Source organism: Rhodanobacter ginsengisoli (assembly GCF_042657065.1).
Taxonomy (GTDB): domain Bacteria; phylum Pseudomonadota; class Gammaproteobacteria; order Xanthomonadales; family Rhodanobacteraceae; genus Rhodanobacter; species Rhodanobacter ginsengisoli.
In genome coordinates this window covers 1-56,584 of the sequence record NZ_JBHSNF010000002.1, presented here as the reverse complement: position 1 = coordinate 56,584, position 56,584 = coordinate 1, and the positions used below count along the sequence as shown (strand labels likewise).

Annotated in this window: 50 protein-coding genes and 1 pseudogene (1 of these 51 cut by a window edge); 29 read left to right on the top strand and 22 right to left on the bottom strand. The window is 66.0% G+C overall.

The window, feature by feature from the left end; all coding sequences use genetic code 11:
• Positions 1–298 carry the 3' portion of a 4-hydroxy-tetrahydrodipicolinate reductase gene (gene dapB, locus ACFPPA_RS09430; RefSeq protein WP_377319518.1) on the top strand. It extends 503 nt beyond the left edge of the window, so only the last 298 of its 801 coding nucleotides appear in the window; its start codon lies beyond the left edge, outside the window; the stop codon is at positions 296–298.
• A gap of 95 nt (positions 299–393) precedes the next feature.
• On the opposite strand, the gene ACFPPA_RS09425 is transcribed toward dapB, so the two are convergent.
• Positions 394–1,089 carry a 2OG-Fe(II) oxygenase gene (locus ACFPPA_RS09425; protein WP_377319517.1) on the bottom strand — a complete coding sequence of 232 codons (696 nt, stop codon included), beginning with the start codon at positions 1,087–1,089 and terminating at the stop codon, positions 394–396.
• 215 nt (positions 1,090–1,304) lie between these two features.
• On the opposite strand from ACFPPA_RS09425, the gene carA reads away from it, so the two are divergent.
• Genes carA through greA form a run of 3 tightly spaced genes read left to right on the top strand, consistent with a single transcriptional unit; the run spans position 1,305 to position 6,132 of the window.
• On the top strand, positions 1,305–2,432 hold the full coding sequence (carA, locus tag ACFPPA_RS09420) for a glutamine-hydrolyzing carbamoyl-phosphate synthase small subunit (protein WP_377319516.1): 1,128 nt from the start codon (positions 1,305–1,307) through the stop codon (positions 2,430–2,432).
• A complete protein-coding gene (gene carB / locus ACFPPA_RS09415) occupies positions 2,432–5,659 on the top strand; it encodes a carbamoyl-phosphate synthase large subunit (RefSeq protein WP_377319515.1) in 3,228 nt (1,075 codons plus the stop codon). Before carA ends, carB begins: the two co-directional genes overlap by 1 nt.
• Entirely contained in the window at positions 5,656–6,132 is a 477-nt protein-coding gene (gene greA, locus ACFPPA_RS09410; protein WP_377319514.1) for a transcription elongation factor GreA, read from the top strand. The genes carB and greA overlap by 4 nt, the downstream gene beginning before the upstream one ends.
• A gap of 105 nt (positions 6,133–6,237) precedes the next feature.
• Here greA and ykgO read toward each other — a convergent pair whose 3' ends face one another.
• From ykgO to ACFPPA_RS09390, 4 genes are all read right to left on the bottom strand, one after another.
• Positions 6,238–6,363, bottom strand: coding sequence for a type B 50S ribosomal protein L36 (gene ykgO / locus ACFPPA_RS09405; protein WP_007080705.1), 126 nt, complete (start codon positions 6,361–6,363; stop codon positions 6,238–6,240).
• Between the two features lie 61 nt (positions 6,364–6,424).
• Positions 6,425–7,336, bottom strand: coding sequence for a LysR substrate-binding domain-containing protein (locus tag ACFPPA_RS09400; protein WP_377319513.1), 912 nt, complete (start codon positions 7,334–7,336; stop codon positions 6,425–6,427).
• 261 nt (positions 7,337–7,597) lie between these two features.
• Positions 7,598–9,616, bottom strand: coding sequence for an oxidoreductase (locus ACFPPA_RS09395; RefSeq protein ID WP_377319512.1), 2,019 nt, complete (start codon positions 9,614–9,616; stop codon positions 7,598–7,600).
• A gap of 85 nt (positions 9,617–9,701) precedes the next feature.
• Positions 9,702–9,959, bottom strand: a complete 258-nt coding sequence (locus ACFPPA_RS09390) for an acyl-CoA-binding protein (protein WP_377319511.1) — start codon at positions 9,957–9,959, stop codon at positions 9,702–9,704.
• A 110-nt stretch (positions 9,960–10,069) separates the two neighbouring features.
• On the opposite strand from ACFPPA_RS09390, the gene cmk reads away from it, so the two are divergent.
• From cmk to ACFPPA_RS09340, 10 genes are all read left to right on the top strand, one after another.
• Positions 10,070–10,750, top strand: a complete 681-nt coding sequence (cmk, locus tag ACFPPA_RS09385; RefSeq protein ID WP_377319510.1) for a (d)CMP kinase — start codon at positions 10,070–10,072, stop codon at positions 10,748–10,750.
• 174 nt (positions 10,751–10,924) lie between these two features.
• Positions 10,925–12,598, top strand: coding sequence for a 30S ribosomal protein S1 (rpsA, locus tag ACFPPA_RS09380; protein ID WP_377319509.1), 1,674 nt, complete (start codon positions 10,925–10,927; stop codon positions 12,596–12,598).
• Between the two features lie 70 nt (positions 12,599–12,668).
• Positions 12,669–12,968: an integration host factor subunit beta gene (locus ACFPPA_RS09375; RefSeq protein ID WP_377319508.1), complete on the top strand. Its 300-nt coding sequence runs from the start codon at positions 12,669–12,671 to the stop codon at positions 12,966–12,968.
• Positions 12,969–13,135: 167 nt separating this feature from the next.
• Entirely contained in the window at positions 13,136–13,393 is a 258-nt protein-coding gene (locus ACFPPA_RS09370; RefSeq protein WP_377319507.1) for a LapA family protein, read from the top strand.
• Positions 13,390–14,562 (top strand): lipopolysaccharide assembly protein LapB, encoded by a 1,173-nt coding sequence (gene lapB / locus ACFPPA_RS09365; protein ID WP_377319506.1) that lies wholly within the window; start codon positions 13,390–13,392, stop codon positions 14,560–14,562. Before ACFPPA_RS09370 ends, lapB begins: the two co-directional genes overlap by 4 nt.
• A 7-nt stretch (positions 14,563–14,569) precedes the next feature.
• Positions 14,570–15,592: an MraY family glycosyltransferase gene (locus tag ACFPPA_RS09360; protein WP_377320653.1), complete on the top strand. Its 1,023-nt coding sequence runs from the start codon at positions 14,570–14,572 to the stop codon at positions 15,590–15,592.
• Positions 15,579–17,477 (top strand): polysaccharide biosynthesis protein, encoded by a 1,899-nt coding sequence (locus ACFPPA_RS09355; RefSeq protein WP_377319505.1) that lies wholly within the window; start codon positions 15,579–15,581, stop codon positions 17,475–17,477. The genes ACFPPA_RS09360 and ACFPPA_RS09355 overlap by 14 nt, the downstream gene beginning before the upstream one ends.
• The gene (gene galU, locus ACFPPA_RS09350; RefSeq protein WP_377319504.1) at positions 17,474–18,358 is read left to right on the top strand and encodes a UTP--glucose-1-phosphate uridylyltransferase GalU; all 885 of its coding nucleotides are present in this window, start codon (positions 17,474–17,476) and stop codon (positions 18,356–18,358) included. The genes ACFPPA_RS09355 and galU overlap by 4 nt, the downstream gene beginning before the upstream one ends.
• A gap of 118 nt (positions 18,359–18,476) precedes the next feature.
• The gene (locus ACFPPA_RS09345; RefSeq protein WP_377319503.1) at positions 18,477–19,766 is read left to right on the top strand and encodes an NAD(P)/FAD-dependent oxidoreductase; all 1,290 of its coding nucleotides are present in this window, start codon (positions 18,477–18,479) and stop codon (positions 19,764–19,766) included.
• A complete protein-coding gene (locus ACFPPA_RS09340; RefSeq protein WP_377319502.1) occupies positions 19,763–20,110 on the top strand; it encodes a tRNA-binding protein in 348 nt (115 codons plus the stop codon). The genes ACFPPA_RS09345 and ACFPPA_RS09340 overlap by 4 nt, the downstream gene beginning before the upstream one ends.
• A gap of 36 nt (positions 20,111–20,146) precedes the next feature.
• Here ACFPPA_RS09340 and ACFPPA_RS09335 read toward each other — a convergent pair whose 3' ends face one another.
• Positions 20,147–21,067, bottom strand: coding sequence for an MBL fold metallo-hydrolase (locus ACFPPA_RS09335; RefSeq protein WP_377319501.1), 921 nt, complete (start codon positions 21,065–21,067; stop codon positions 20,147–20,149).
• A 162-nt stretch (positions 21,068–21,229) separates the two neighbouring features.
• Here ACFPPA_RS09335 and ACFPPA_RS09330 point away from each other — a divergent pair, with 162 nt between their 5' ends.
• From ACFPPA_RS09330 to ACFPPA_RS09320, 3 genes are read left to right on the top strand one after another with little or no spacing between them, the layout of a single operon-like run.
• Positions 21,230–21,883, top strand: coding sequence for a cupredoxin domain-containing protein (locus tag ACFPPA_RS09330; protein ID WP_377319500.1), 654 nt, complete (start codon positions 21,230–21,232; stop codon positions 21,881–21,883).
• Positions 21,884–21,899: 16 nt separating this feature from the next.
• A complete protein-coding gene (locus ACFPPA_RS09325; RefSeq protein ID WP_377319499.1) occupies positions 21,900–24,248 on the top strand; it encodes a putative bifunctional diguanylate cyclase/phosphodiesterase in 2,349 nt (782 codons plus the stop codon).
• Complete coding sequence (locus ACFPPA_RS09320) at positions 24,245–25,471, top strand: porin family protein (protein ID WP_377319498.1); 1,227 nt, start codon at positions 24,245–24,247, stop codon at positions 25,469–25,471. Before ACFPPA_RS09325 ends, ACFPPA_RS09320 begins: the two co-directional genes overlap by 4 nt.
• Before the next feature lie 147 nt (positions 25,472–25,618).
• Here the strand turns inward: ACFPPA_RS09320 and alkB are convergent, their stop codons facing one another.
• From alkB to ACFPPA_RS09285, 7 genes are all read right to left on the bottom strand, one after another.
• Positions 25,619–26,275 (bottom strand): DNA oxidative demethylase AlkB, encoded by a 657-nt coding sequence (gene alkB / locus ACFPPA_RS09315; protein WP_377319497.1) that lies wholly within the window; start codon positions 26,273–26,275, stop codon positions 25,619–25,621.
• Positions 26,272–27,018 carry a 2OG-Fe(II) oxygenase gene (locus tag ACFPPA_RS09310; RefSeq protein WP_377319496.1) on the bottom strand — a complete coding sequence of 249 codons (747 nt, stop codon included), beginning with the start codon at positions 27,016–27,018 and terminating at the stop codon, positions 26,272–26,274. Before ACFPPA_RS09310 ends, alkB begins: the two co-directional genes overlap by 4 nt.
• A complete protein-coding gene (gene ada / locus ACFPPA_RS09305) occupies positions 27,015–28,094 on the bottom strand; it encodes a bifunctional DNA-binding transcriptional regulator/O6-methylguanine-DNA methyltransferase Ada (RefSeq protein WP_377319495.1) in 1,080 nt (359 codons plus the stop codon). Before ada ends, ACFPPA_RS09310 begins: the two co-directional genes overlap by 4 nt.
• 141 nt (positions 28,095–28,235) lie before the next feature.
• On the bottom strand, positions 28,236–29,237 hold the full coding sequence (locus ACFPPA_RS09300; protein ID WP_377320651.1) for an NAD(P)H-quinone oxidoreductase: 1,002 nt from the start codon (positions 29,235–29,237) through the stop codon (positions 28,236–28,238).
• A gap of 39 nt (positions 29,238–29,276) precedes the next feature.
• A complete protein-coding gene (locus ACFPPA_RS09295) occupies positions 29,277–29,978 on the bottom strand; it encodes a pirin family protein (protein ID WP_377319494.1) in 702 nt (233 codons plus the stop codon).
• Between the two features lie 195 nt (positions 29,979–30,173).
• Positions 30,174–31,061 (bottom strand): aldo/keto reductase, encoded by an 888-nt coding sequence (locus ACFPPA_RS09290; protein WP_377319493.1) that lies wholly within the window; start codon positions 31,059–31,061, stop codon positions 30,174–30,176.
• A 141-nt stretch (positions 31,062–31,202) separates the two neighbouring features.
• The gene (locus tag ACFPPA_RS09285; protein ID WP_377319492.1) at positions 31,203–32,792 is read right to left on the bottom strand and encodes an SDR family NAD(P)-dependent oxidoreductase; all 1,590 of its coding nucleotides are present in this window, start codon (positions 32,790–32,792) and stop codon (positions 31,203–31,205) included.
• Between the two features lie 572 nt (positions 32,793–33,364).
• On the opposite strand from ACFPPA_RS09285, the gene ACFPPA_RS09280 reads away from it, so the two are divergent.
• Together ACFPPA_RS09280 and ACFPPA_RS09275 are read left to right on the top strand one after the other, a co-directional pair.
• Positions 33,365–34,249, top strand: coding sequence for a hypothetical protein (locus ACFPPA_RS09280; protein ID WP_377319491.1), 885 nt, complete (start codon positions 33,365–33,367; stop codon positions 34,247–34,249).
• 197 nt (positions 34,250–34,446) lie between these two features.
• Positions 34,447–34,797, top strand: a complete 351-nt coding sequence (locus tag ACFPPA_RS09275; protein WP_377319490.1) for a carboxymuconolactone decarboxylase family protein — start codon at positions 34,447–34,449, stop codon at positions 34,795–34,797.
• Positions 34,798–34,822: 25 nt separating this feature from the next.
• On the opposite strand, the gene ACFPPA_RS09270 is transcribed toward ACFPPA_RS09275, so the two are convergent.
• On the bottom strand, positions 34,823–35,815 hold the full coding sequence (locus ACFPPA_RS09270; RefSeq protein WP_377319489.1) for a patatin-like phospholipase family protein: 993 nt from the start codon (positions 35,813–35,815) through the stop codon (positions 34,823–34,825).
• Between the two features lie 171 nt (positions 35,816–35,986).
• Between ACFPPA_RS09270 and ACFPPA_RS09265 the strand changes: the two genes are divergently transcribed.
• On the top strand, positions 35,987–36,766 hold the full coding sequence (locus ACFPPA_RS09265) for a hypothetical protein (RefSeq protein WP_377319488.1): 780 nt from the start codon (positions 35,987–35,989) through the stop codon (positions 36,764–36,766).
• A 106-nt stretch (positions 36,767–36,872) separates the two neighbouring features.
• Here ACFPPA_RS09265 and ACFPPA_RS09260 read toward each other — a convergent pair whose 3' ends face one another.
• Entirely contained in the window at positions 36,873–38,276 is a 1,404-nt protein-coding gene (locus tag ACFPPA_RS09260) for an MFS transporter (RefSeq protein ID WP_377320649.1), read from the bottom strand.
• A 285-nt stretch (positions 38,277–38,561) separates the two neighbouring features.
• The gene (locus tag ACFPPA_RS09255) at positions 38,562–39,500 is read right to left on the bottom strand and encodes a LysR family transcriptional regulator (protein ID WP_377319487.1); all 939 of its coding nucleotides are present in this window, start codon (positions 39,498–39,500) and stop codon (positions 38,562–38,564) included.
• Between the two features lie 109 nt (positions 39,501–39,609).
• On the opposite strand from ACFPPA_RS09255, the gene ACFPPA_RS09250 reads away from it, so the two are divergent.
• The 3 genes from ACFPPA_RS09250 to ACFPPA_RS09240 all read left to right on the top strand — a co-directional run bounded on the left by ACFPPA_RS09250 (position 39,610) and on the right by ACFPPA_RS09240 (position 41,863).
• The gene (locus tag ACFPPA_RS09250) at positions 39,610–40,143 is read left to right on the top strand and encodes a hypothetical protein (RefSeq protein WP_377319486.1); all 534 of its coding nucleotides are present in this window, start codon (positions 39,610–39,612) and stop codon (positions 40,141–40,143) included.
• A 222-nt stretch (positions 40,144–40,365) separates the two neighbouring features.
• The gene (locus ACFPPA_RS09245; protein ID WP_377319485.1) at positions 40,366–40,914 is read left to right on the top strand and encodes a cysteine hydrolase family protein; all 549 of its coding nucleotides are present in this window, start codon (positions 40,366–40,368) and stop codon (positions 40,912–40,914) included.
• Positions 40,862–41,863: a GlxA family transcriptional regulator gene (locus ACFPPA_RS09240; protein WP_377319484.1), complete on the top strand. Its 1,002-nt coding sequence runs from the start codon at positions 40,862–40,864 to the stop codon at positions 41,861–41,863. Before ACFPPA_RS09245 ends, ACFPPA_RS09240 begins: the two co-directional genes overlap by 53 nt.
• A 13-nt stretch (positions 41,864–41,876) precedes the next feature.
• On the opposite strand, the gene ACFPPA_RS09235 is transcribed toward ACFPPA_RS09240, so the two are convergent.
• Positions 41,877–43,460, bottom strand: a complete 1,584-nt coding sequence (locus ACFPPA_RS09235) for an MFS transporter (protein WP_377319483.1) — start codon at positions 43,458–43,460, stop codon at positions 41,877–41,879.
• Positions 43,461–43,773: 313 nt separating this feature from the next.
• On the opposite strand from ACFPPA_RS09235, the pseudogene ACFPPA_RS09230 reads away from it, so the two are divergent.
• A pseudogene (locus ACFPPA_RS09230) lies at positions 43,774–44,127 on the top strand (DUF1428 domain-containing protein); the annotation flags it as partial.
• 126 nt (positions 44,128–44,253) lie between these two features.
• On the opposite strand, the gene ACFPPA_RS09225 reads toward ACFPPA_RS09230, so the two are convergent.
• Genes ACFPPA_RS09225 through ACFPPA_RS09215 form a run of 3 tightly spaced genes read right to left on the bottom strand, consistent with a single transcriptional unit; the run spans position 44,254 to position 49,084 of the window.
• Positions 44,254–45,852, bottom strand: coding sequence for an FGGY-family carbohydrate kinase (locus ACFPPA_RS09225; RefSeq protein ID WP_377319482.1), 1,599 nt, complete (start codon positions 45,850–45,852; stop codon positions 44,254–44,256).
• Positions 45,853–45,899: 47 nt separating this feature from the next.
• Positions 45,900–47,498: a glycerol-3-phosphate dehydrogenase/oxidase gene (locus ACFPPA_RS09220; RefSeq protein WP_377319481.1), complete on the bottom strand. Its 1,599-nt coding sequence runs from the start codon at positions 47,496–47,498 to the stop codon at positions 45,900–45,902.
• Positions 47,495–49,084, bottom strand: a complete 1,590-nt coding sequence (locus tag ACFPPA_RS09215) for an FAD-binding oxidoreductase (protein WP_377319480.1) — start codon at positions 49,082–49,084, stop codon at positions 47,495–47,497. The genes ACFPPA_RS09220 and ACFPPA_RS09215 overlap by 4 nt, the downstream gene beginning before the upstream one ends.
• Positions 49,085–49,321: 237 nt before the next feature.
• Here ACFPPA_RS09215 and ACFPPA_RS09210 point away from each other — a divergent pair, with 237 nt between their 5' ends.
• From ACFPPA_RS09210 to ACFPPA_RS09200, 3 genes are all read left to right on the top strand, one after another.
• The gene (locus ACFPPA_RS09210) at positions 49,322–50,470 is read left to right on the top strand and encodes a hypothetical protein (protein WP_377319479.1); all 1,149 of its coding nucleotides are present in this window, start codon (positions 49,322–49,324) and stop codon (positions 50,468–50,470) included.
• Positions 50,471–50,662: 192 nt separating this feature from the next.
• Complete coding sequence (locus ACFPPA_RS09205) at positions 50,663–51,268, top strand: hypothetical protein (protein WP_377319478.1); 606 nt, start codon at positions 50,663–50,665, stop codon at positions 51,266–51,268.
• Between the two features lie 295 nt (positions 51,269–51,563).
• Positions 51,564–52,733 (top strand): hypothetical protein, encoded by a 1,170-nt coding sequence (locus ACFPPA_RS09200; protein WP_377319477.1) that lies wholly within the window; start codon positions 51,564–51,566, stop codon positions 52,731–52,733.
• A gap of 283 nt (positions 52,734–53,016) precedes the next feature.
• Here the strand turns inward: ACFPPA_RS09200 and ACFPPA_RS09195 are convergent, their stop codons facing one another.
• Both ACFPPA_RS09195 and ACFPPA_RS09190 read right to left on the bottom strand, forming a co-directional pair.
• Positions 53,017–53,328, bottom strand: coding sequence for a hypothetical protein (locus ACFPPA_RS09195; protein ID WP_377319476.1), 312 nt, complete (start codon positions 53,326–53,328; stop codon positions 53,017–53,019).
• The gene (locus ACFPPA_RS09190) at positions 53,325–53,717 is read right to left on the bottom strand and encodes a winged helix-turn-helix transcriptional regulator (protein WP_377319475.1); all 393 of its coding nucleotides are present in this window, start codon (positions 53,715–53,717) and stop codon (positions 53,325–53,327) included. Before ACFPPA_RS09190 ends, ACFPPA_RS09195 begins: the two co-directional genes overlap by 4 nt.
• A gap of 177 nt (positions 53,718–53,894) precedes the next feature.
• Here ACFPPA_RS09190 and gstA point away from each other — a divergent pair, with 177 nt between their 5' ends.
• Together gstA and ACFPPA_RS09180 are read left to right on the top strand one after the other, a co-directional pair.
• Positions 53,895–54,512 carry a glutathione transferase GstA gene (gene gstA / locus ACFPPA_RS09185; RefSeq protein WP_377319474.1) on the top strand — a complete coding sequence of 206 codons (618 nt, stop codon included), beginning with the start codon at positions 53,895–53,897 and terminating at the stop codon, positions 54,510–54,512.
• Positions 54,513–55,572: 1,060 nt separating this feature from the next.
• Positions 55,573–56,049: a hypothetical protein gene (locus tag ACFPPA_RS09180; RefSeq protein WP_377319473.1), complete on the top strand. Its 477-nt coding sequence runs from the start codon at positions 55,573–55,575 to the stop codon at positions 56,047–56,049.
• The last annotated feature ends 535 nt before the right edge of the window (positions 56,050–56,584 follow it).

Sequence of the window (56,584 nt, the reverse complement as noted above, 5' to 3'; positions counted from 1 at the left end):
GGGTCGGGTTGCCGCCGCAGCGCGCAACACCACGCTGGAGGAGACGGCGGTGTACAGCCGAGAAGGTCGGACCGGCGAACGCGCCGAGGGCAGCATCGGTTTCGCCGTGGTGCGCGGCGGCGACATCGTCGGTGAACACACGGCCATGCTGATCGGGCCAGGCGAGCGGCTGGAACTGGGGCATCGCGCCACGGATCGCTCGATTTTCGCGCGCGGCGCGTTGCACGCGGCGTACTGGATCGCGGGGAAGGGGCCGGGACACTGGCAGCTGGATGACGTGATCGGTGCCGCGCTCTGAGCCGCAGTGTCACCTGCGCTCGTCAATTCCGGAGTTGACTTCGGGATATCTGCCTGCATCGCCCGCCGTTGCGGCCGGCCTGAAAAATGGCCGGCTCAGTCGCGATGCGAGGCGCTGCGATCACGCCCGGCGCCGAGTCGGGTATCGAGCTTGCCGACCAGCTTCTTGAATGCACGCGAGAACTTGCCGCGCTTGGTCTTGCGCAGTTTCTCCTTTTCACTGGTGAGCCAGGCGACCTGGATCACTCGCCGTTCGCCCTCGTAGGGCAGGTGGCCATGGAAGGAGTTTTCGCACCGCTTGAACACGGCGAACTCGCCGTAGAGCGGGGTCAGTTCCGGCGCGACGATGCTGTCGATATCGTCGATGCGGTGCAGGAATCGCAGGCAACCGTCGCTGCTGTCCGGCCATTGCGTGTTCAGATAGATCAGCGCAGTGGCGATCTTCGACTTGCTGTCGGTGTGGATGGTGCCATGGCGCTTGTTCAGCAGGCGGCACAGTGTCACCAGGGTCGGGTACTGGGCGAGGTTGTCGATCCCGAGTCGTTGACCGATGGCGCTGGCGAATGCCGGTGCGGTCATGTCCTCGATCAGGGTGTTGACGGTCGGGCCACAATCGCTCGGGTCGTACGGGAAGAAGCCGGCACTGGCATAGCGCGGGAAATCGCGCTCGAGATCGCTGCGCGCCTCCTCCGGCAACTGTCCGTGAGCCACCATGAACGGGAAAGGCTCATGCTGCACCGTGGTATCCGGACGGTCGAGTCGGGCGGGATCGAGCAGGATGACGGCACTCATCGGACATTCAACTCCTTGTGAAATGGTGGCTAGTGTAACCTTGGTCGCGAGACCATGATGCGTACGAAAGAACGCCGATTCAGGCTCGGTAAGGTGGACAGAAACGTCGCCGCCGCTTATCATTTCGTCCCGCCCAGCTCCATTCCCTACCAAGCTCCACAAGCCAGCAGTTCAGCGGCTTGCGGACTTTGCTGCATCCAAAAGGCGGTTACCGTATGCCTATTCCCGCTCTGCTCGCCCTCGAAGATGGCAGCGTGTTTCATGGTCATGCCGTCGGTGCGACGGGCGAGACCATCGGCGAGGTGGTTTTCAATACCGCCATGACCGGCTACCAGGAAATCCTCACCGATCCCTCGTATGCACGCCAGATCGTCACGCTGACCTACCCTCATGTCGGCAATACCGGCGTCAATGCCGAGGATGTCGAATCCACCGCCGTGCATGCCGCCGGACTGATCGTGCGTGACGTACCGCGTCGCGCCAGCAGTTGGCGCAGCAGCGAGAGTCTGCCCGATTACCTCAAGCGTCATGGCACGGTCGCGATCGCCGGTATCGACACGCGTCGATTGACCCGCATCCTGCGCGACAAGGGTGCGCTGGCGGGCTGCATCGTGGCCGGGGAGCAGGTCGATGCGGAGGATGCATTGCGCAAGGCGCGTGCCTTTCCCGGTCTGAACGGGATGGATCTGGCCAAGGTGGTCAGCACGGCCAAACCCTATGTGTGGAAGGAAGGCACGTACGACCTGGACAGCGTGTCGTTCAATCAACCGGCCATGCGCTTCAAGGTGGTTGCCTACGACTTCGGCACCAAGCTCAACATCCTGCGCCTGCTGGCCGAGCAGGGCTGCGAGGTCACCGTGGTGCCGGCACAGACGCCTGCCGCCGACGTGCTGGCGATGCGGCCCGATGGTGTCTTCCTGTCCAACGGACCGGGTGATCCGGCGGCGTGCGACTACGCCATCGCCGCCACGCGCGAATTGCTCGACGCGAAGATCCCGTTGTTCGGCATCTGCCTCGGTCATCAGCTGATGGGCCTGGCGCTCGGCGGCAAGACGCTGAAGATGAAGTTCGGTCATCACGGCGCGAATCATCCGGTCAAGGATCATGATGATGGCCGCGTCCTGATCACCTCGCAGAACCACGGCTTCGCGGTCGATCCGGCCACGTTGCCGGCGAATGCACGAGTCACGCACACCTCGCTGTTCGACGGTTCGCTGCAGGGCTTCGCGCTGACCGACCGGCCGGCTTTCTGCTTCCAGGGTCACCCGGAGGCGAGCCCCGGGCCGCGTGACATGAGTTATCTGTTCAACCGCTTCGCCGCACTGATGCAGGAGGCCCGCTGATGGCCAAGCGTACCGATATCAAGAGCATCCTCATCATCGGCGCCGGCCCGATCGTGATCGGCCAGGCCTGCGAGTTCGACTACTCCGGCGCGCAGGCGTGCAAGGCATTGAAGGAAGAGGGCTACCGGGTGATCCTGGTGAACTCCAATCCCGCCACGATCATGACCGACCCGGAGACCGCCGACGCGGTCTACATCGAGCCGATCAACTGGCAGACGGTGGAACAGATCATCGTCAAGGAGCGCCCGGACGCGTTGCTGCCCACGATGGGTGGCCAGACCGGCCTCAACTGTGCGCTCGACCTGGCCGACCACGGCGTACTGGAGAAATACAACGTCGAGCTGATCGGCGCCAAGCGTGAAGCGATCCGCATGGCCGAGGACCGGGAGCTGTTCCGCGTGGCAATGGCCGAGATCGGGCTGGAATGCCCCAAGGCCGAGGTCGTGCGAACGTTCGAACAGGCGCTGGTAACCCAGGCCAAGGTGGGCTACCCGACCGTGGTCCGGCCGAGTTTCACGCTGGGCGGCTCCGGCGGCGGCATCGCCTACAACCGCGAGGAGTTCGAGGAGATCGTCAAGCGCGGCCTGGAGCTGTCGCCGGTCAGCGAGGTGCTGGTCGAGGAATCCGTGCTCGGCTGGAAGGAGTTCGAGATGGAAGTGGTCCGCGATACCGCGGACAACTGCATCATCGTGTGCTCGATCGAGAACCTCGATCCGATGGGCGTGCATACCGGCGACTCGATCACGGTGGCGCCGGCCCAGACGTTGACCGACAAGGAATACCAGCGCCTGCGCGATGCCTCGATCGCGGTGCTGCGCAAGATCGGCGTGGACACCGGCGGCTCCAACGTGCAGTTCGGCATCAATGCCGAGGACGGCCGCGTGGTGGTCATCGAGATGAATCCGCGCGTCTCGCGTTCGTCCGCGCTGGCATCCAAGGCTACTGGCTTTCCGATCGCGAAGATCGCCGCGAAGCTGGCAGTCGGCTACACCCTGGACGAATTGAAGAACGACATCACCGGTGGCCTCACGCCGGCGTCGTTCGAGCCGGCGATCGACTACGTGGTCACCAAGATCCCGCGCTTCGCGTTCGAGAAATTCCCGGCCGCCGACGCCCGGCTGACCACCCAGATGAAATCGGTCGGCGAGGTGATGGCGATCGGCCGCAGCTTCCACGAGTCGCTGCAGAAGGCGTTGCGCGGCCTGGAAATCGGCAAGACCGGACTCAATCCCACCGGGCTGGACATCAGCACGGAGGACGGCGTGGCGGTGCTCAAGCGCGAGTTGCGCGAGCCGCGGCCGGACCGCGTGTTTCATCTGGCCGACGCGTTCCGCGCGGGCCTCTCGCTGGAAGAAGTACATGACCTCAGCCGGGTCGACCCGTGGTTCCTGGCCGCATTCGAGGACATCGTGCTGACCGAGACGGAGGTCGTTGCACAGGGAATCACGGCGCTGGACGAACCGCGCATGCGCGAACTCAAGCGGCTCGGTTTTTCCGATGCGCGGGTCGCCGAACTGCTCAATACCGACGAAGCGGCGGTGCGTCATCTGCGTCACACGCTCGGCGTGCGCCCGGTCTACAAGCGGGTGGATTCGTGTGCGGCCGAGTTCGCCACCAACACGGCCTACATGTATTCGACCTATGAGGAAGAATGCGAGGCCGAGCCGACCGATCGCGACAAGATCATCGTGCTCGGTGGCGGCCCGAATCGTATCGGGCAGGGCATCGAGTTCGACTACTGCTGCGTGCATGCCTCGCTGGCGCTGCGCGAGGATGGCTATGAAACCATCATGGTCAACTGCAATCCGGAGACCGTTTCCACCGATTACGATATTTCCGACCGCCTGTACTTCGAGTCGCTGACGCTGGAGGACGTGCTGGAAATCGTCCACGTGGAAAAGCCCAAGGGCGTGATCGTGCAGTACGGCGGTCAGACTCCGCTGAAGCTGGCACGTGCGCTGGAGGCCGCCGGCGTGCCGATCATCGGCACCAGTCCGGACAGCATCGACCTGGCGGAGGATCGTGAGCGCTTCCAGCAGATGATCGAGAAGATCGGGCTGAAGCAGCCGCCGAACCGCACCGCGCGCAATGCCGACGAGGCGATCGCGCTGGCGCGCGAGATCGGTTATCCGCTGGTGGTTCGGCCCAGCTATGTGCTTGGCGGCCGCGCGATGGAAGTGGTGCACGATGACGCCGACCTGTCGCGTTACATCCGCGACGCGGTGAAGGTGTCCAATGATTCGCCGGTGCTGCTCGACCGCTTCCTCGACCATGCGGTCGAAGTGGATGTGGACGTGATCGCCGACGCCGAGGGCAACGTGCTGATCGGCGGCATCATGGAGCACATCGAGGAAGCGGGCGTGCACTCGGGCGATTCGTCCTGCTCGCTGCCGCCCTATTCGTTGTCGGTCGAGATCCAGGACGAGATGCGCCGCCAGGTCACCGCGATGGCCAGGGAGCTGAAGGTCATCGGGCTGATGAATACCCAGTTCGCGATCCAGGGCGATACGGTGTTCATCCTGGAAGTGAACCCGCGCGCGTCGCGCACGGTGCCATTCGTGTCCAAGGCCATCGGGGTGCCGCTGGCCAAGATCGCCGCGCGCGTGATGGCGGGGCGCACGCTGGCGAGCCTGGGGGCTACCCGTGAAGTGATCCCGGCCTACTATTCGGTGAAGGAGGCGATCTTCCCGTTCCTGAAGTTCCAGAACGTCGATCCGATCCTCGGCCCGGAGATGCGCTCCACCGGTGAAGTGATGGGTGTGGGCCGCAGTTTCGGCGCCGCCTTCGCCCGCGGACACGAGGCGGCCGGGATCCGGCCGCCGACGGTCGGCAAGGTGTTCCTGTCGGTGCGCGACGCCGACAAGGAGCGTCTGTTGCCGGTGGCCCGGGAGGTCATCACGCGTGGCTTCAGCCTGGTGGCGACTTCGGGTACCGCCAGCTACCTGGCCGAGCACGGCGTGGTCTGCGAGCGCATCAACAAGGTGCTCGAAGGGCGCCCGCATATCGTCGATCTGATCAAGAATGGCGAGATCGTCTATATCGTCAACACGACCGAGGGCAAGCAGGCGATCGCCGACTCGTTCTCGATCCGGCGCGAAGCGCTGCAGCATCGCGTCACCTATTCCACGACCGTGGCAGGCGCCCGTGCGCTGGTGCATTCGCTGGATTTCCGCAGCGACGGCCAGGTGCACAGCCTGCAGGAATTGCACAAGGAGCTCAGCGCATGAGTCGCGCCCCCATCACCAAAGCCGGCTCGGAACGGCTGCGTGCCGAACTGGAGCGGCTGAAGTCGGTCGATCGGCCACGCATCATCGCGGCGATCGCCGAAGCCCGCGCGCACGGCGATCTGAAGGAGAACGCCGAGTATCACGCTGCACGCGAACAGCAGAGTTTCACCGAGGGCCGCATCGGTCAGCTCGAAGCCCTGTTGTCGACGGCCGAAGTGATCGACGTCACCCAGCTCAATCCGGGCAACCGCATCGTGTTCGGCGCCATCGTCGATCTGGAAGACGAGGACAGCGGCGTGGCGGTGACTTACCAGATCGTCGGCGACCTGGAGGCAGACATCAAGCGACAGCTGATCGCGGTGTCCTCGCCGATAGCGCGCGCGCTGATCGGCAAGAGTGCAGGCGACAGTCTCGAGTTCACCGCACCCAACGGCGTCAAGCACTACGAGATCATCGCCATCCGTTACGAATGAGGCGAACGCGCGCGCCGGGTTGCTTCGCAATCCGGCGCGGAGATACGAAAAAGGCCGCTTTCGCGGCCTTTTTCTCGACTTCGTCGTTGCGGGATCCGATGGGACTCAGCGCTGACGAGCCTTGAAACGGGGATTGCTCTTGCAGATCACGAACACCTTGCCGCGACGACGCACGATCTTGCAGTCGCGGTGCCGCGCCTTGGCGGACTTCAAAGAGTTAAGCACCTTCACGGCCAGCTCCTGACACTAAACGAAAATGTAAGCGTGCAAGTGTAACGACTCGCCGGGTCGATCACAAGCCCGGCGCCACCGCCGTTTCGGTGACTGTCGCCAGAAACTGCTGCAGTGCGGGCGAGTGGTGGTCGGTACGACAGGCTATCGCCAGCAGCATGTACGCATCGGGGTCGTCCAGCGGCACATAGCTGACTCCGGCCAGGCGCACCGTGCGCATGCTGGCCGGCACCAGCGCCAGGCCCAGGCCTGCCGCGACGAGTGCCAGCAAGCCGTTGATCTGCTGCGCATGCTGGACGATCGCCGGCTGGAAGCCCGCGTTGGTCGCCAGCGTCACCAGGCGGTCGTAGAGCGTGGCCGCCAGCTCGCGTGGCTGGGAAACAAACGCATCACCGGCTACATCGGCCAGATGGAGGCTGCTGCGGCTGGCCAGTGGATGACCGGCGGGCAGGGCGAGCAGCAAGGGTTCGCGATCAATCACGCTGAGCCGCAGGTTGCGTGCATCCTGCGAATGAATCGGCTCGTTGCGTACGAAGCCCACGTCGATCTCGTCGGCCAGGAGCGAGGCAAACTGGGGTTCGGTATACATCTCGCTGAGCTTCAGGCGGACATTGGGCGCGATCTGGCCGAAGCGCAGCAAAGTCTGCGGAAGCGCCGGATGGAACGAGACCGACGCGGTATACGCCAACCGCAACTGACCGCTGTAGCCCGCCGCGGCGGCAACGACCTGGCTGCGCGCTTCGTCGGCCCTGGCCAGAATCTGCCGGGCCTGCTCCAGAAAGACGCGGCCCGGTTCGGTCAGCTCGACATGGCGCTTGGTGCGTTCCAGCAGACGCACGCCGAGGTCCCGCTCCAGCGCCTGGATCTGCTGGGACAGTGGTGGCTGTGAAAGATGCAGGCGCAGCGCCGCCCGCGTGAAGCTCAGCTCCTCGGCGACGGCAATGAAATAGCGCAACTGGCGGAAATCAAACATATATGGATATCGAATCAATAGTGCTCTAAATATATATTAGATACTTTATCGCATCGATCATAAACTCTCTCCCGTCCCGCCACTTCCCCTCCCCCTAGTGGCGGCGGCCCTCGCCCCGCAGCGACGCTAAATACGATGTCTGGCTCATCCCCCCCTGAGCCCACACCGATGCGTCATCCCTGCGGGGCGCTCTTTTTTCCGGCGCCGCGGCCATCCAGGCCGCGGCGTCATTGCTTCCGGCGGATCACCCGCCGGGTGAGCTCAGATCCGGCTGGCCAGCAGGGTGCCCTGGGCGATGGCCCGTTTGGCATCCAGTTCGGCTGCCACGTCGGCACCGCCGATGACGTGCACCTTGATGCCGGCGGCGATCAACTCGTCGGCCAGCTGGCGATTGGGCTCCTGACCGGCGCAAACCACCACGGTATCGACAGGCAGGATCTGTGGCGTGTCGCCGACCGTGATGTGCAGGCCCTGATCGTCGAAACGACGGTAGGTCACCTTGTCGATCATGCTGACCTGCCTGGCTTTCAGCGTGGCCCGATGCACCCAGCCGGTGGTCTTGTTGAGCCGGGCGCCGAGACGGCCCTCACTGCGCTGCAGCAGCCATATCTGCCGGGCAGGCGCCTCGGGTCTGGCGGGTTGCAGGCCGCCCCGCTGCGCCAGCTGCATGTCGACCCCCCATTCACGGGTCCAGCGAGTCACGTCGGTGGTGGGCGAGGGCGCATCCTCGGCCAGGTACTCGGCCACATCGAAGCCGATGCCGCCGGCACCGATGATCGCCACTTTCGAGCCCACCGGCTGGTGCCGGGCCAGTACATCGAGATAGCTCAGAACGCGGGGGTCGTCACTGCCGGGAAAGTCGACCTGACGCGGCGTGATGCCGGTGGCGATCACCACCTCGTCGTAGCCACCCGCATGCACCGATTCGGCATCCGCTGCCTGACCGAGCCGCACGTCGACGCCGTTGTCGGCCAGTTGATGACGGAAATAGCGCAGCGTCTCGTGGAACTCTTCCTTGCCCGGGATCTGCTTGGCGTAGTTGAACTGGCCGCCGATCTCGCTGGCCCGATCGATCAGGGTCACCGCGTGGCCGCGCTCGCCCAGTGTGCTGGCGCATGCCATGCCGGCCGGGCCGGCACCGATCACGGCGACGCGCTTGCGCACGGTCGCGGGCTGGATCTTCAACTCGGTCTCGTGGCATGCGCGGGGGTTGACCAGGCAACTGGCGCGGCGATTCTGGAATACATGATCGAGGCAAGCCTGATTGCAGGCGATGCAGGTGTTGATGCGTTCGCTGCGGTCGGCTTTGGCCTTGTTCACCCATTCCGGGTCGGCCAGCAGCGGCCGCGCCATCGAGACCATGTCGGCGTCACCGTCGGCGAGGATGCGTTCGGCCACCTCCGGCATGTTGATCCGGTTGGTGGCTATCAGCGGAATGCCGACTTCCCCCTTGAGCTTCCGGGTAACCCAGGCGAAGCCGGCGCGCGGCACGCTGGTGACGATGGTGGGTACGCGCGCCTCGTGCCAGCCGATGCCGGTATTGATGATGCTGGCGCCCGCCGCTTCGATGGCCTTGGCCAGGGCCACGACTTCCGGCCAGTCCTGGCCGCCTTCGACCAGATCCAGCATCGACAGCCGGTAGATGATGATGAAGTCGCTTCCCACCGCCGCACGCGTGCGGCGCACGATCTCCACGGCGAAACGCATGCGCCGTGACGGGTCGCCACCCCAGGCGTCATTGCGCTGATTGGTGCGCGCCGCGATGAATTCGTTGATGAGATAACCTTCCGAACCCATCACTTCCACGCCGTCATAGCCGGCGTCCTGCGCCAGCCTTGCGCAGCGCACGAAGTCGTTGATGGTGCGTTCCACGCCGCCGGCGGACAACGCGCGCGGGGTAAACGGGGTAATCGGCGACTTGATCTTCGACGGGGCTACCGACAGCGGGTGGTAGCCGTAGCGTCCGGCGTGCAGGATCTGCATGCAGATGCGTCCGCCTTCGGCATGTACGGCCCGGGTCAGTTTGCGGTGTCGCGGCTTGTGCCAAGGCAGCGTCAGGCGCCCGCCGAACGGCTTCAGCCAGCCCTGGATGCTTGGCGAAATCCCCCCGGTCACCATCAGTCCGACGCCTCCGCGGGCGCGCTCGGCGAAATACGCGGCCAGCTTGTCGTAGTCGGCCGCCTTGTCCTCCAGGCCGGTGTGCATCGAGCCCATCAGGACGCGGTTGGGCAGGGTGACGTGGCCCAGGTCGAGCGGGCTGAACAGCTTCGGATAATTCATGACGCCCCGGATTGACTCAAACGATCGTATGAATGTGCCGGGGTTGGGGGGCGAAAAGCAAGCGCCGTGTCCTTATAGCGTGGGATCAGGACAGCAACTGGTGCACCAGCGCGATATAACGGCGCATCGCTTCTTCCTCGGGCATGCCGCTCAGCTGGGCCCACGCCTCATGCTTGGCCGTGCCGACGAAGTCGAAGAATCCGGGCTGGGTTCGCCGCAGGTCACCCTCCGAGCCCTGCTTGTAGAGGGCGTAGAGCTTCAGCAGGGTGTCGTTGTCCGGGCGCGTGGCCAATCGCTGGATGTCCTCGGCGGCTTGCTCAAACTCGCGGCGAAGATCGGTCATGGATAATTCGGGTGGACTTGCATGCACAGAGATCGGCTAGATAGCACGCGTTCCCGGTGGGGGTCAACGCGTTAAACTCCCGCGTTCTCCCGTTCAGCCAGGATCTTGCCATGAGCCATGCCCCATCCGTTCCCGTACTCACCATCGACGGGCCATCCGGATCGGGCAAGGGCACCATCAGCGCGCTGGTGGCCGAACGCCTGGGTTGGCGGCTGCTGGACTCGGGTGCCTTGTACCGCGCCGTGGGCTACGCCGCTGGCATGGCCGGACTGGATCTGTCGGATGTGGAGGCGATGACCCGCTGCGCCCACAGCACGAAAATCCAGTTTCGCGCGGCCCCCGACGGCGGCGAGACGCGGGTGATCGTCAATGGGCACGATGCCACCGATGAATTGCGCACGGAAACTGCCGGGGCGGCGGCCTCGGCGATCGCTTCGATGCCAACCGTGCGGGAGGCCCTGGTGGCGTTGCAGCTGGGATTTCGCAAGGCGCCGGGGCTGGTGGCCGACGGGCGCGACATGGGCACGGTGATCTTTCCGGACGCCGCGTTCAAGGTTTTCCTCACCGCGAGCGCGGCCGAGCGCGCGAAAAGGCGCTATAAGCAGTTGAAGGAAAAGGGACTCAGCGTTACACTTGGCGGCCTTCAGCGCGAAATTGAAGCGCGTGACAACCGCGATGCATCGCGTGCGGTTGCGCCGCTCAAGCCTGCCGAAGATGCCCTGCTGGTGGACACTACCGGCATGAGCATCGATCAGGTCGTCGCGAAAGTACTGGCCGTGGTGCAGCCTTAGATCGGGTTGCATCATGGTTTTTGCGCCCCTGCCACGGCAGGGATTTTGGCCAACGGTGACGACGGCAGGTTCCGATGAACCGCTGAAGACACCCCCGACCGGTGGATCGGAAGTTCGTGCGCAACACCAATGCAAGCGCAACGAATCACGGTCTTTTCCCACTATGGAATCAACATGACTGAAAGTTTTGCCGAACTGTTTGAACAGAGCCAACAGGCTATCTCCAAGCTGAAGCCCGGCGCCATCGTCACCGGCATCGTTGTGGAAATCCGCAATGACGTCGTCGTGATCAATGCCGGCCTGAAGAGCGAAGGCATCGTCCCGATCGAGCAGTTCAAGGACGAAGACGGCGTGCTGGAGGTGCAGGTAGGCGACGAGGTGAAGGTAGCCCTCGAAGCTTTGGAAGACGGATTCGGCGAGACCAAGCTGTCGCGCGAGAAGGCCAAGCGCTCGATGGTGTGGGACGACCTGGAGCAGGCGTTCGACAAGGAAGAGACCATCGTCGGCATGATTTCCGGCAAGGTCAAGGGTGGTTTCACCGTCGACATCAAGGATGTCCGCGCATTCCTGCCGGGCTCGCTGGTCGATGTGCGTCCGGTGCGCGACCCGGTTTACCTCGAGGGCAAGGAACTCGAGTTCAAGATCATCAAGCTCGATCGCAAGCGCAACAACGTGGTGGTCAGCCGCCGCGCCGTCGTCGAGACCGAGTTCTCCGAGGAGCGCGAGAAGCTGTTGGAGCGCCTGACCGAGGGTGCCGTCGTCAAGGGTGTGGTGAAGAACCTCACCGATTACGGCGCATTCGTTGATCTGGGCGGCATCGACGGCCTGCTGCACATCACCGACATGGCGTGGAAGCGTGTGCGTCATCCGTCCGAAGTCGTCAACGTCGGCGACGAGCTGGACGTGCGCGTGCTGAAGTACGACAAGGAGCGCAACCGCGTTTCGCTGGGCCTGAAGCAGCTGGGCGACGACCCGTGGGTCGCCATTGCCCGTCGCTATCCGGTCGGCAGCCGCCTGTTCGGCAAGGTCTCCAACGTCACCGATTACGGCTGCTTCGTCGAGATCGAGCCTGGCGTGGAAGGCCTGGTGCACGTGTCCGAGATGGACTGGACCAACAAGAACGTCAATCCGGCCAAGGTGGTTCAGGTCGGTGACGAGACCGAAGTCACCGTGCTGGACGTGGACGAAGAGCGTCGCCGCATCTCGCTGGGTATCAAGCAGACCCGCTCGAACCCGTGGGAAGCCTTCGCCGCCATGCACAAGAAGGGCGACAAGGTCTCCGGTCAGATCAAGTCGATCACCGACTTCGGTGTGTTCATCGGCCTGGACGGCGGCATCGATGGTTTGGTGCACCTGTCCGACATCTCCTGGCAGATGTCCGGCGAAGACCTCGTGCGCAACTTCAAGAAGGGCGACGAGATCGAGGCTGTGGTGCTGGCGGTCGATCCAGAGCGTGAGCGCATCTCGCTCGGCATCAAGCAGATGGAGCAGGATCCGTTCGGTCAGTTCATGGCCGCCAATCCGCGTGGCACCATTGTCAACGGCACCGTCAAGGAAGTCGATGCCAAGGGCGCCGTGATCGATCTGGGCGAGGGCGTCGAGGGTTATCTTCGTGCCAACGATATCGCCAAGGAGCGCATCGAGGATGCCACGCTGCATCTGAAGGTGGGTGACGCGGTCGAAGCCAAGTTCACCGGCATGGATCGCAAGGGTCGCCAGCTGTCGCTGTCGATTCGTGCGAAGGACGAAGAGGACGCACCTGACGCAGCCGTGGATTATTCCTCCGCTGCCAGCGGTACGACCAAACTTGGTGCGCTGCTGAAAGAGCAGTTCAACAAGGCTGACTGATAGTTGCGACAGCCTGACGCGGGGCGGCACACGCCGCCCCGCCGTTTAACGTCACGGACATTGGGGTCCCATGACCAAATCCGAATTGATCGAAGCGCTGGCCAGGCGCCAGACCCATCTTGCGTTTGCGGACGTCGAGATGGCCGTCAAGAGCGTGATCGAGCAAATGAGCCACGCACTGGCTCATGGCGAGCGTATCGAGGTGCGTGGTTTCGGCAGCTTCGCGCTGCATTACCGACCACCGCGCATGGGCCGTAATCCCAAGACGGGCGAAGCCGTGGCACTGCCCGGCAAGCACGTTCCGCATTTCAAGCCAGGCAAGGAATTGCGCGAACGCGTGGATCTTGATCTGGAGCAGAAGGCCGGTTGATCCGGTAACGATGCAGAGCTGTTCGAAGGCAGGCGACGCAAGTCGATCCTGCCTTCTTTTTGCCCGGAGTCCCCGGCAGGTTCCGAGACGAAGCACTCTCCCGAGGATCGTTCGCCAACCCGTGCACGTGTCTGTGACTGTCGCGATCAATCGGGTAAAGTCGCGTCATGCGCCTGCTTGCCATCATCATCCTGGTCATTTTCATTGCCGCCGGCGTCGTGCTGGGTGCGCTCAACGCCGATATGGTCCGCTACGACCTCGGCCTGGTCAGCGTGCAATTGCCCAAGGGGGCGGCCCTGCTTTGCGCGGTGGTGCTCGGCTGGCTGCTTGGCGGACTCACCGCATGGCTGGGCCTCAGCTCGCGCCACCGTCGTGAGCGCCGCCGGCAACCGCGTACGGACAAGAAGCTGCCGGCCAATCCATGAACCCTCTGTATGTACTGGCTACGCTGGTACCCGTTGCGTTTGCACTTGGATGGTGGGCCTCCCGCCAGATCGGCGCGCGGCGTTCCGGTGCCGAAGTCAGTGAGCTGTCCTCGGATTACTTTCGCGGTCTGAATTACCTGCTCAACGAAGAGCAGGACAAGGCCATCGAGGTATTCCTCAAGCTGGCCGAATACAACCGCGACACGGTCGAGACGCACCTGGCGCTGGGCAACCTGTTTCGCCGTCGTGGTGAGGTGGACCGGGCGATCCGGCTGCATCAGCACCTCGTGTCGCGCCCCGGCTTGTCCGATGCGATGAAGACGGTCGCCTTGCTGGAACTGGGTGAGGACTACATGCGTGCGGGCCTGCTGGACCGCGCCGAGGCGCTGTTCTCCGACCTGGTGGCGATGGATGCGCATGCTCCTTCGGCGTTGCGCCATCTGATCGCGATCTATCAGCACGAGCGCGACTGGCACAAGGCCATCGAACACGCCCGCCGCCTCGAGGTGATGACGGGCGAGGACGAGGCGCCGATGATTGCGCAGTTCTATTGCGAGCTCGCCGACCGCTCGCGTCAGCATGGCGCCCGCGCCGAGGCGCGGAACTACCTGCAGCAGGCATTCGAGTGTCAGCCCGACTGCGTGCGCGCGTTCATGCTGACCGGCCGGCTCCACTCCGAGGATGACCAGCATGCGGAGGCGGTGGATGCCTATGAGGCGGCGATCAATGCAGACAGCGCCTTTACCCCGGATATCCTGCCGCCGTTGCTGAACAGTTATGCGCGTTCGCAGCAGATGGAACGCGCCGAAGCCTTCCTGCGCGACATGCTGGGTCGTTACCACGGCGTGTCACCGGTGCTGGCACTGACCCATCTCTATCGGCAGCGCGATGGCGAGCGGGCGGCGATCGATTTTCTGACCCAGCAGTTGCGGCAACGGCCGTCCGTGCGCGGTCTGATGGCACTGATCGACGCGACCATGGACAAGATCGAGGGCGAGGCTCGCGAAAACTTCTTCATCCTGCGCGATCTGACCAGGAAGCTGCTCGAGGGCCAGGCGATGTATCGCTGCAGCCGCTGCGGTTTCGGTGCCAAGGCGCACCATTGGCAATGCCCCAGTTGCAAGAGCTGGAGCACGATCCGGCCGATTCACGGCGTCGCCAGCGAATGACATGAGTATGGACATGACCATGGGATGGTTGCCGACGAGTTTGTTGATCACGTTGTTGCTGGTGCGCGGGGCGATCGCCTATGCGTATCGGCGCGGTATGCTCGATCAGCCCGGCCAGCGTCGCTCGCATCATCTGCCGACTCCGCGCGGCGGCGGCATCGGCATCGTGCTGGCGCTGCTGATCTGTCTGCCCGGCGCCCTGTACAGCGGACCGCAAGCATGGCCGATCCGGGTGATCGCCGGGCTCTGGATCGCGCTGCTGCTGGTCGCTGTGGCGGGCTGGTGGGACGATCACCGTTCACTGCCCGTGTTGCCGCGGCTGGCGACCCAATGGGTGGCAGTAGGCGCGTTTTCAGCCAGTCTGCTGGTGAACGGATTGTCGTGGTGGTGGTGGCCACTCTTGCTGCTGGGGGGAGTCTGGAGCATCAACCTGCACAACTTCATGGACGGCATCGATGGCCTGCTGGCGCAACAGGCCATTTTTGTCGGAACGGGTCTGGCCCTGCTGGCATGGGCGGGAGGGCAGTCGGCGCTGGCGCTGGCGGCCGCGACCCTGGCCGCTGCAGCGCTGGGCTTCTGGTACTACAACCGGCCGCCTGCGAGCATCTTCATGGGCGATGTCGGCAGCGGCAGCCTCGGCCTGCTGATTTTCGGGCTCAGCGCGATGCTGTGGCGTGCGGATCATGCGCTCCTGTGGCCAGCGATGATCCTGTCATCGGCATTCGCGGTGGATGGCAGCCTGACCCTGCTGACGCGTATCTGGCGCGGTCGCCGCTGGTACACTGCGCACCGCGAACATCTGTACCAATGGCTGGTGCGTCGTGGCGCAACACATGCACAGGCGGATGCGGCTTACCTTGGCTGGAATCTGCTGGTTGCGGCGCCACTGGCCTGGTTGGCCTGGAGTCATCCTCGAATGGCGCTGCCGATTACCATGATCGTCTATCTGGCAGCGACAGCCGCATGGCTGGCGCTGAAACGTCGCTGTCTGCGCCGCCACCCGTCCAAGGTTTCCCATGTCCCTGCGTAAGCTCGTCGGTTTCATTCATCCGCGTGTCGCCGTCGTGCTTCACGACCTGCTGGTGACCGCGCTGGCCTGGTGGCTTGCGAAGCTGCTGCGCTATGCGCTGCGGCCCGACGAGATCGTCAGCTTCCTGCCGCTGGAATTTCCGACCGTCTTGCTGGTGCAGGGGCTGATCTTCCGCTGGACCGGGCTGTACAAGAGCGTCTGGCGTTTTGCCAGCTTGCCGGACCTGTGGAACATTGTCCGTGCCGCGGTGATCGGTGCGCTGTTCATCGGCCTGTCGCTGTTCCTGTACAACCGCCTCGCGGGCGTGCCGCGTTCGGTGCTGCTGCTGTATCCGGGCCTGCTGGCGGTGCTGCTGGGGGCGCCGCGACTGGCTTACCGGTACTGGAAGGACAGCCGCAACGATCTGTTGCACAACCAGACCGTGAAACGCGTCCTCATCGTGGGCGCGGATCGCGCGGGCGAAGTGCTTGCACGCGATCTCCGTCGTGACAACCGTTATGCCGTGGTCGGTTTCGTCGACGACAAGCCCAGCCTGCGCGGCGCGAGCATCAACAATCATCCGGTGCTGGGTCGTTTCGATCAGTTGCCGATGGTGGCGCGCGAGGCAGCGGTCGACATGTTGCTGATCGCCCTGCCTGGGGTTTCGACCGCCGAGATGCGGCGCGTGGTCGCGCTCTGCGACTCGACCGATCTGCCTTACCGGACGGTACCGCGGCTGGAGGATGTCGTAGCCGGCCGGGCCCAGTTCAACCAGATCAAGGAAGTGGCGATCGAGGACTTGCTCGGCCGCGACGCGGTGGAGCTGGACTGGACCGCCATCCGGGAAACGCTCAGTGCGCGTCGCGTGCTGGTGACCGGGGGTGGTGGCTCGATCGGTTCGGAACTGTGCCGGCAGGTGGCTCGGCTCGGTGCGCAGTCGCTCACCGTGGTCGAGCAGAGCGAATACAACCTGTACCGGATCACGCAGGAACTGCGCGCGGATTTTCCTGAGTTGATTCTCGAAGGCATCCTGGCCAGCTGCGGCGACCGGGCCGCGATGCAGAAGGCCTTTGCGGAAGCCAGGCCACAAGTGGTGTTCCATGCGGCGGCCTACAAGCACGTGCCGATGTTGCAGGGACAACTGCGCACGGCATTTGCCAACAACGTGCTGTCCACCTGCACGGTCGCCGATGCCGCACGCCTGGTCGGGGTCGAATGCTTCGTCCTGATTTCGACCGACAAGGCCGTCAATCCGACCAGCGTGATGGGTGCCTGCAAGCGCATTGCCGAAATCTACTGCCAGAACCTCAACGCGCATGCCGACACCCGCTTCATGACGGTGCGTTTCGGCAACGTGCTGGATTCGGCGGGCTCGGTGGTTCCGCTGTTCCGTCGACAGATCCGCGACGGCGGTCCGGTCACCGTGACGCACCCGGAGATATCCCGCTATTTCATGACGATTCCCGAGGCCTGCCAGTTGATCCTGCAGACGGCGAGCCTCGGCAAGGGTGGCGAGATATTTGCCCTGGACATGGGCGAGCCGGTGAAGATCCGTGATCTGGCCGAGCAGATGATCCGTCTGGCGGGCAAGAAGCCGGGCAGCGAAATCCCGATCGTGTATACCGGCCTGCGCCCCGGCGAAAAGTTGTTCGAGGAATTGTTCCATCCGCTGGAGAACTACAGCGCCACCCGCCATGCCAAGATATTCCTGGCGCAACACCGCGAAGTGTCGTGGGAGTTGCTGCAGGCACAGCTGAACAAGGCGAGCGAGGCCGTTGCCGTTTTCAACGAGGAAGAACTCCGCCGTTGCGTGTCCAGCCTGCTGCCTTCGTTCCGCTGGAGCGAAGCGGCACAGCCGGACAACGTCGTTTCGATCCATCGTGCCACCCCGGAGATCAGTGAGTGAGCAAACCGCTGCGCAAGGTCGTTTTCCCCGTCGCCGGACTCGGTACGCGTTTTCTGCCGGCGACGAAAGTGGTCGCCAAGGAGATGCTGCCGGTACTCGACAAGCCGCTGATCCAGTATGCCGTCGACGAGGCCGTCGATGCCGGCGCCGACACCCTGATCTTCGTCACCAATCGCTACAAGCATGCCATCGCCGATTACTTCGACAAGGCCTACGAGCTCGAGGCGAAGTTGCACGAAAAGGGCAAGGACGAACTGCTGGCGCTGGTACAGGGCACCTTGCCACGGCATGTGCGGGCGATCTTCGTGACCCAGCCCGAGGCGCTCGGCCTCGGTCACGCCGTGCTCTGCGCCAGGCCCGTCGTCGGCGACGAGCCGTTCGGCGTGGTGTTGCCGGATGACCTGATCTGGAACGGTGCGATCGGCAGCGGCAAGGGCGCACTGCGGCAGATGGCCGAGCTGGCCGAGGCACAGCAGGCCGGGGTGATCGCGGTGGAAGAAGTGCCGCCCGGCGATACCGACAAGTACGGCATCGTCGATGCCACGCCCATCGACGAGCGCAGCGCGCTGATCCGCTACATGGTCGAGAAGCCCCGGCCGGCCGATGCGCCCTCGAACCTGGCCGTGGTCGGTCGCTACGTATTGCCCGGTCGGATCTTCGAGTTGCTCGAGCGGACCACGCCGGGAGCCGGCGGCGAGATCCAGCTCACCGATGCGATCGAGGCCTTGCTGAAGGAGCAGGGCAAGGTGCTGGCCTATCGTTTCGAAGGCATCCGCTTCGACTGCGGCAACAAGGCGGGCCTGGTGCGCGCCACCATGCACATGGCGATGCAGGATCCGAAGCTGGCGCCCACCGTGCGCGCATTTCTCGACCAGCTGTGAGGCAGCCGTCGCTCGCGTGGGCGCATGATGAGTCACGCGCATCGCTCGCGCGCCGACGGTGCCGTCTGGCCGGCACGCCGGTCCGGCGCCCCGCCTCGGCGCGGACGACCCGCCGCGCATGAGACCGTCGGCCGCCGCCTCCTACTATCGCGCCACGGCGACGCCATACGCTGCCTATACGCCGCTTCAGGGCAGTGCGCACGCGCGGGTTGTCGTCATCGGCGGCGGCTATGCGGGCCTGAACACCGCACTCGGGCTGGCCGAGCGCGGGGTGCGCGACGTGGTGTTGCTGGAGAGCGAGCAGATCGGTTTCGGCGCCTCCGGGCGCAATGGCGGCTTCGTGTTCGCCGGCTATTCGCTGGGCGAGCAGTCGCTGCTCGATCAGCTCGGCGAAGCGCGGGCGCGGGCATTGTTCAAGCTCACCACCGAAGCGGTCGGGCGCATCCGGCAGCGCGTCGCCGACTACGCGATCGACTGCGATGCGGTGGATCAGGGCGTGATCTGGGCCAACTGGTTCCGCGATCCGGCGGTGTTGCGCCAGCGTCAGCAGCTGCTGGCCGAGCACTATGGCGTGCAATGGCAATGGATGTCCGAAGCCGAACTGCGCGACTGCATCCGAACCGAACGCTATCACGACGGTTTGTTCGAGCGCGCCGCGCTGCACCTGCACCCGCTCAACTACGCGATCGGCCTCGCCGCGGCGGCGGCGAAGCAGGGCGTGCGCATCCACGAGCAGAGTCGGGTGCACAGCCTCGTTCGCGAGGGCCTGCAGTGGCGTCTGCGCACGGCGCAGGGCGAACTGCTGGCCGATCAGGTCGTGCTGGCCTGCGGCGGCTATCTCGCCGGCCTGCAGAAATCGATCGATCGCGCGATCCTGCCGATCGCCACCTACGTGATGGTGACCGAGCCGCTGGGCGCGCGGCTGGATGATTGCCTGCACACCCGCGCCGCGGTCTACGACAGCCGTTTCGCGTTCGACTACTACCGCGCCCTGCCGGATACCCGCTTGTTGTGGGGAGGCCGCATTTCGATACGCAACCGCTCGGCGCATGGCGTGCAGCGGCTGCTGACGAAAGACCTGCTGCGTGTCTTCCCGCAATTGCAGGGCGTGAAGGTCGACCATGCATGGTCCGGCCTGATGAGCTATGGGCGCCACCAGATGCCGCAGATCGGCGGCAGCGACAACGGCCTGTGGTGGGCGCAGGCATTCGGTGGTCACGGTCTGGCACCCACCTGCGCCGCCGGCGAGTTGCTGGCCGCGGCGATCGCCGACGGCGACGATCGCTGGAAGCAATTCGCCGACTACGGCTTGAGCAGCACGCACCGTCCCGCGGGATATCTGGGCGCCCAGGCCACCTACTGGTGGCAGCAGGGCCGGGACTGGCTGAAGACGAGGCTGGAAGGATGAGCGAGACAACACCTGCACCCATCAGCTGGGCCGATTTCGAGAAAGTGTTGATCGTGGCCGGTACGGTCACCCGGGTGGAACCGTTCCCGGAGGCGCGCAAGCCGGCTTGGAAGGTCTGGGTCGATTTCGGTGCTTACGGCGAAAGGAAGACCAGTGCGCAGATCGCCGCGCTGTACAGCGCCGACGACCTGCTGGGGCGGCAGGTCGTGGGCGTGATCAACTTCCCGGAAAAGCAGATCGGCCCGTTTCGTTCGCAGTTCCTGCTGACCGGCTTTCCCACCGACGACGGCGTGGTGCTTACCGCGATCGAGCGGCCGGTGCCCAACGGTACCCGGCTGGCCTGAGCCGGTACCCGGCCGGTCCGGCCGCCAAGCCACTTTTCAGCGATCCAGCCAGACTTCGAGCCCCTGTGCATTCAGCTCGATGTCCATGTGCAGCAGGGCATCCAGCGCGTCGCGCCCCTGCGTCCAGCCATGCGCCTGCGCCCGATCGGCATACAGAGTGGTCAGCGCCTCGACCAGCACGGCGTGACAGTCGGGGCGGCCATGGGCCTCGCGGGCCAGCGCCACCATCGCGTCGATCTGCTCGTGCAGGTCGGCGGCGAGTCGGTAGATGTCATCCACGCGGTCGTAGTGGGTGAGGTACATCGCCTCGGGTTGCAGCGCGAGCAGACGCTCGATGGAGGCGTGCAGCGCATCCGGGTCGAACTGCACCGGCGAGGTGGTGGGCAGGACGAACGGGCCGCGGGCGGTGTCGAACTCGCGATACGACAGGCCGAACACGTCGCCGGTGAAGCAGACGTTGGCGCGAGCGTCATGGATCGCGTTGTGATGTTTCGCGTGGCCGGGTGTGTCGATGCAGCGCAACGGCCGTCCTGCCAGATCCACCACATGGCCATCGGCCGCCTCGATCACACGCTCGGCCGGGATCGGCCGCAGCCGCCCGTACTCGCGTTCCATCACGGCCTCGCCGTAGACCGCGCTGGCACCGGCCCACAGTTTCGACGGGTCGATCATGTGGCGCGCGCCGCGCGGATGCACGACCAGCCGTGCATTCGGCAACTGCGCCATCAGTTCCCCGGCGCCGCCGGCATGATCCAGGTGCACATGGGTGAGGATCAGCCAGTCCACCTCGGCCGCGACCAGGCCGTTGGCCGCCAGCGCCGCCAGCATGCGTGGCACCGAATGGTTGGTGCCGCAGTCGACGAAGGCCGCACGGCCGCCCTCGATGATCAGATACGCCGCATCGAACTGCGGCCGCAGGAAACCGGTGTCGATGGTGTGGATGCCATGGGGGATCATGCCTGCCTCGCGATCAGTCGATCCGGCGAGGGTAGCAAGCCGCGACGGGATCGGCACTTGGATCCCGAGCGAGCCCCGGCGCGCGGCCGTTGCGCGATGGCGGCTCGGCGAGCAGGCAAACTGCGCTAGGCTGGTTACGCATGGGGAACCGGGAAATCGTCGATGCGCTGCTTGTTCATGGTTGTCGCGCTACTGCTGGGGAGCGCGGGGTCCGCTGATGCGGCGGAAGTCGTGGTGCATTTCAGCGATGCCCATGGCCGCGCGGTGAACGACGCGGTAATCATGTTGACGCCGGATACGGCCATCCCCGCTGTCGCCTCCGCGGCGCCACCCGCCACCTACATCATCGACCAGCGCGATGAGACCTTCATTCCGTACGTGCAGGTGCTGCGACCCGGTGACAAGGTGGTGTTCCGCAACAGCGACAGGACGCGACATCATGTCTATTCGTTCGCGGCCATCAAGACCTTCGAGTTCGTGCTGCGTCCGGGCGAAAGCTCGCCTGCACTCAGCCTGGACCAAGCTGGCATCGCCGCCGTCGGCTGCAACATCCACGACCACATGGCCACCTATCTGTTCGTAACCGCGGTACCGGCCGTCGCGATGTCCAGCCGTGACGGCACCGCGGTGCTCGGCCATCTTGCTCCCGGCGGCTACACCGCACACGTATGGCATCCCCAATTGCATCCGGGCCATCCGGAGCCGGTCCAGAGCGTGACCATCGCGGGCGACACCGACACCGTGCAGCTGAGTTTCACGCTGTCGCTGCTGCCGGACCCGCGCATGTTCATGGATCGCGAACATCTGGATTACTGAACCGGTCATGCCATCCATGGGCTTCCGCCTCCGCCTTGCGCTGTTCTTCGTCGCGACCCTGGTGACAGTGCAACTGCTGACCGCAGGCCTGGTCTACGAGGTGACCCGGCGCGCGCTGGTGACCGAAGGCGAGCGTCAGCTGACAGCCAATGCACAGGCGTTCGTGGCCCAAATGGATGACATTTCGGCGCGGATAGCCGGCAACGTCGAAGTGCTCTCGCTGGATTACGCGCTGCGTTCGGCCATCGCCGAGCGCGATCGCGGAACCGTCCTGTCGGTGCTGCGTAATCACGGTCGCCGGGTGGGCGCTTCACGCATGCTGCTGATCGGCCTGGATGGCACGATCGAGGCCGATACCGCAGATGCGACAACCACACACGCACGCTTTCCCTTTCCCGACCTGATCGACAGCGCGTATGACCGGCGCACGGCCGCCGTGGTCGCGCTGGATGGCAAGGCGTCCTGGATGGTGGTGGTGCCGATCTACGCGCCGCAGCCGGTGGGGCTGGTGGTGGTGAACGTGCCGTTGGATGACGCGTTGCTGGCGCATATGCAACAGCTGTCGGCGCTGCCGCGCGATGTCGAGCTGGCGGCGCAGTCGGCTCCCGGCCACTGGGCCGTGGTGGCCCGTGGCGATCGCCACACCGGCTTGGTCGACAGTCTCGTCGCCTCGGGCCAGGGATTGCCGTGGAAGCCGTTGCTGACGAAAGTGGACGGCCAGGAATACATGGTTCTGGCGCAGCGCCTGAAGCAGCCAAAGCAGGGCACCCCGGTCGTGGCGGTGCTCGGCTACTCGCTGGACCATGCGCTGCGCCCGTTCCGTGCGGTGGCGATCGCCTGGGCGGCGTTGCTCGCACTGGGGTTGGGCGTGGGCCTGCTCGGCGTATGGTTCACCGCCCGCAGCGTATCGCGCCCGGTCGAGGCGCTTGCCGCTGCGGCGCGGCGCATCGAGGCGGGTGATTACCGTGCGCCGGCAAGCATGCAGCGGCGCGACGAAATCGGCCAGCTGGCCAACGCCTTCGGCACCATGACTGCGGCGGTGCATCAGCGTGAATTGCACATTCGCCATCAGGCGATGCACGACAGCGTGACGGATCTGCCCAACCGGGTGGCCGCCGAAGCCAGCGTCGACCAGAGCCTCGGTGGCGACGGCATGGACCATGGTGCCCTGATGATGGTCGGGCTGACGCGGGTGCCGGAGATCGTCAAGACCATGGGCCATGCGCTATGCGATCGCCTGATGCGCGACGCCAGCGAGCGCATCAGGCGGGTCGCAGTCGATGCGTATCTCGCGCGCACCAGCGATGCGCAGTTCATGCTGTGGCTGCCGGGGGCTGACCAGACGGCGGCGGTTGCGGCGGCGTTGCGGATACTGGATGTACTCAACGAGCCCTATCAGGAAACCGATGTCAGCATCGACCGGTTGCCTTCGGTGGGCATCGCGATGGCACCGGTCGATGGTTCGCAGGCAGGCACGCTGCTGCGCCATGCCGAGGTGGCGCAGTTCGCCGCCGGCGGCTCGGCCAGTGCGCTGAGCTTCTACGACGCGGCCACCGACCCGCACCGCCCGGAGCGACTGTCGCTGATGGGTGACCTGCGCGACGCGCTCGATCGCGATGGCCTGTCGCTGCACTACCAGCCCAAATTCGATCTTGTCAGTCAGCGCGTCGATGGCGCCGAGGCGCTGCTGCGCTGGAATCATCCCCGGCGTGGCTGGGTACCGCCGGATGCATTCATCGGCATGGCCGAAGACACCGGCAATATCAACCGGGTTACCCGCTGGGTGCTGGCCAGCGCGCTGGCCCAGGCGCAGCAATGGATCGAACGCGGCCTGCCGCTGCATATCGCGGTGAACCTGTCGACCCGCGACCTGGAGGATGCCGACCTGCCGGCGCGGATCGGCGGGCTGCTCTCGATTCATCGCGTGCCGGCTTCCTGCCTGACCGTCGAGGTGACCGAGCGTGCCGTGATCGGCGAGCCGGACATCGCGGTACGCATCCTGCGCCAGCTGGCCGAACAGGGTATCGGCATCGCGATCGACGATTTCGGGGTGGGGCAGTCCACCTTCGCCTACCTGCGGCACCTGCCGGTCAGCGAGCTGAAGATCGACCAGATGTTCGTCAAACACCTGGCCACCGATCCGAACGACCGGGTCATCGTGCGTTCCATCGTCGACCTCGGTCACCAGCTGGGCTACCGCGTCACCGCCGAGGGCGTGGAGGATCAGGGCGCGCTGGATTACCTGGCCTCGATCGGTTGCGATCATGCGCAGGGCTACTTCATTTCCAGGGCGCTTCCGGCGGAGGCCTTCGCCGCGTTCGTCGCCGGGCAGCGCGGGCATGCTGCCGCGGGAGCGCCACGATGAAGCGTTGCAACTGGCTGCTCTGCCTGCTGGGTTCGGCATGGTGCTCTTCGGCCGCCCTTGCGCAGGACGTCGAGCTGCACGCCTATATCGACGGCCGCCTGGTCGCTGCGCCCGACGAAACCAGCTGGACGAAAGGCGGCCTCGGCAAGACGCGCTTCGGCGGTGGCGGCACGGATGCGCAGTTCGGTGGCGCCGCCGTCGTCGGTACGGCGCAGCTAACCTCTGCGCTGCTGGCGCTGGCCGAGATCCAGCTCCAGACCACCGACCGCCCGACCGTGAGCGTGATCGAAGCCTACTTGCGCTATCGCCCGGTCTCGCTCAACCGCTGGCGCTGGTCGATGCAGGCCGGCGCTTTCCTGCCGCCGATCTCGCTGGAGAACGACGCGATCGGCTGGACCAGTCCGTGGACGCTCACGCCCTCGGCGATCAACAGCTGGGTCGGTGAGGAATTGCACGCGGTGGGTGCCGAGGGCCGGCTCGAATGGCGGGGTGAGGTCAATACCTGGGAATTGCGCAGCGCGTTGTTCCGGCGCAACGACCCGGCCGGCAACCTGCTTGCCGTGCGCGGCTGGTCGCTGAGCGATCTCACCTCGGGCCTGGGCAGCCGGCTGCGCGAGCCCGATGCGACGGCGGGCGGTGATGGTGATGGTGATCAATCGACGGCCAGGCGCTACGACCCGTTCCAGAACATCGGCAGCCGCATGGGCTGGTACGCGAATCTGGAATGGCATGCACCCGGCCTGGGTCGGGTAAGGCTGATGCGTTACGACAACCGCGCGGACCCGGCCGCGCATACGGCCAGTGGCGTGTTTGCGTGGCATACCTGGTTCACCAGCATGGGCGCCAGTACCGACACCGGCCCGATCCACTGGATCGCCCAGGCGATGGACGGCGCCACCGTGATCGAGCCGGGGTATGACAATCAATTCAGGACCGGTTTCCGCTCGGCCTTCCTGCTGGCCGGCTGGAATCGCGGCCACTGGCGTCCCGCGCTGCGCGTCGAGCACTTCAGCACGCACAAAGGGCGCTCCGATGCCGGCATTCCCCAAGGCGAGCACGGCAACGCAGTGACCGCGGCGCTCAACTGGCGCCCGCGTGACTGGTTGCGGTTGACCGCCGAGGTATTGCGGATCGACAGCGCAAGTACGCAACGGGCGCGCCTCGGGTTGTCGTCGAAGTCGACGATCACCCAGGCGCAACTGAGTGTCCGGCTGATCTATTGAGCGGCAAGCGCGGCACGGGAACCCGCGGTCTGCCGTGGCATCCGATCCTTGCCGATGCCATGGCAGCCACGCCGGACGAGCATGCTTCGATGCCGGTATCGACCGGCGCCACGCCGCAGCTCTTCATCGGCACGGAGCCTCCCTTGGCTATCCGGCCCGGCGAAACGTCAGGTTGATGCGGCACTCGCCCAGCGCGGCGTGATGGTCTGGCTTCAGCGGCAGCACGCCGTGATGGCGCAGCCGGGCCGGGCCACCCCAGACCACCACGTCGCCGTGGGCCAGCGGCACGCGCAGCGGCCGGTCCGCGCGCTGCAGGCCGCCGAACAGGAATATCGCAGGGATCCCCAGCGAAACCGACACGATCGGTTGGCCGAAATCGCGTTCGTCGCGATCCTGGTGCAGGCTCAGGCGGTCGCCGGCGCGATAGCGATTGATCAGGCAGGCGTCCGGCACGAAATCCGCAAAGCCCGCCTGCGCCGCCGCACGGCCGGCCAGCCGCAGGAAAACCTCCGGCATCGCCGGCCACCGCCTGCCGCTGTCCGGATCGATCGCATCGTAGCGATAGCCTTGGCGATCGCTGATCCAGCCCAGCGGCCCGGCATTGGTCATGCCGACCGACATGCGCCGGCCGCCGGGCGTGATCAGGTGGCGGAACGGCGCCTGCGCCACGATCGCATCGATCGCCTGCAGCAGCGATGCCTGTTCCGGCAGGGCGAACCCGCGCAATACCACTGCGCCATCGCACAAGGGCTCGGTCCGCGCGGTGGGAGCGGCCGAATCGGGGAACAGTTCCGCGGTGATCATGTGGCGTCGTGAAAGATGATGCCGAGCGTGTGGCGCTGCCCGGTGTGCACGCGGCTGACACCATGGCGCTGGTTCACCCGGTAGCTGCCGCGGGTTCCCGATACCGGGCGCTGGTGGACGGCAAACACCACGGCGTCGCCCTGGCGCAGCGGCACCACCTGCGGACGCGACTGCATCCGCGGGCGCTGCTCGGTCAGCACGAATTCGCCGCCGCTGAAGTCGCGTTCCGGTGCGGACAGCAGGACCGCCAGCTGCAGCGGAAAGACGTGTTCGCCATACAGATCCTGGTGCAGGCAGTTGTAATCCCCCGTACCGTACTGCAGCAGCAACGGGGTCGGGCGCCACTGGCCGGCGGCATGGCAGCGGGCGAGAAATTCCGCATGGGTGGCGGGGTAGCGCACGTCGCTACCCATGGTGGCGCTCCAGCGGTTGGCCAGCGGGGCCAGCAAGGGATACGCCGTGGCGCGCAGGTCAGCGACGAGATCGGGCAGGGGATAGCTGAAGTAGCGGTACTCGCCACGCCCGAAACCGTGGCGCTCCATCACCACGCGGCTGCGGAAGGCATCGTCGTTCGCATACAGGCGGGCCAGCGCGCGACACTCCGGCGGCGACAGCACGCCTTCGAGCAACGCCCAGCCTTGTGCGTCGAGATCGGACGTGACGCGGGCCCAGTCGAACGGTTGCAGCCGCGCACCGGCGTCAACCGCCGGGGCGATGGGTGCATCGTGCCACTGCGCGTTCATGCCTGCGCCTCGCGCTCGAGCAGTGCGCGCTTGCGCTGCACGCCCCAGCGATAGCCGGACAGGCCGCCGTCGTTGCGCACCACCCGATGGCAGGGAATCGCCACCGCCAGCATGTTCGCCGCGCAGGCGCCGGCTACCGCGCGCGCTGCCGTGGGGGAGCCGATGCGCCGCGCGACTTCGGCGTAGCTCGCCGTGGACCCGGCCGGAATCTCGCGCAGTGCCTGCCACACGCGTTGCTGGAACGCGGTGCCGCGCACATCCAGCGGCAGGTCCAGGCCCAGGGCCGGAGCCTCGACAAAGCCGACCACCGTGGCCACCAGTTGCTCATAGGCCGGGTCGCCGCCGATCAGGTTGGCCCGGGGGAAGCGGTCCTGCAGATCGCGGGCCAGTTCGTCGGGATCATCGCCGAACAGGATCGCGCAGACACCGCGGTCGCTTTGCGCGACCAGGATCGCACCCAGCGAGCACTCGCCGATCGCGAAACGGATGTCGCTGTCGATCCCGCCGGCGCGATAGCTGGAGGGGGTCATGCCGAGCAGATGGCTGGAGCTCTCGTAGAAGCGGCTGCTGGCGTTGTAGCCGGCCTCGAAGATCGCCTCGGTCACGCTGCCGCTGCGGCCCAGTTCGCTGCGCAGGCGGCCGGCGCGGTGGGCACTGGCGTACTGCTTCGGGGTGACCCCGGTCACGCTCTTGAATACGCGGTGGAAGTGGAACGGGCTGAGCCCCGCCTGCTTCGCGAGCTGTTCCAGCGTCGGTGCCGTCTCGGCGCGCTCGATCGTGCGGCAGGCGGCAGTGACCATCGCCGCGTGCTGTTCCGCCAGCGACGCCTGGTTCGGCGTGCAGCGCCGGCACGGGCGAAACCCCGCGCGCTCGGCATCGGCCGCCGTGGGGTGGAACGTCACGTTTTCCGGACGGGCCGCGCGGGCGGTGCAGGACGGCCGGCAATACACGCCGGTGGTCCGCACGGAATAGAAGAACGTGCCGTCGGCGCGGGCGTCATGGGCGACCACGGCGGCCCAGCGCGGGTCGTTCACGGTGGCGGCGGCAAGCAGGGCGTTTTTGCGGGAGACTTTCATGGCTGCACCTGGCAAGAGGTTATCGCGTGGAAGCCATTCTGGCGACTGCATTGCCCGGGGGCACTCCGACTCTTGCGCTGGAATTCAGCCTGTTGTCCACCGCGGGTCGCCGTCGCGTCGCCGGCGTTCAGCCGGTGCGCTTCACCACTGCAGCATCAGTTTGCCGATGTGTTCGCTGCTCTCCATCAGCGCATGCGCGCGGGCCGCTTCGGCCGCCGGGAAAACCTGATGGATCACCGGCCGCAGCCGACCGGCCGCGAGCAGTGGCCAGACCTTGGCGTGCAGCTGGCGGGCGATCGCGCCCTTGAACGCGACCGGGCGGGCGCGCAGGGTCGAACCGGTGAGGGTGAGCCGGCGGCGCATCAGCACGCCGGCGTCGATGGCGGCCTTGCTGCCGCCCAGGGTGGCGATGAAGACCAGCCGGCCACCCTCGGCCAGGCAGTCGATTTCACGCGGAACGTAGTCGCCGGCCACCATGTCCAGGATCACGTCCACGCCGCGTCCGGCGGTGGCCTGCTTCAGCACCGCGACGAAATCCTCCTCGCGGTAATTGATCGCGCGTTCCGCGCCAAGCCGCTCGCAGGCAGCGCACTTGTCCGCGTTGCCGGCGGTGGCGAACACCCGATGCCCGAACGCGCGGGCCAGCTGGATCGCGGTGACGCCGATGCCGCTGGAGCCGCCCTGCACCAGCAGGGTTTCCGCCGCGCCGCCTTCGCCGCGGCCGAGCTGGCCACGCTCGAACACGTTGCTCCACACGGTGAAATAATTCTCCGGCAACGCGGCTGCCTCGACCAGCGAAAGCCCCGCCGGCACCGGCAGGCATTGCGCCAACGGTGCCACGGCATATTCCGCGTAGCCGCCACCGGTGAGCAGGGCGCACACCGCGTCGCCGGGCTCGAGGCCGAACGGATTGTCGCCGCTGAAGTCGCCTTCGAGCAGGCTTCCGGAGACCTCCAGCCCCGGCAGGTCGGAAGCACCCGGCGGCGGGGCGTAATTGCCCTGGCGCTGGAACACGTCCGGCCGGTTCACCCCGGCCGCCGCCACCTTGATCAGCACCTCGCCCGGTCCCGCCGTGGGGACCGGGCGTTCGGTCAGTTGCAGCACCTCGGCAGCGCCGGGGTGGATGATCTGGATGGCTTGCATCGTGGACATGGCGACTCGGTCGTGGTGGGGAATACCCCGTTATGCGGCCGTATCCACCAGTACCAACTCCGCGTCCTCGATCGCGCTGATCCGCAACACGTCCTCGTCGCGGATCGCCGCGCCGTCGCGGGTATCCAGCCGCGTGCCGTTGATCTCCACCGACCCGCTGGACGGCACCAGATACGCGTGACGGCCCGCGTCCAGGGCGTACTCGATACTCTCTCCGGCCTTCAGCGTGGCGCCCAGCACCCGTGCATTGGTGCGCAATGGCAGCGCGTCGGTGTCTTCCTTGAAGCCGCTGGCCAGCGCAACGAACCGGCCGGAACGATCGCCCCTGGGAAACGGACGCGCGCCCCAGGACGGCGGCTGGCCGCGGCCATCGGGGATGATCCAGATCTGGAAGATGCGGGTGGTGCCCGGCTCCAGGTTGTACTCCGAATGGGTGATGCCGCTGCCGGCGCTCATCACCTGCACGTCGCCGGCTTCGGTGCGGCCGACGTTGCCCAGGTTGTCCTTGTGCGTGATGGCGCCCTCGCGCACATAGGTGATGATTTCCATGTCCGCGTGCGAATGCGGCGGAAAGCCGGTCTGCGGGGCGATGGTGTCGTCGTTCCACACCCGCAGTGCGCCCCAGCCCATGCGCCCGGGGTCGTTGTAGCTGGCAAACGAGAAATGGTGCTTGGCCTTGAGCCAGCCGTGGTCGGCTCCGCCCAGGCTGTCAAAGGATCTGCGCTCAATCATGATGGATCTCCCGAATATGCATTGCGCCAAGATCGGCGACTGGCGCAACCATAGGGTCGCCCTGACCGTTCTGAAATAGGCACCAGGGAAACGGACTGTCGCCCGATTCGCCGGTTCGCATGCTGATCGTTCCCGTCGTCGCCGTCATGCATCGGATTGCTGTTTACGCGGTTCCCGGCGGGAAAGACCTGCGCTTCAGGCCGGGGCGGCCGACTCGAACACGACCTTGCCGGCATCGTCCAGCGCGCTGAACTCCGCATCCGTCAGCTCGATGTCGACCGCGGCGACATTCTGCTCGAGATGCGCCAGCCTGGACGTGCCCGGGATCGGCAGCATCACCGGGCTGCGCCGGAGGACCCAGGCCAGTGCCACCTGACTCGGCGCGGCGTGGTGGCGCGTGGCCACGGCGTCGAGCAGCGAACCGGGCCGGGCCAGGTCGCCGGCCGCGAGCGGGAACCACGGGATGAAGCCGATACCCTGCCGCGCACAGTAATCCAGCACCGCCTCGCTGGTGCGATCGACCAGGTTGTAGCGATTCTGCACGGTGGCCACGGGAAAATGCTTCGAGGCCGCCTCGATCTCCTCGACCGACACCTCGCTCAGGCCGGCGTGGGCGATCAGCCCCTGGTCCAGCAGCGACTTGATCGCTGCGAACTGTTCGTCGCGTGGCACCTTGGGATCGATCCGGTGCAGCTGCCACAGCCCGATCTGCTCGACACCGAGCTGGCGCAGGCTCTTGTGCACCTGCTGCAGCAGGTATTCGGGGCGACCGAGCGGGATCCACCGATCCGGCCCGGTGCGGGTCAGGCCGGCCTTGGTGGCGATCAGCAGGCCCGGGTACGGATGCAGTGCCTCGCGGATGAGCTGCTCGGAGACATCCGGACCGTAGGAGTCGGCGGTATCGATGAAGTTCACGCCCAGCCCGGGCAAACGCATGAGCGTGCGCAGACATTCGGCGCGGTCGGCCGGTTCGCCCCAGATGCCCTTGCCGGTGATGCGCATGGCACCGAAGCCGAGCCGGTGGATTTCCAGTTTTCCGCCGATCCTGAACGAACCGGAGCGTGACGCGTCGAGATGGGGCATGACGATATTCCCTGGTCGGATGAACGATGCTGGTCGATATCGGGACAGACTATTCAGCCGGATGTTCAGGCCACGTCGGCATATCGAAAACGATCTGCCTGCGGTCGATCCCGGCATTCGCCGCGTCAGGTCGGGCAGGGCTTACCAGTCGGTGGGCTTGTAGTCCTTCAGGAACTGCCCCCACACATGCTCGCCGCTGTTGATCCCGCTGATGATCGGATCGACGATCCGCGCGGCGCCGTCGATGATGTCCAGCGGCGGGTGGAAGCGTTCCTCGAGCACCTTCCTCGCGGCCAGCTCGGCGGGATCCTCGTCGGTCACCCAGCCGGTGTCGACGCTGTTCATGTGGATGCCGTCGTTGTGGTAGTCCGTGGCGGCGGTGCGCGTCATCATGTTCAGCGCGGCCTTCGCCATGTTGGTGTGCGGGTGCCGGGTGGTCTTGAAGCTGCGGTAGAACTGGCCTTCCATCGCCGACACGTTGACGATGTGCTTGTCGCGCCCGGGCGTGCGCAACATCAGCGGCTTCAATCGCGCGTTGATGATGAACGGCGCGATCGCGTTGACCAGCTGCACCTCCAGCAATTCCACCGACGGCACCTCGGCCATCAGCAGCCGCCACGAATTGCGCTGGCGCAGGTCGATCTGCTGCAGGTCCTGGTCCAGCCGGCCTTCGGGGAACAGGTGGCTCTGCGCCAGCAGTTCCTCGGGCAGCAGCGGCAGTTGCGACAGTTCGGCAGCGCGGGTCAGCCCGGGCAGGTCGGTGCGGCCGCCGCCGACGGCCAGTGCCGAGGCTCCGGCGTCGGGCAGGATGTTCGAGCCGCGCAGCCCTTCGTAATGCCCCACCAGCCGGCGCAGGTGCTCGGGCATCTCGTGCACGGCGGCCGTCTCGCCTTCCATCATGTGCGCGTAGAAGTCCGGCGGCCGGCGCACGGTCTGGCAGGCATTGTTGATGATGAAATCGAGCCGTGGCCGCGTGGCCACCAGTTCCTGGCAGAACGCTTCGACGCTCGGCGTGTGGCGCAGGTCGAGTCCGTAGATCTGCAGGCGGTCGCCCCACTGGGCGAAGTCCGGCTCCTCGGCGTAGCGGGCGGCCGAGTCGCGCGGAAAGCGCGTGGTCACGATCAGTTCGGCGCCGGCGCGCAACAGCTTCAGGCCGGCCTGGTAGCCGATCTTCACCCGGCCGCCGGTCAGCAGTGCCACTCGCCCGCGCAGGTCCACCAGCTCGGTGCGCTTGGCGTAGTTGAAGGCCGCGCAGTCGGGGCACAACTGGTCGTAGAAGAAATGGATCGCCGAATACTTCTGCTTGCATACGTAGCAATGCTTCGGCTCGATCGATTCGCGCGGCTGCGCCGCGTCGGCATCGGCCGGGATGTCCTGCGGCAGGAAGCCCTCGGGTGCAAACACATTCGGCGTGGTGAACACCGGCCGCCGGCGCAGCGCGCGGATGCCGGTCTGGTTGAGCACGCTGTCCTCGGCCTGGATCTTCGCCGCATGCCGCGCCTTCTCGGCTGCCTTCAGCTTGATCCGTCGCGCGCCGGGATCGGGATGGTAGAGCTGCGCGACCGCCTGGTGCAGGCGCTGGCGGTCGTCCGCGGGCAGCTGATCCAGCAGTTGCCGATCGGCTGCGACGGACTCCAGCAGTTCCGCCGCGGCGCGCAGGCGCTCCAGCAGGGCGGTATCCGCGTCGTCCTGTCCGGAGGTAGGGGCGGTCGTGATCGTCAAGGGGTTCATCCGTAGTCGAGTGGGGGCAGTCAGGTTCGTCCGTGCTGAAAACAGACGAACGCATGCTGCAGACCGCGTATTTTGCCTGTTTTCGAGCGAACTTCGGGGAAAGCGGGCCGAGCGCGCCGTACCGGTGTCTTCCGCGGCGCCGCGGTTCGCCTCATGGCGTGGCATTCACCGCAACCACGGCATGCGGCTAATGAGAGCTGGGACACACTTTGATGGCATGGCTAATGCAAAAGTGGTGTCGTAGCCGTCCGGTATGGAGGGCCTGAGCTGTATCCCCGGTGGTGGGGCGCCAGTGGAGATTTCGGCGCCACCCTGCCACAGCCATCAAGGTCGTTTTCGTGAGTGTGCAAGCCGCATCAGTCGCCAATGTGCAGGACGCCTTACCGGCCCGGCCTGTCACTGTCCTGACTCCGGACATCGATGCCATGTTGTGCGATCTGCCTACCGCGCACCGTGCCCTGCCGATCGGGCGCCGGATCGCCGGCCAGGGGTGCGATGGCACGAGCAAGCTTTCCACCGCCCCCCGCAGTCGCCCGTCCGTATCCGCGGGACAACCCTCCCGCATCCGTTTCGTGTACTTCCCGGTCGTCGACGAACACGACGGTCGGGCGAGCTATCACCGGCACCTGGTCACGGCCGAGGTGCTGCTCGATCGCGTGCTGGCGGCCCGGGCCGCCGGCCTGCGCGCGATGGCTCCCGCGCTGGACTACGCTGCCGAGGCGCGCGCGATGGTGCAGCCGCCACGGGACCTGTTCCACCCGGCCACGCTGGAATATCGCCGCTGGTACGACGACGACGGCAACGTGCGGCCGCAGCCGTTGACCCAGGAAGCGCTGACCGCGCAGATGGTCGATGCCGGCCTGCCGGTCGAGCAGGCACGGGACCGCGCGGTCCACCGTTCGCATGCCTTGCCGGCGGTCGACCAGCTCTGGCTGATCGACCGGCGCAACACCCCGCTGGATCAGCGTCCGCTCAATCAGGCGGAGTTCCGCGCGCTGATCGAGGCCATCGAGGGTGCTTATCAGGCCCCCGCCAGCGCACCGCACCTGTCGAACGCGAATCGCCAGATCGCCTTGCGCGTCGCCGCCATGCTGGGCGTCCTGCTGGACGAATACGTCGCTTCGCCTTTCAGCATCGCCGCCCTCAACGAGGCCTTCAGCGAGAACCATCTCGAGCATCTGCGCCAGACCATCGAGACCTCGCGCCAGGCGGAGTCGGCGTCGGGCGTGCTGGCCGGTCCGCAGGCCTGGTTCGCGGCCAAGGCGGCAAGAATGCGGGCCGAGCACCAGGTCGGCCTGGCCATGTCGCCATCGGCCTTCCAGGCGATGCGTCTGTCCGGTCGTCCGGTGGTCATCGTGGTGGGCGGCAAGCTGCGCACCTTCATGGATGGCTGGAGCAGGGGCCGCATCAGCTCCAGCGTGGCCTACGTCACGCCGAAAACCGCGTCGGCGGGTTGAACCCGACACTGTCGGCCTGAGCCACCGCGCCGTCACGTTCGTCGTGCGGCCGTACCCGCCCTCGGGCGACCGATCGGCGATCCGGCATCCGCGCGGGGGCCCGCGGCGTCGGCGCGACATGCGGTCGCAGTCGTGCCGATAGCGCCGGCAGGGGCATAGATTGCAGGGGCATCTCCACCACCCGCACGGAGTTCTCCATGTCGAGCAAGTCGTACAAGCAGATCACCCAGGATCTGAACCAGGCCATCGCCACCTTCCGCGCCGCCGAGCCCGACACGATGGGCGGCTTCTCGGCCATGGCCAAGGCCGCGATGGCGCCGGGTGTGCTGTCCGGCCTGGACAAGGAGCTGATGGCGCTGGCGATCGGCGTCGCCACCCATTGCGACGGCTGCATCGGCTTTCACGTCAAGGCGCTGGTCCGGCTCGGTGCCCGTCGCGAGCAGGTGATGGAGACCCTGGCGGTGGCGGTCTACATGGGCGGCGGGCCCTCGCTGATGTACGCAGCCGACGCGGTGCGTGCCTACGAAGAGTTCACCGCGGAAAGCTGATACGCGGCAGGGCGGCGCGGGCCGCTCAGCAGCTGCCGTCCAGCCAGCTCGACAGAGCGAAGCTCTCGCGACGGCCCGGATCGTCGTGGTGACGTGTGCACCAGCTTTCGGCAGCCTCCCGTCCCAGTTCCCGCAGGGCCTGCAACCGGCGCAGCCGCGTATCCGCGGCGGAATAGCCGTCGCGGATGGTCAGGGCGTCCTTCGGCGTGATGATGTGCATGCGCAGGCGGCGCAGCCGACCGGCCGCCGCACCCGGAGCCAGGTGCTTGCCGATGCGCTGACGGGTCAGCGCGAGATCGCGCAGTTCGCGCCTGAACGCGCTGGAAAACGACAGCTGGGCCGACAGCTCCGCGATGTCGCGGGCCGTGCGCGGCACACTGAAGCCGTCGAACGGTTGCAGCAACACGCATAGCAGGTCGTCGCTGCCGCCACCGAGCAGCGGTTCCAGCACGGGGTTGCCGGCGAAGCCACCGTCCCAGTACGCCTCGCCGTCGATGTCCACCGGGGCAAACCATTGCGGCAGGCAGGCCGACGCCAGCAGGGCGTCATGGCTCAGATGGGCGTTGTCGAACAGGGTCAGCGCGCCATCGCGTACGCGCGTCGCCGCCACGTGCAGCTCGATCGGTCCCGCACGCAGGGCATCGATGTCGAATGCTGCCTCGACCAGCGGCCGCAGCGGATTCGCCGACAACGGCGCGCCCGGCACCTTCGACCACAGTCCCGGATCGAGCGTGCCCGCGGCAGCGACCCACCACTCGGTCGCTGCGTTCTGCCGTGCCAACGCCAGCCAGAACGCATCCAGCGATTCGCGCGCCCCGGCGGCGCCGCCATGCAGCCAGCCCTGGGCCAGGGCGGCCGCGTTCATCGCTCCGCTGCTGGTGGCACTGATCGACTCGATCTGCAGTCCCGGCCACTCCAGCAGGCGGTCCAGCACGCCCCAGGTGAACGCCCCATGCGCACCGCCGCCCTGCAGGGCCAGCTTGATCGGGACCGCATGGGAAATGGTGCTTTGCATCATTCGATCTTCCGCGCCCGACGCGCTTGGCGTCAAGCCGGCACGGGGCCGGGCAGGCCACTTTGCCGATTTCTGCGCGCATACTGTGTGCCTTCGCCCTGCAATGGGGCGGAGGGGTATCGCAGGGGTAACCTAACCTAATCGAGCGAGGCAGCAGCTTCGCGGGGGGTTCTCATGAAAGGTATTTCACTTTGCGTGGTATCGGCGTTGGCACTGGTCGGCGTGGCAAGTGTGCAAGCCGCCGAAATGGAAAAGGCGAACATCATGCGGGTCTACACCGACTCGGTGGCGCCGCCGGATCAGCAGGCCTACGAGGCCGGCGCCAAGAGCTTCAACAAGTGTCTGGCAGAACATGGATTCAAGTACGCATGGACAACCTGGCTGCATGAAACCGGCGATACCTACCAGTACTCGTATGTATCCGAGCCCGTGAACTGGGCCGCCTTCGATGCGATGCACGTGCAGAGCAGTCCGTGCATGGCCGCGTGGCAAAGCGATGTGAATCCGCACCTGAAAGGCGAAACCAGCGCGTTCCTGGAGATCAAACCCGAACTCAGCTACATGGCCAAGGACAACATGGACGCCGGCAGTCCGCTGATGGAAGTGACGTTCTTCAAGCTCAAGCAGGGGCACGAGGCGTCCGAGGCGTTCACGGCGGCAGCGAAGAAGATCGCCGCCGCCGCTGCGAAATCCAACTGGTCCAGCCACTACACGTTCGTGCAGGTGATGGATGCCGATCACGGCGCACCCGACTTCATCCTGTCGATCTACTCCAAGACCTGGGCGGACTTCGGCAAGGAACCCAACCAGCCGTTGTGGAAGATGGTCGAGGGCGTGTACGGCAAGGACTCGGCGGCCGCCATGCGCAAGTCGGTCAACGGCGCGATCCAGGAGGTCTGGTCGCACGTCGACAGCCGCAGCGCCGACCTGACCTACACCCCGGCGGGCAAGTAACGCCAGCCGCAGCAGCGGGGCGGCCGGCCGTCACGGCCGCCCTTTCTGCCCGTGCCGGTCCACTCCATCGACCGCCGCCCGCGTGCGGCGAGCAGGGCGGGGCCGTTCAGTCGCGCCGGTGCCCGCTCAGCTCGTGCCCCGCATCCGGCGCAAAACGCAGGTGCCAGCGGGTCGAGCTCAGCGAGATCAGGCTGACCACGACGAACGCGATGGAGAAATCCAGCTGGTGCGGCTCGGCATGCCGGCCCAGGCCCATGCTGAGCTTGAGCACCAGCGCACCGCTGCAGATGCCGACCGAGAGCATCAGCTGCTGCAGGGTGGTGTACAGGCTGCTGGCCGCGCTGATCCGTTCGGTCGGCACGGCCTCGTAGGCCACCGTGTTGTAGGCGGCGAACTGGAACGACATGAACGCGCCGCAGCAGAACAGCAGGGCGAACATCAGCGCGAACGGCCAGTCCGGCCGGAACAGCGCGCACACCGCATAGCCGAGGCTGGACAGCACGCCGTTGACCAGCATGCCGCGGCGGAACCCGACCCGGCGCAGCAGGCCCGGGGTGGCGCTGCGCATCACGATCGCACCCAGCGTGGTGGCCAGGATCAGCTCGCCGCTGCGCACCGCCGAGAGGCCGAAACCGATCTGGAACATCAGCGGCAACAGGAACGGCTGCGCGCCCTGGGTCACCCGCATCAGCGAGCCGGCCACCACCGACAGCCGGAACGAGTCGATCTTCAGCAGCGACAGATCCAGCAGCGGGTCGCGCCGCCGCCGCGCATGCCACAGATAACCCAGGCCGGCCGCGCTGCCCAGTGCGATCAGGCCCAGCGCCTGGACCAGGTCGGCGCTCTGGCCGATCATCTCGAAGCCGAACAGCAGGCTGCCCAGGCTGACCCCGCACAGCGCAAAGCCGCCCAGGTCGAACCGCACCGGCGTCGCGCCGGCGGGAATCTCCAGGATGAAACGGCGCACCAGCCAGTAGCCGAGCACGCCGATCGGCAGGTTGATGTAGAAGATCCAGTGCCAGTCCAGGTAGGTGACGATGAAGCCGCCCAGCGGCGGCCCCATCAGCGGACCGAGGAAGGCCGGGATCAGCGTCCACGACATCGCCGAGACCAGGTGCCGGCGCTCCACCGTGCGCAGCACGATCAGCCGCCCGATCGGCGCCATCATCGCGCCGCCGGCGCCCTGCAGCAGGCGCGCGGCCACCATCATCGGCAGGCTGCCGGCGAACGAGCAGGCGATCGAGCCGAGCACGAACACGACGATCGAGGCCTGGAACACCCGCTTGATGCCGAAGCGCTCGGCCACCGCGCCACTGGCCGGAATCAGGATCGCCAGGGCCAGCAGGTACACCGTCATCGCGATGCTCATCGACGGCGCGCCGACGTGGAAGTCGCGCGCCATCGTGGGCAGCGCCGTGGCCAGCACGGTCGCGTCCAGCTGCTCCATGAAGATGGCGCAGGCCACGATCAGCGAGGTCACGCGGTAATCGGGAAAGACCGGCAGCGGCAGGGGGAGCGCCGAGGCGTCGGTCGTTTCCTCACTCAACAAGGTCACGAGGCGGTTTCCTGGAACGAGCGCTCCACGCCGGCACGGCAGGACATCGGCGGGCCGGCAAACGGGAACAGCTCAGACTGCGATACGCGGGGTTGTGCAGCGCAGCGCGCGGATTATTCGCCTCCTCCGCGACAACGGCAAGGGCAGGAGGTCACGCGTCCGCAGGGGTGAGCGCTCAATCCGGTGGTCAATGAACCCGCGGCGGCCCGGATTTCGCGTTCGGGTCCGGCTCATCGCCATTCAACGTGGCTGCGGGACTTTTGCGAGGGTGTCAGCGCGCAGCTTCACGTGTTCGATGAAGGCGCGCAGCTTCGATGTCATCTGCCGGTGGCCGGGATGGTAGAGAAACATGCCCGACGTCACGGGCGCGAATCTCTCCAGCACCTGCACGAGTTTCCCCGCAGTCACCAGTTCGGCGGCGATCGGCTCGGGTACCTGGGCGAGACCCACACCTTCGACGGCCGCACCAAGCATGGTAGGAAAGTCGTTGGCGATGAATGGACCTGACACGGCCACTTCGATCGGGCGACCGTCGTCGTCGAGCGACCATGGCGCGAGCGCGCCGCTGGATCGCCGCAATCTCAGGCATGCGTGCTGACTCAGATGGTCCGGGTGTTCAGGCCGGGCGTTACCGGCGAAGTAGGCGGGGCTGCCGACGACCACAAAGCGAAACGGCGGCGTCAGTCGTACGGCAACCATGTCGACCGCGATGAACTGGCCGAAGCGGATGCCGGCGTCGAATCCTTCGGCCGCAAGGTCGACCAGCTTCTCGTTTGCGGCGATCTCCACCTCGATCTCGGGGTAGGTACGGCAGAACGAAGCGATCAGTGGTTCCAGCAGGATCGGCACGACGGCGGGAGGCACGGAAAGGCGCAGGCGTCCCGCAGGCCGTCGCCCGAGATCGCGCGCCGCCTCGCCTGCGGCGACGAGTTCCTCGAAGGCGGGTCTTGCGCGCGAAAGGAATCGCTCGCCAGCTTCGGTCAGGCCGACGCTGCGCGTTGTGCGCATGAAGAGCGCCGTACCGACGCGCTCTTCAAGTGCCCGTATCACCTGGCTGATCGCCGATGGGGTCACGCCGAGTTCTGCAGAGGCTTTGCGAAAACTCAGGTGCCGGGCAACGCTCAGGAATGCCTCCACGCCGTCCAGTGCACCCTGCCTGACTGTGAAGTTTTTCTTCATGGGGCGGCCACTTTGTCGCGGATAGTCGCTTGCAGAAAGCGGTGATAAACAGGGTTTGCAGATCAGCAATCCCGCTGATGTCGTTACCGTGGATCTGACAGGAGATTACATGTCGCCGCAAACCATTTTTCAACTGCATCTCGTCCTGGGCTACGTCGCCTGGCTGCTGTGCTTCAACGTGTACATCTGGCCCCGGCTCAAATCGATGGGCCGGTTCGAAGCGCTGCGGATCATTGCCACTCTGCACAGCTTTCGCTTCTTCGGACTCGTCTTCATCCTGCCGGACATCGTTGGCCCACATCTGCCCGCCAGCTTTGCGGGGTTCGCCGCCTACGGCGACTTTGCCACCGGCGTGCTGGCTCTCCTGGCCCTTCTCGCGGCAAGGGTACGTCCGCTCTTCCGGGCGTTCGTGGTCGCCTTCAATCTCGTCGGATCGGTCGACCTCATCCTCGACTATTACCACGCTGTCCGTGCCGGTCTTCCTGCCTTGGCAGGGCAACTGGGCGCCGTCTACGCGATACCGATCATCTACGTGCCCCTGTTGATGATCACGCACGTCGCCGCGTTCCATCTGCTGCTGCGTCCACTGGGCGAGCAACAGGGCAGGGCGATCTGGCCGTTGCACCAAGGTCCGGGTGGCTGACCTCGCAGGCCCAGCCTTCGACAACGGCATCCGACCCGCACCGACCTTCAGGAGTTTGAATCGAAGGACGCAGGCGCCGCTGGGTGGAGTCTTTTCCTCGGGGACGCGGCGACGCTGAGGCGACCGTCCTGGCCGGATCGGTCCGCTACCGGTCCGCGACGGGGCTCGTGGGCGGAAGGCCGGCTGCCTACAGTGGCCACTCCCTTGCCGATGGAGTTCCCCATGTCCGATTTGCCCGCCGTGCTGGTCATCGATGTCCAGCAATCGTTCCTGCATGCGCCGTACTGGCGCGAGGACGACGTGCCCGCGTTCCGCGAGAACCTGCTGAAGCTGCTCGACGCCGCCGCCGCGCGCGGCTGGCCGATCGTGCGCATCCTGCACGAGGACGGCGATGCGCATTTCGATGCCGCGTCCGGCCTGGTGCAGCCGATGGACTGGGTGCCCGACGCGCACGACGTGGTGTTCCACAAGCATGTCCACAATGCCTTTACCGATACCGGCCTGGAAGCGTGGCTGCGCGAACGCGGGATCGGCCGGGTCATCGTCAGCGGCATCCGCTCCGAGCAGTGCTGCGAGACCACCACCCGGGTGGCCTCGGATCTCGGCTTCGCGGTCGACTACGTGACCGAGGCGACGCTGACCTTTCCGATGGTCCACGCCGGCAGCGGACGACGCTACGATGTGGATGACATCAAGCAACGCACGGAACTGGTACTCGATGGCCGCTTTGCCCGCATCCGCACCGTCGATGACGTCCTCGCCGATCACTGAGGTGTGCTTCGTGCTGCCGCCGGCGCTGATCCTGCTGGATCTCGCCGGCGCGGCCGATGCTTTCCGCATCGCCGCCACGATGGGGCTGCCGGTGCGCCTGCGGATGCTGGCACCGGTGGCCGACGGCGAGGTCGCCTCGACCGCGCTGGGCGTGGGCCTCGCCGGGGTCGAACCGCTGCCGGAGCAGTTGGGCGATCACGCGCTGATCGTCGTATGCGGCGCCACCGGCCGCGGTGACGAGGTGGTGTCCTCGCCCGCCAGCAAAGCTCTCATCGCGTGGCTGCACCGGCATGGCGGTCATGGCCGGCCACTGGCCTGTGTCTGCTCGGGCGCGTTGCTGGCGGCGGCGGCCGGTTTGCTCGACGGCCGCTGCTGCACCACCCACCACAGCCTGCTCGACGACCTGCGTCGTCTCGCGCCCGGCGCCGAGGTGCTGGACAGCCGCGTGTTCGTCGAGGACGGCAACGTCTGCACCAGCGCCGGCATCACGGCCGGCATCGACCTGGCCCTGCACCTGATCGCCCGACTCGGTTCGCCGCGGCTGGCCGCCGCGGTGGCGCGCGAGATGGCCGTCTACGTGCGGCGGGCTTCCGGCGATCCGGCACTGTCGCCTTGGCTGGAAGGGCGCAACCACATGAACACGGCCATCCATCAGGTGCAGGATGCGCTGACCCGGGCCCCCGAGCAGGACTGGCCGCTGACGCGCCTGGCCGACATCGGGCACATGAGCGTGCGCAGCCTCACCCGCCATTTCCGCGAAGCCAGCGGCATGTCGGTCAATCGCTATCACGCCCGCCTGCGGCTGGCGCTCGCCCGCCAGGCGCTGGCCAGCGGCGACAGCGTGGAGCGCGCCGCCGAACGCGCGGGGCTGGGCTCGGCACGCCAGCTGCGCCGGCTGTGGTCGAGCTTCGCCAGCGACAGCCCGGCCGCGGCGCGCCGGCGGCACTGAATGCCCCGTTGCCTCACGACGACGAGCGCGGCTTCCCCTCGATCAGCCACCACGCGCTGACGGCGCTGACCAGCGCCAGCGCCGCCGACAGCCCCATCACCCAGCGAAACCCGGCCACGAACGACACGCCGATCGCGTGCCGGAGCGCGGCGGCCACGTCGGCCGCGGCGCCGTCGGGAATCACGATGCCGGCCAGCTTCTGGCGTTGTGCCAGCACGCCGGCGCCGAGCCCGGGCGGCAGTTGCAGGGTGGCCAGTTCGTGGGCCAGGCGCTGGTCGAAGGCGCTGGTCAGCAGCACGCCGAACACTGCGATCGCGAGCAGGCCGGCGGTGCGGGCGACCGCGTTGTTGATGCCCGAGGCGGTGCCGGCGCGATCGCTGCCGACCGCGTTCATCACCGTGGTGGTGAGCGGCGCCACGGTGACGGCCATGCCCAGTCCCAGGATGCAGGTGGCCGGAAAGAAGCTGGTCCAGTAGTCGGCGCCGATCGACGGCAGCGCGAACAGCACGAAGCCCGCGGCGGCGATCACCGGACCCACCACCAGCGGCAGGCGCGAACCGAACACGTCGACCAGTCCGCCGGCCCAGCGCGACAGCAGGAACATGATGGCGATGAACGGCAGCAGCGCCGCGCCCGCCGCCGTGGCGCCATAGCCCTGCACCTGGATCAGGTCCAGCGGCAGGAAGAACAGGCTGCCGCCCAGCGCCGCGTACAGCAGCAGGGTCAGCAGATTGGTGCCGGCAAACGTGCGCTGGCGAAACCACGCCAGCGGCAGCATCGGCGTTCGCCCGCGCGCCTCGACGCGCACGAACAGGGCCAGCGCCACCACGCCGGTGCCGGCGGTGGCGAGGATCGGTACGGACGTCCATCCCCGCGCCGGCCCCTCGATCAACGCGAACACGATCCCGGCCAGCCCCACGGTGACCCAGCAGGCGCCGCGCAGGTCGACCGGGTCGCCATGCGACGAGCCCACGCTTTCGGGCACCCGCAGCGCGCACATGACCAGCACCGCCACGCCGAACGGCAGGTTGATCAGGAACGCCCACGGCCACGAATAGTGTTCGACCAGAAACCCGCCGATGACCGGACCGATGGCGGCGGTGATGCCGCTGAAACCCGACCACGTGCCGATCGCCGCGCCGCGCTCGGCCTGCGGATAAGCGGCGCTGATCAGCGCCAGGCTGCCCGGCACCAGCAGCGCGGCACCGATGCCCTGCACCGCGCGGGCGCCGATGAGCAGCCCCACGTCGGAGGCGAGCGCACAGCCGACCGAGGCCAGCGTGAACAGCGCCACGCCCAGCATGAACACCCGCCGGCGCCCGAAGCGGTCGCCCAGCGCGCCACCGATCAGCAACAGCGCGGCCAGGAACAGCGCATAGGACTCCATCACCCATTGCGCATCGGCGCTGCTCGCATTCATCTGGCGCTGGATCGCCGGCAGCGCCACGTTGACTACCGTGCCGTCGATGAAGGCCATGCTGGAACCGATGATCGCCGCGACCAGGGTCCAGCGCTTCGATGCCTTCGGGCAGGGCGTGGCGGCGTCGCCGCCGAGGATGGCGCCGCGGTCGCACGGGGGTTGGCCGACAAGGCTCACGCTCGTCTCCTCAAGGGCGTCGGCCACGCGTGGCGTCCGCCGGCGGCAACGCCGTCCCGGGAAACGGGCCGACGGGTCCGGTCCGGATCGTAACCCGCCTGTCGCCGAGCGGGGCAAGCGGGCAGGTTCCCTGTCGATGATCCGGCCACGTCGATCACCGCGTGCCGGTGTCGGCGTTGCATCGGCCGGGCTCGCGAACGTGGGGCTGAATGCATCCATCAGGACTTAACCACTCCATGATCCGGCGATAACCGGACCGCTCGCACACTGCGCTGTCCAGCCCCGGGTGAGGGGTGATGACGGGAGAGCCGAGATGTCATATATCGATGGTGTCGTGCTGGCCGTGCCCACGGCCAACAAGAAGAAATTCATCAGCAAGGCGAGCGATACCGATGCCGCCTTCATCGAGTTCGGCGCGCTGCGCGTGCTCGAATGCTGGGGCGACGACGTGCCCAACGGCACGCTCACCGACTTCCGCCGTGCGGTGCAGGCCAAGGACAACGAGACGGTCGTGTTCTCGTGGATCGAATGGCCCGACAAGCAGACCCGCGACGCCGGCATGGCCAAGGCCATGAAAGACCCGCGCCTGAACATGGAAACCCACCCGATGCCGTTCGACGGCAAGCGGATGATCTTCGGCGGCTTCGCTCCGGTGGTCGAACTCTCGTCCGACGAGCACCAGCACCACTTGCTCAAGGGTGCCGCGGCGCACGCGCGCACCAGCGAAGGCGGCAAGCAACGGCCGGCCAGGCACTGACGCCCGAAGCGACGAGGACGGAGCAGATAGCCGGGGTCAGCCGGTTCCGTCCCGGCCGGCAGGTTCGCGCCCGCCGTGCGCCGGATAACCGGTGATCTCGCGGATGCTTCGGTACAGCGGCCGCAACTGCCGGTACATGCGCAGGTAGACCTCGCGATAGAGGCGTTCGTAAGTGCGCTGCGCCTCGGTGCGGGGCGTGAACACGTCGCCGACGCGGGTCATGGCAGCGATCGCGGTGGGGAAATCCGCATGCAGCCCAAGCCCCACCGCGCAGTCGATGGCCGCGCCCAGGCCGGACGTCTCGAAGGTGTGCGGGCGCTCGGCCGGCAGGCCGAAGATATCCGCGGTCAGCTGCATCGCGGCAGCGCTTTGCGAACCGCCCCCGGAGACGCGCAGGCGCCGGATCGGGATGCCCGAACGTTTCTCGATGCGCTCCTTGCCCTCGCGCAAGGCATATGCCAGTCCTTCGAGGATCGCCCGGTAGATGTGGGCGCGTGTGTGCACGTCGCCAAAGCCGATGATCGCGCCCTTCGCTTCCAGTCCCGGCTCGCGGATCCCCGGCGACCAGTAGGGCTGCAGCATCAGGCCCATCGAGCCGACCGGCACGCTGTCGACCAGTTCGTCGAACAGTGCTTCCGGCTCGACGCCCAGCTCGACCGCGCGCTGCATTTCGCTGAGGCCGAACTCCTGCTTGAACCAGCTGACCATCCAGAAGCCGCGGTAGATCATCACCTCGCTGTTGTAGTGGTCGGGGACAGCCGCGGGGTAGGGCGGCAGCAGGGGCACGGTCTCCCGGTAGCGGCGGCCGGTGGTGTTGATGGTCGCGGTGGTGCCGTAGGACAGGCACGCCGTGCCGGGCTCCACGACGCCGGCGCCGAGCACCTCGCAGGCCTTGTCGGCGCCCGCGGCGATCAACGGCAGGCCTTCGGGTATGCCGGTCATCCGGCTCGCTTCGGCGCTGATGTGCCCGAGCAGTTCGCCCGGCTTGCGCAGATCCGGCAACTGCTCGCGGCGCACCGGCATCACCTGCCATTTCCAGTCGCGCGGCGCGGCCCAGCGCAGGCGCTTGTAGTCGAACGGCAGGTAGGCCACGCAGCAGGCGACCGAATCGACGAACCGGCCGGTCAGCCGATGGGTCAGGAAGCCCGACAGCAACAACAGCTTGTGCGTGCGGCCCCAGATCTCCGGCTGGTGCTGGGCGATCCAGTTGACCTCGGCCTGGGCCCGGAAATAATCCACCGTCGCGGTGGCGCCGGCCAGCGTGAACAGCCAGCCCCACGGTCCCCTGATCCGGCCCCTGACCTCGGCCAGCCGTTGATCCAGCCAGAGGATGGCCGGGCGCAGCGGCCGACCCTCGGCGTCGACGTTGATCACGCTGCCGCGCTGGGTGGTCAGCGCCACGCCCTTGATCAGGCGCTTGTCGATCGACACCTGCGCCCACAGCCGGTGGCAGGCTTCGGCCAGGTTCTGCCAGTAATACTCGGGGTCCTGTTCGGCCCAGCCCGGCTGCGGCGACACATAGGCCTGCAGGTCCACCTTGCCCTTGCCCAGCAGGTTGCCGTGGAGGTCGAACAGCAGGGCGCGCACGCTCTGGGTGCCGTTGTCGATGGCCAGCAGGTAACTCGGTTCGCTCACGTGTCCATTCCTTTTCCGGAAGTGTTGTCGTGGCTGGCGCTACCGGTTCATGCGGCATCCGGGGCGGGCAGGCTGTAGCTGCGCTGCCATAGCGCGAGATAGCGGTCCTGTTCGTGCTGCCAGCGCGCATCGCTCCAGCCCAGTCGCGGCTGGCACAGCTGCCGGATGCGCGGCAGCTCGGCCGCGGCGCCGTGGGCCAGCAGCAGGCCCAGCCGGGTCCGTCGCAACAGCAGGTCGTCCAGGTGCAACACCAGTTCCTGTTCGGCGGCCAGCGCCAGTTCGGCCCACAGCGTTTCGCTGGCGCCCACCTTGTCACAGCCGATTTGCGTCAGCAGCGCGGCCAGTGCCGGCAACTCGCGCCCGTAACGTCCGCGCAGCCGTTGCTGCTGGTGCGGCGTCAGCGGCGCCGGCAGCGGCATCGGCGGCATCGGCGCGAACGTGGCGCCGTGATCGTCGACGAACGCCTTGCCCAGCATCGGCGCGCAGGCGCGCAGCACGTCCAGCGCCAGCAGCCGGAAGGTGGTCAGCTTGCCGCCGGCCAGGGTGACGCAGCCCGGTTCGATCCACAGCGCATGTTCGCGGGTTTCGTCCGACGGGCGGGTGCTGGCGTCGCCGTGGCTGACCACCGGGCGCACCCCGGCCCAGCACGACAGCACGTCGGCCGCCACGATCCGCGCCGCCGGAAACTGCTGGGCGCAGGCGGCGAGCAGGTAGTCGACTTCGGCCGCGCTGATGCGCGGCTCCTGGTCGAGATCCTGGCGATGATCCAGGTCGGTCGTGCCGATCACCGTGGCGCCTTCCCACGGAAAGACGAAAATCGGCCGGCCGTCTTCGGCGTGCAGGAAGCTGAAGGCGTGCGCCAGCGGCAGCCGCCAGCCCGGCAACAACAGGTGACTGCCGCGCAGCGGCCGGATGTGCTCGGGGCCGCTGACCTGGCGCAGCCGGTCGGACCACGCGCCGGTGGCAAGGGCGACGACCCGGCCGCTGAAGCGCAGGCGCTCGCCGCCCTCGCTGTCCTCGGCCAGCAGCCCGACCACGCGATCGCCCTCGCGACACAACTCGACCACGCGCAGCCCGTTCAGCGCTTCGCCGCCGTCGGCCCGCGCCTCGCCCAGCACGCGCAGCACCAGCCGCGCGTCGTCGGTGATCGCATCGCCGAACAGCGAGCCGCCGAGCAGGTCCTGCTCTTTCAGGCCCGGCGCCAGATAGTCCAGCTGCGGCCGCGCCACGTATCGGTGGTTGCGCCTGCCGGCCAGCCAGTCGTACAGCGTCAGCAGGGCGCCCATCACCCGGCGCCCGGGAAAGGCGCCGCGATAGTGCGGAAAGATGTAACCCAGCGGATCGACCAGTCCGGGCGCCTCGCCGAGCAAGCGCTGGCGTTCGTGCACCGATTCACGGGTCAGCCGGAACTGGCCCTTGGCGATGTAGCGCAGCCCGCCGTGCACCATCTTCGAGGAGCGGCTGGAGGTGCCCCAGGCAAAGTCGTGTTGCTCGATCAGCAGGCATTTCCAGCCCCGCCGTGCCGCCTCGCGCAGGATGCCCGCCCCGCTGATGCCGCCGCCCACCACGATCAGATCCCACTCGGTCGCCGCCAGGCCGGGCAGGGCCTGTTCGCGCCAGCGGGCATGCCAGGCCATCGTCGTCATGGTTGCAGCAGCACGCCGGGATTCAGCCGGCGCTCGGGGTCGAAATGGCTGGCCAGTGCCTGCAGGGCGGCGATTCCCAGCGCGCCTTTCTCCACCGGCAGATACGGTGCATGGTCGCGGCCGACGCCGTGCTGGTGACTGATCGTGCCGCCATGCTCGACGATGGTGCGGCTCGCCGCCTGCTTCAGGGTGTGCCAGCGCGCCAGCGTGTCGGCGTAACTGCCGGCCGCGCGAAACACATAGGTGGTATAGAGGCTCGACCCTTCGCCGTAGGCATGCGACAGGTGGGTGAACACGTGGATCGGCTCGCCGCCCGGGCCGCCGCGCAGGCTCGCCTCGATGCGGTGGAGCAGGTGGTCGACGTTGCTCCAGTCGGTCGCGGTCTCCAGCGTGTCCACCGCGTAACCGGCTTGCCACAGGGTCTCGCGCAGGTAGGGAAAGCGGAAGCGGCTCTGCGCCCACTTCCTGCCCAGCAGGGTGCCGGTGAACACGCCGCCGGCCTGCCGCAGCAGCTTCTTCGCCTGCTGCAGCGAGGCCGCGTTCTGCCGGGGATTTCCGGTCACGCCGAACGTCAGCATGCACTTGCCCTGCGCGGCGCCGCGCCAGCCCAGGTATTTCTCCAGCCAGGCGATCTGTCGGGGGTGGCCGGCCAGGGCGAGCTGGGTCTCGGTCTCGATCGCGCTGGACAGGCGCAACATCGACAGCGGCACCCGCGCCTGCGCCAGCTCGCGCACGGCGTCCAGCGCCTGCGGCCACGACGGCAGGAACACCGCGTGAAAATGCTCCTGCGCGGGCAGCCGGCTCACCCGCACCTTCACCTCGGAGAGGATGCCGAAGCGCCCCTCCGAGCCGAGCACCATCTCGCGCAGGTCCGGCCCGGCCGATGACGCGGGAAACGTCGGGATCTGCAGCGGCCCGGCGAACGTCTCCAGCGTGCCGCCGGCGAACAGTTGCTCGATGCGGCCGTAGCGCAGCGATTGCTGGCCGCTGGAGCGGCTGGCGACCCAGCCGCCCAGCGTGGACAGTTCCCACGACTGCGGAAAATGGCCGAGCGTGAAGCCGTGCGCGCGCAGCTCGCTTTCCACCTGCGGGCCATTCGCGCCGGGGCCGAAGGTGGCGATCTGGCTGGACTGATCCAGTTCGAGCAACCGGTTCATGCGCGCCAGCGACACCGTCAGCACCGGCCGGTCGCCGGCCTGCGGCGTGATGTGCCCGGCGACCGAGGTGCCACCGCCGTAGACGATCAGGCTCAGGTCCTGCGCCGACGCGAGGGCCAGCAGTTCACGGATCTGCGTGGCGGTTTCCGGATAGGCCACCGCATCGGGAAACACGCCGAAGTCGCCCGAACGCATCGCCAGCCAATCCGGCAGGCTCTGCCCGCGGGCGTGCCGCAGCCGGTCGTCGGCGGCGGTCGCCCACAGCGGATGCGGCGGCAGCCGCGACGCCGGTACCCGCGCCAGCACGCTGTCCAGGCTGGCATCGGGCAGCGGCCGGCCGGCACCGATCCGCGCCGCCAGAAACGCGGCCCCCTGTTCCGGCAGCGCCACCGAAGTGGACTCCTCGCCCCAGCCATTCCAACGCCGCATGCCGTCGTCCTCGTGTGCGGTTCCGTGCGCCAACCACGGTCGCTGCAGGATAGAGGCAATGGCGGCGCAGGGGACAGCGGCGCCGGTTTCCGCGCGATCTCGGGTACGGTGACGTGGCTGCCGCATCTGGCCCGGCCGACATCGGGCGCGGGATGCCGCCATGTCCGGGCGGTGCGCGTTCACTCGTGGGACATCCGGCAAGCGACAGACTGCCTTCTTTGACCGCCGGGAGTACGCGTGCCGTCTTGCCACACCGATCCACGTTCGATCCGTCCCCGGGCCACGTCGCGGCATGCGCTGTGGTGCATGTTGCTGGGCCTCGGCGTCAGCGCCTCGGCGCTGGGCCACGCCGCGCATCACGCGTCGGGGCGGCTCGCCATCGACGTGTTCCGCGACCGCCTGACCCTGGCGGTGACCCGCTACCCGCAGGTGTATCTGCACGGCGAGATCGATGCCGGCGCGCCGCGGCGCTTCGAGGCGCTGATGCACTCCGGCCGCATCCCCGCCGGCTCGGACATCTACTTCAACGTGCCCGGCGGTGACCCCGCGGCCGCCATGGCGCTGGGGCGGATCTTCCGCGCCGGCGGCATGGCCACGCACCTGGGCACGCCGCGCAAGCCCCGGCACGCGCGCCAGTCGGCGCAGCCGGCCGTGTGCATGGATGCCTGCGTCTACGCCTACCTGGGCGGCCTGTATCGCTGGACGCCCAGCGGCGGCGATCGCATCGGGCTTGCCGCGCTGCCGACCGGCGCGGCGAAGGAGCCGCCCCAGCTGAGCGCGTACCTGAAGGAGATGGGCATCGCCCCCGGCGCGCTGGCGCAGGCGGCCACCTCGCGCGGCGGCACGGCCTGGCTGAGCGCCGACCCGATGCTCGCGGCCGGCGTGGCCAACAACGGCCGGCTGCCGGTCACCGCCACCGTCGACCTGTCCACGCCGGCACCGACGCTGGAGTTGCGCCAGGTCGTGCGCAAGGGCACCCACCGGCTCACTATCCAGTGCCAGCCCGGCCAGACCACCGTGACCGCCTACGACGAAGTCGGCCCGCGCCGCGCCCGCCAGATCGTGGCCCGCGGCACCCGCTCCTGGTTCCAGCTCAACGGCAAGCAGGTGCTGAATCAGCCGCGCGACGGCGCGGACGTGGCCGACAACGCCCTGATGATCCGCCGCTCCTACCCACCCGCCGACCTGGTGGACCTGGTCTCCAGCTGGTCCTTCGGCGCCTGGGTCGGCGGCCGCAACAGCGCGTTCCGCGACGGCTTCAGCATGCCGCTGCACCCCGTGTTCGATCAGCTGAAGACGTATTTCTACGCCTGCTGGCGCGCGGCGCCGTGGCCGCCGCGGGGGAAAGGGGCCACGGCATCGGCATCGGGCGTCGCCCAGCCTTGAAGCGCTTGCGCGGCGAGTAACCCGTTGTCGCTGTCCGCAATAACCGGCATGCAAGCGGAGCTCATGAGGTCCTGAGCAGCACCGGTTCGTCCGATCGCCGATCGGCCGCGTCTGCCATCAACGAACTTGCGCGGGTGTGAGTGTCGATTCGCGGGAGTATGCTCGGTCGAACGTTCGGGGGAATGGATGACCATGCTGCGCTGGCTGATCGCCGCCGCTGCCTGTGTCGCCGCTACAGCGTGTAGCGATGGGCAGGGCAGGGACGCACAAATTCAGAAACAAGACCGACCCGAGCAGGCCGGCCTGACGAATCCGCTGATCACCGCCGGCCATCTCGCCGGTGCCGAGGTCGCCGGACTCACCGGCGATCAGCCCGCGATGCGCCGCCACGTCGAAGCCATGCACACCGACCTGATGCGCTCGATGCATTTGGCCGACCCTTCCCGCCGCATCGACCACGAAGCCGCCCGCGCCGCCGTGCGTCCGCTGCCCGGTGTGCAATCCAGCGTGTGGCTCGACAACGCCAACCTGCTGGTGTTGGTCGGTGGCGGCCAGTACCGCCGCATGGCCACCATCGACCGTATCTGCCTCGCTTTGCAACCGCTGGGCGACACGCTCGGTGTGGTGGTCAATCTGCAGGATGTGATGGCGACGACCTCGGAAGGCGCGGATACCTTGTCGCGAAATTGCCAGCTCGGGGCAGGGGAGCGGGCGCTGTTTCAGCCGAAGCGGCGGATGGATGTGCTGGAGCCGGAGGTTAGGAGGGAGTTTCGGGCGCAGCAGGGTGTGGGTAAGTGAATTTATTCCTACGTTGAAGACGGATCAATAGAGTTTAATCACGGAGTAGTGGTATGCCTCAGTCGCTGTCGATGCTGCTTCAAATCGATTCTTCTCTTCTCTCCGATAGAGATGCGCTTGATCCTGTTCTTGATATGGACACGCGGCTATTTATTGATCCGCACTTATTAAAGCATAGCGATATTGATGAGTTTCAAAGTAGTTACAAAAATTACAGAAACATTTTGTTTCCATAGCGAAGCTGCTTGCGGCCTCAGATGACCAGGGTGACGTATTTTGGCGTAAAGCTGATTCGATGATGAAGTGGCCAGAGGTAAAAGGACTTTGTATTGGCTACTCAAGCAAGGGGACTTCCGGTAGTGGAATAGGTCCTGGCCTTCGAAATCGCCTACTTTTTACCGCTCAGCAAATAATAAGAAAGGGAAGGAATGACCCAGAACTATTTGAGTTAGTTGGTCTTTTTGAGGCCGATTTTGGGCCTGATAGAATTAGTGATATGACTGCAAATGTAATTCGGGTTGATCTCGCAAAATTTACAAAAAGAGTTTATGGCGAGCTCTTGGTGGAGGGTGCTCGGCCCGTAAAAATCGATGTGCAAAACGGTATGCCGTTGAATCCGTATACGGGTGCACCAATATTGTTAGTCCCGAGATCGCTTCTGAGGGACCTGCCTGTCGCTTTTGAATGGAGTAGGAAAGATATAATTGCTGCGGACAATGAAGATCTTCGAATGAGGCTAAATTCGCTTATTGGGTCTTCTTGGCGAGAAGCCATCAAGTCGTTCAGTAAGGAGAGATTCAAGAATATCCTATTGGAAAACCCTGATTTGATTGATGATCTGGTAAAAGTTTATAGCGAGAAGGTCGCCAGCCCCTACAATTTCGTCGAAGACAGGGCTGGTGAATATCTGTGGTTCCCTGCCACGCAAGCGGTTACAAAAGAGTTTCCACTTTCATTGCAGCCATTTGATCCGAATTCAGTGGATGAAGTGGAGGTAATGGTGTTGACTATATGTGAGAAATTTAAGAGCTTGGTAGAGGATAATGGATTGTGCGATCTATTTTATAATTCAGATGGGTCTCATAAGAATGAATCGGCAATGCAGTTAGTTTTTTTTGGCGTTGCCGATGCTTATTGTCACGCAAACAAAGTAATGATTGCTCGAGAATCCAACTCAGGCAGGGGGCCGGTAGATTTCAAGTTCGGAAGCAATCAGGAAAATAGTGTCCTGGTGGAAATTAAAAAATCAACGAATACTTCTGGATTAAAAAAAGGGGTAACGAGGCAGTTGCCGCAATATATGAAATCAGAGGGGTCAAAGAGAGCAATATATCTTGTTATTGATATTGGTTACACCAAGTCTTCTATAAATTCGCTAAACCAGGTTAATAAGTCCATTAATGGCACTGCAATAAAAATATTCCATATCGATGGAAACCCTAAGCCAAGCGCCAGCAAGTTGTGAAAATGTTGCCATAGCGCATCTCTGATCGACAACGTTCTTACTTATCTGTTCTGGGCCAATGCTTCTTCCGTTGCCGCCGGCCCGGCTCCACCCCTGTCAGCCAACCTCCGCGCCACACCCTCCCTCGCACCAACAGCCACGCACTGCCGGCTCTGGCATCGTTTCGGCGCCCCCAGCGTCCGGTTGTCAGCCGAATGTAGCGGGCGTTACCGGTCGCTTGGACGCGCAACGGAGCTTGGGCGGGACGCAGGCGGCCTCATCAATTGATACGGAGATCGTGACGTCACAGCACCTGACTTCGCTGGCCTTGACGGCCGATCAGCTGACTGCCATCGAGGGTGCGCTGGTGACGCCGTAGCAGAACATGAGAAGGCTGATCGCGCTGCAGCCGGCGCAGCGCCGGGCGCTGATCAAGATGGGCGACAAGTCCGAGGTGTTCTGCCGGCAGACGCTGAAGCTGCTGCAGCAGAACCCGCAAGTAGCGCCGCCAAGCCTCAGCGTGGACGAGGCGCAGGCGAATTTTGCAGCGTACGACCAGATCGGCACCTTTTCTTTGGAGCGCGATCCCGAACAAGTCGCGCGGCGGTCCGATCATTTTCCCCGGGCGTGTGCCGCGGCCGGCGCCCGTTTCAGCGCACCGGTCTCCCATCCCGCGATCAGCTTCTGGCCCACGCTGGCCAGCGCCTGGATGGCGGGCAGGAGTTCGTGACCGAGGGGCGTGAGCGCGTACTCGGCCGATGGCGGCGAAGTCTTCAGCACCCGTCGCGTCACCAGTCCGCGCGATTCCAGCTCGCGCAAGCGCGCGCTGAGCACGCGGGCGGAAATGCGCGGGATGTCGTGGCGCAATTCGCCGAAGCGGCGCGGCTCGCCACTGAGGAACCAGATCACGTTCGGCGCCCATGCACCGCGCAGCAAGGCCAGGCTCTCGGTCAGCGGGCAGGCGGGTGGGGCGGCGACTTTGCTTTTGCGTACGGGCAGACCCATCGGACGTCCATCGGGGAATTCGGTAACCGATCGGATACTACATTCTTCCGCTAACCGGTGGTTAGGTGGTATCCATCGGTAACCATGATGGCTAGCATGCGTCATCGCCGCGACGGCCCGGGCGCATGCCCTGCGGCGCGCGGCGGTGCTTCCCACGTTTCCCATCGGAGAAAATGCATGAAACTCTTTTACTCGCCGGGCGCCTGTTCGCTGTCGCCACATATCGTGGCGCTGGAAGCGGGCATCGAGCTGCCGCTGGAAAAGGTCGACGGCAAGGCCAAGCACACCGAGACAGGCACGGATTTCTGGCAGATCAACCCGAAGGGCTACGTGCCTGCGCTGGCGCTCGACAACGGCGAGCTGCTGACCGAAGGCCCGGCGATCGTGCAGTACCTGGCCGACCTCAGGCCCGAGAGCGGCCTGGCGCCCGCCAACGGCACGCTGGCGCGTTACCGTCTGCAGGAAATGCTGGGCTACATCAACTCGGAACTGCACAAGACCTACAGCCCGCTGTTCAAGCCCGATACGCCGGAACAGACCCGCGCCGAGCGCAAGGACTACCTGCTCCGCCGCTACCGGTTGATCGAGGACGTGCTGTCGAAGCAGCCGTGGCTGGTGGGTGATCACTTCACCGTAGCGGACGCCTACCTGTTCACCGTCACCAACTGGGCGAGGCACGTCGATCTGGACCTGGCCGGCTTCCCGGCGTTGCTGGCCTTCCAGAAGCGCGTGGCGGAACGCCCGGCCGTACGCACGGCGCTGGAGGCCGAAGGCTTGACCAGCAAGGCCGCATGAAAGCGAGATCGGGGGTCGTAAACATCAGCGGGCGAAGTCCGGGGTTGCCCCGAGGCCACCCCGTCACCGCCTGACGACCGCACGCCACACCCGACCGGCCGACCCCACGGCCCGGTGCATGAGACGAACAGCCTCATGCACCGGGCTTCTTTGTGCGCGCCCCGCCGCCGGAACCCGGCGCGCGGCCCAGCGAACCGCAACACCCGAGCTCGCCGCCCGACCCGCCGTTCAACGAACCCGACCCGCCACCCGTTTCGCTCGGCCGCCCGAGCTTTCTTCCCGGCCTCCCGAGCGATTCACTCGGCGCCCCGAGCAAATGGCTCGGCCACCCGAGCTTTTTGCTCGACCCGCCGAGCAGGTGAGCCTCACTCGCCGAGCTTTTTTCCCGGCCCGCCGAGCAATTTTCTCGGCCGTCGAGGCAATTTTCCTCACCCGCCGAGTCCCTCCGCTCGACGCGCCGGGAAATTTTCTCGACCATCGCGGCTATTTTCTCCGCACCCCGAGCTCTCCCGTCCGTCCGCCGGGAAAATTTCCCGACACGCCAGGATATTTGGCCGGGCATGGCAGCTCGGGGCACGGATCAGCGCCCGGCGCACCCCCGAGACAGGGCAACATCGATGCCGGATGGACGTTCCCCCACGGCCTCCGTCGGCTGGGTGCACCTGCTTCAACCCCAGCGGGCAGGGTGCGCTGCGGGTTCCGACCCGATCGAACACCGTTTCCGGAAAGGGCTGCCCACGAAGCGGGTGCCGCCCAATAGCCGTGGCGAGCCGGCGGCTTTGACAGGCGAGTGGCCGATAACAGCCCTTGCACGCTCGATGATGCGCGGGCAATCTCGGCGGGCAGGGGGCGACCGAAGGCGCATTTTTTGTGGCACTTCACAGGCAGCAATCAAGCCGGCGCGCCGGATCCGGCTATACATCCGATGGTTAGCCGGACCCAGCACGGACAAGCTCTAAACGGATCAAGACGTTATGCCCGGACATCCGCGCATGATCAGGGATGTATCACCGGACCCACGGGTCCGTATATTAGGCAGTTAGCGCTTGCAGGGGGAGTCGTGAAATCTAGACGCTTACTTGCGCCGTTGATGGGACTCGCGTTGCTGCTTGTGAGCATGGGCGCGCAAGCTATCAAGCCGCCAATGCCGCGGACAAAAGCTCAATTAGCCGGTACCTGGGTTGGCCCGGACGCGTGGGGTTCGGTGCTGCGCCTGGAGCTCAATAGTGAGGGGCAAGGGCGCTTGGTTGTCCGCATCCTCGACTCAAAGGACGACCTGGTTGTCTACAAAGTTGTACTTACAAAGATCAACATCAACGACCTGTCTTTTTCAGTTTCACCCATCAGCAAAGGTGCTGCGCATATCGCTTTGTCTGGCACTAACGACTCGAACGCCATCAATTTGGTGCGTTACTTGAAGGATTTCGGTGACGGCTACGGCGTTCGCGCGTTACTTATTCGCCAAAGCGATCTACAGTCGGGGTTACAAGATCTCAAAGCGGCCGGCCCTAAGCTTCCTGCACGGCCAGCGCGCTAACAGATCGTTCGAGGCGGACGGCTGCGCCGCCGCTCAACTCAAGCGTTAGCGGTCATGAAAATGTCCAGCAGATCCCTGTTTCTAGCTAGCTTGCTCGCGTCGACCTGCGGCGGTCCGAACGTTCATGCTCAGGGTAATCCCTCGCCAAAGGCTGGAGAGTCTTACACGGTGGCGCGTCACCACTTGCTTGCCGCTGGCTGGCGGCCAGTAGTAGTCGCAGAGTGCTCGCCTCGCAATGTCTGCTTCAACGAGTGGCCGGAGATGGCAACCCAGATTCCCGCTTCTGTAACTTGTGGAGCACTGACAAGAAATGGAATCACCATGAATATTTGTCTTCAACCAATTGCCGACGACGCAATTATTCAAAGTGTTGAGGTCGTCCGCTAACATCTCGTTCGAGGCGGACGGGAGACTTCCTACGCTTTAGTGGACACCCTGAACTACCACTTCAGGAGTCCACAAGATGCCGAAACCAGGTCCACGAACGACCTACCGCTACAGCCAGGAATTCAAGGCAACCGCTGTCCGTTTGAGC

What these genes read in the sequence shown, in the direction of transcription:
- ACFPPA_RS09295 (WP_377319494.1), bottom strand. Translation starts at nt 29,978, where the DNA reads ATGATTGAGCGCAGATCCTTTGACAGCCTGGGCGGAGCCGACCACGGC.
- ACFPPA_RS09345 (WP_377319503.1), top strand. Translation starts at nt 18,477, where the DNA reads ATGAGACCGTCGGCCGCCGCCTCCTACTATCGCGCCACGGCGACGCCA.
- ACFPPA_RS09265 (WP_377319488.1), top strand. Translation starts at nt 35,987, where the DNA reads ATGAAAGGTATTTCACTTTGCGTGGTATCGGCGTTGGCACTGGTCGGC.
- carB (WP_377319515.1), top strand. Translation starts at nt 2,432, where the DNA reads ATGGCCAAGCGTACCGATATCAAGAGCATCCTCATCATCGGCGCCGGC.
- ACFPPA_RS09355 (WP_377319505.1), top strand. Translation starts at nt 15,579, where the DNA reads ATGTCCCTGCGTAAGCTCGTCGGTTTCATTCATCCGCGTGTCGCCGTC.
- ACFPPA_RS09310 (WP_377319496.1), bottom strand. Translation starts at nt 27,018, where the DNA reads ATGAACGCGCAGTGGCACGATGCACCCATCGCCCCGGCGGTTGACGCC.
- ACFPPA_RS09240 (WP_377319484.1), top strand. Translation starts at nt 40,862, where the DNA reads ATGGCCGCTTTGCCCGCATCCGCACCGTCGATGACGTCCTCGCCGATC.
- ACFPPA_RS09330 (WP_377319500.1), top strand. Translation starts at nt 21,230, where the DNA reads ATGCGCTGCTTGTTCATGGTTGTCGCGCTACTGCTGGGGAGCGCGGGG.
- ACFPPA_RS09250 (WP_377319486.1), top strand. Translation starts at nt 39,610, where the DNA reads ATGTCGCCGCAAACCATTTTTCAACTGCATCTCGTCCTGGGCTACGTC.
- ACFPPA_RS09245 (WP_377319485.1), top strand. Translation starts at nt 40,366, where the DNA reads ATGTCCGATTTGCCCGCCGTGCTGGTCATCGATGTCCAGCAATCGTTC.
- ACFPPA_RS09395 (WP_377319512.1), bottom strand. Translation starts at nt 9,616, where the DNA reads ATGAATTATCCGAAGCTGTTCAGCCCGCTCGACCTGGGCCACGTCACC.
- ACFPPA_RS09285 (WP_377319492.1), bottom strand. Translation starts at nt 32,792, where the DNA reads ATGAACCCCTTGACGATCACGACCGCCCCTACCTCCGGACAGGACGAC.
- ACFPPA_RS09270 (WP_377319489.1), bottom strand. Translation starts at nt 35,815, where the DNA reads ATGATGCAAAGCACCATTTCCCATGCGGTCCCGATCAAGCTGGCCCTG.
- ACFPPA_RS09190 (WP_377319475.1), bottom strand. Translation starts at nt 53,717, where the DNA reads ATGGGTCTGCCCGTACGCAAAAGCAAAGTCGCCGCCCCACCCGCCTGC.
- ACFPPA_RS09400 (WP_377319513.1), bottom strand. Translation starts at nt 7,336, where the DNA reads ATGTTTGATTTCCGCCAGTTGCGCTATTTCATTGCCGTCGCCGAGGAG.
- ACFPPA_RS09200 (WP_377319477.1), top strand. Translation starts at nt 51,564, where the DNA reads ATGATGAAGTGGCCAGAGGTAAAAGGACTTTGTATTGGCTACTCAAGC.
- ada (WP_377319495.1), bottom strand. Translation starts at nt 28,094, where the DNA reads ATGAAAGTCTCCCGCAAAAACGCCCTGCTTGCCGCCGCCACCGTGAAC.
- ACFPPA_RS09275 (WP_377319490.1), top strand. Translation starts at nt 34,447, where the DNA reads ATGTCGAGCAAGTCGTACAAGCAGATCACCCAGGATCTGAACCAGGCC.
- ACFPPA_RS09375 (WP_377319508.1), top strand. Translation starts at nt 12,669, where the DNA reads ATGACCAAATCCGAATTGATCGAAGCGCTGGCCAGGCGCCAGACCCAT.
- ACFPPA_RS09290 (WP_377319493.1), bottom strand. Translation starts at nt 31,061, where the DNA reads ATGCCCCATCTCGACGCGTCACGCTCCGGTTCGTTCAGGATCGGCGGA.
- ACFPPA_RS09195 (WP_377319476.1), bottom strand. Translation starts at nt 53,328, where the DNA reads ATGATCGGACCGCCGCGCGACTTGTTCGGGATCGCGCTCCAAAGAAAA.
- carA (WP_377319516.1), top strand. Translation starts at nt 1,305, where the DNA reads ATGCCTATTCCCGCTCTGCTCGCCCTCGAAGATGGCAGCGTGTTTCAT.
- ACFPPA_RS09320 (WP_377319498.1), top strand. Translation starts at nt 24,245, where the DNA reads ATGAAGCGTTGCAACTGGCTGCTCTGCCTGCTGGGTTCGGCATGGTGC.
- gstA (WP_377319474.1), top strand. Translation starts at nt 53,895, where the DNA reads ATGAAACTCTTTTACTCGCCGGGCGCCTGTTCGCTGTCGCCACATATC.
- alkB (WP_377319497.1), bottom strand. Translation starts at nt 26,275, where the DNA reads ATGATCACCGCGGAACTGTTCCCCGATTCGGCCGCTCCCACCGCGCGG.
- greA (WP_377319514.1), top strand. Translation starts at nt 5,656, where the DNA reads ATGAGTCGCGCCCCCATCACCAAAGCCGGCTCGGAACGGCTGCGTGCC.
- ACFPPA_RS09205 (WP_377319478.1), top strand. Translation starts at nt 50,663, where the DNA reads ATGCTGCGCTGGCTGATCGCCGCCGCTGCCTGTGTCGCCGCTACAGCG.
- ACFPPA_RS09370 (WP_377319507.1), top strand. Translation starts at nt 13,136, where the DNA reads ATGCGCCTGCTTGCCATCATCATCCTGGTCATTTTCATTGCCGCCGGC.
- cmk (WP_377319510.1), top strand. Translation starts at nt 10,070, where the DNA reads ATGAGCCATGCCCCATCCGTTCCCGTACTCACCATCGACGGGCCATCC.
- ACFPPA_RS09335 (WP_377319501.1), bottom strand. Translation starts at nt 21,067, where the DNA reads ATGATCCCCCATGGCATCCACACCATCGACACCGGTTTCCTGCGGCCG.
- ACFPPA_RS09360 (WP_377320653.1), top strand. Translation starts at nt 14,570, where the DNA reads ATGGACATGACCATGGGATGGTTGCCGACGAGTTTGTTGATCACGTTG.
- ACFPPA_RS09300 (WP_377320651.1), bottom strand. Translation starts at nt 29,237, where the DNA reads ATGCAAGCCATCCAGATCATCCACCCCGGCGCTGCCGAGGTGCTGCAA.
- rpsA (WP_377319509.1), top strand. Translation starts at nt 10,925, where the DNA reads ATGACTGAAAGTTTTGCCGAACTGTTTGAACAGAGCCAACAGGCTATC.
- ACFPPA_RS09255 (WP_377319487.1), bottom strand. Translation starts at nt 39,500, where the DNA reads ATGAAGAAAAACTTCACAGTCAGGCAGGGTGCACTGGACGGCGTGGAG.
- ACFPPA_RS09220 (WP_377319481.1), bottom strand. Translation starts at nt 47,498, where the DNA reads ATGACGACGATGGCCTGGCATGCCCGCTGGCGCGAACAGGCCCTGCCC.
- lapB (WP_377319506.1), top strand. Translation starts at nt 13,390, where the DNA reads ATGAACCCTCTGTATGTACTGGCTACGCTGGTACCCGTTGCGTTTGCA.
- ACFPPA_RS09390 (WP_377319511.1), bottom strand. Translation starts at nt 9,959, where the DNA reads ATGACCGATCTTCGCCGCGAGTTTGAGCAAGCCGCCGAGGACATCCAG.
- ACFPPA_RS09325 (WP_377319499.1), top strand. Translation starts at nt 21,900, where the DNA reads ATGGGCTTCCGCCTCCGCCTTGCGCTGTTCTTCGTCGCGACCCTGGTG.
- ACFPPA_RS09340 (WP_377319502.1), top strand. Translation starts at nt 19,763, where the DNA reads ATGAGCGAGACAACACCTGCACCCATCAGCTGGGCCGATTTCGAGAAA.
- ACFPPA_RS09215 (WP_377319480.1), bottom strand. Translation starts at nt 49,084, where the DNA reads ATGCGGCGTTGGAATGGCTGGGGCGAGGAGTCCACTTCGGTGGCGCTG.
- ACFPPA_RS09425 (WP_377319517.1), bottom strand. Translation starts at nt 1,089, where the DNA reads ATGAGTGCCGTCATCCTGCTCGATCCCGCCCGACTCGACCGTCCGGAT.